The organism is Mesorhizobium sp. B2-3-7, from assembly GCF_006442695.1.
Classification (GTDB): domain Bacteria; phylum Pseudomonadota; class Alphaproteobacteria; order Rhizobiales; family Rhizobiaceae; genus Mesorhizobium.
Genome location: NZ_VFVV01000004.1, coordinates 1 through 55,270 on the forward strand (window position 1 = coordinate 1; position 55,270 = coordinate 55,270).

General features: G+C 62.7%; 59 protein-coding genes, 1 tRNA gene and 1 pseudogene (1 of these 61 cut by a window edge). 20 read left to right on the top strand and 41 right to left on the bottom strand.

The features are described 5' to 3' along the window. Positions 1–108: 108 nt before the first annotated feature. A complete protein-coding gene (locus FJ940_RS09470) occupies positions 109–525 on the bottom strand; it encodes a hypothetical protein (protein ID WP_140515339.1) in 417 nt (138 codons plus the stop codon). 20 nt (positions 526–545) lie between these two features. Then, positions 546–1,241: a metal-dependent hydrolase gene (locus FJ940_RS09475; RefSeq protein WP_140656318.1), complete on the bottom strand. Its 696-nt coding sequence runs from the start codon at positions 1,239–1,241 to the stop codon at positions 546–548. 123 nt (positions 1,242–1,364) lie between these two features. On the opposite strand from FJ940_RS09475, the gene ruvX reads away from it, so the two are divergent. Next, entirely contained in the window at positions 1,365–1,871 is a 507-nt protein-coding gene (gene ruvX / locus FJ940_RS09480) for a Holliday junction resolvase RuvX (RefSeq protein ID WP_140656321.1), read from the top strand. Here the strand turns inward: ruvX and FJ940_RS09485 are convergent. The 3 genes from FJ940_RS09485 to FJ940_RS09495 all read right to left on the bottom strand — a co-directional run bounded on the left by FJ940_RS09485 (position 1,789) and on the right by FJ940_RS09495 (position 4,425). After that, a complete protein-coding gene (locus FJ940_RS09485; protein WP_140656324.1) occupies positions 1,789–2,130 on the bottom strand; it encodes a DUF6105 family protein in 342 nt (113 codons plus the stop codon). The two genes, ruvX and FJ940_RS09485, sit on opposite strands and share 83 nt — an antisense overlap. Further along, on the bottom strand, positions 2,130–2,678 hold the full coding sequence (locus tag FJ940_RS09490) for a hypothetical protein (RefSeq protein WP_140584621.1): 549 nt from the start codon (positions 2,676–2,678) through the stop codon (positions 2,130–2,132). Before FJ940_RS09490 ends, FJ940_RS09485 begins: the two co-directional genes overlap by 1 nt. 118 nt (positions 2,679–2,796) lie before the next feature. After that, positions 2,797–4,425 (bottom strand): DNA alkylation response protein, encoded by a 1,629-nt coding sequence (locus FJ940_RS09495; protein WP_140515334.1) that lies wholly within the window; start codon positions 4,423–4,425, stop codon positions 2,797–2,799. Between the two features lie 149 nt (positions 4,426–4,574). Here FJ940_RS09495 and FJ940_RS09500 point away from each other — a divergent pair, with 149 nt between their 5' ends. The 4 genes from FJ940_RS09500 to dprA are packed head-to-tail and all read left to right on the top strand — an operon-like array spanning position 4,575 to position 8,602. Beyond that, the gene (locus FJ940_RS09500) at positions 4,575–5,540 is read left to right on the top strand and encodes an aspartate carbamoyltransferase catalytic subunit (protein ID WP_140515333.1); all 966 of its coding nucleotides are present in this window, start codon (positions 4,575–4,577) and stop codon (positions 5,538–5,540) included. After that, complete coding sequence (locus FJ940_RS09505; RefSeq protein WP_140515332.1) at positions 5,537–6,823, top strand: dihydroorotase; 1,287 nt, start codon at positions 5,537–5,539, stop codon at positions 6,821–6,823. Before FJ940_RS09500 ends, FJ940_RS09505 begins: the two co-directional genes overlap by 4 nt. Before the next feature lie 58 nt (positions 6,824–6,881). After that, positions 6,882–7,469, top strand: a complete 588-nt coding sequence (gene plsY / locus FJ940_RS09510) for a glycerol-3-phosphate 1-O-acyltransferase PlsY (protein ID WP_140515331.1) — start codon at positions 6,882–6,884, stop codon at positions 7,467–7,469. Further along, complete coding sequence (dprA, locus tag FJ940_RS09515) at positions 7,466–8,602, top strand: DNA-processing protein DprA (protein ID WP_140656326.1); 1,137 nt, start codon at positions 7,466–7,468, stop codon at positions 8,600–8,602. Before plsY ends, dprA begins: the two co-directional genes overlap by 4 nt. Before the next feature lie 9 nt (positions 8,603–8,611). Here dprA and FJ940_RS09520 read toward each other — a convergent pair whose 3' ends face one another. The 5 genes from FJ940_RS09520 to FJ940_RS09540 form a co-directional block, all read right to left on the bottom strand. Beyond that, positions 8,612–8,824: a hypothetical protein gene (locus FJ940_RS09520; protein ID WP_140656329.1), complete on the bottom strand. Its 213-nt coding sequence runs from the start codon at positions 8,822–8,824 to the stop codon at positions 8,612–8,614. A 50-nt stretch (positions 8,825–8,874) separates the two neighbouring features. Further along, on the bottom strand, positions 8,875–9,675 hold the full coding sequence (otsB, locus tag FJ940_RS09525) for a trehalose-phosphatase (RefSeq protein WP_140656331.1): 801 nt from the start codon (positions 9,673–9,675) through the stop codon (positions 8,875–8,877). After that, complete coding sequence (locus FJ940_RS09530) at positions 9,675–11,444, bottom strand: trehalose-6-phosphate synthase (protein WP_140557735.1); 1,770 nt, start codon at positions 11,442–11,444, stop codon at positions 9,675–9,677. Before FJ940_RS09530 ends, otsB begins: the two co-directional genes overlap by 1 nt. An 82-nt stretch (positions 11,445–11,526) precedes the next feature. Beyond that, on the bottom strand, positions 11,527–13,689 hold the full coding sequence (locus FJ940_RS09535) for an amylo-alpha-1,6-glucosidase (protein WP_140525405.1): 2,163 nt from the start codon (positions 13,687–13,689) through the stop codon (positions 11,527–11,529). 45 nt (positions 13,690–13,734) lie between these two features. Then, complete coding sequence (locus FJ940_RS09540; RefSeq protein WP_140564501.1) at positions 13,735–14,793, bottom strand: glycosyltransferase family 4 protein; 1,059 nt, start codon at positions 14,791–14,793, stop codon at positions 13,735–13,737. A 167-nt stretch (positions 14,794–14,960) separates the two neighbouring features. On the opposite strand from FJ940_RS09540, the gene FJ940_RS09545 reads away from it, so the two are divergent. Further along, positions 14,961–15,446 carry a hypothetical protein gene (locus FJ940_RS09545; RefSeq protein ID WP_140564500.1) on the top strand — a complete coding sequence of 162 codons (486 nt, stop codon included), beginning with the start codon at positions 14,961–14,963 and terminating at the stop codon, positions 15,444–15,446. Position 15,447: 1 nt separating this feature from the next. Here FJ940_RS09545 and FJ940_RS09550 read toward each other — a convergent pair. Then, a tRNA-Lys gene (locus tag FJ940_RS09550) sits at positions 15,448–15,523 on the bottom strand. Positions 15,524–15,823: 300 nt separating this feature from the next. Between FJ940_RS09550 and FJ940_RS09555 the strand changes: the two genes are divergently transcribed. After that, positions 15,824–16,294, top strand: a complete 471-nt coding sequence (locus tag FJ940_RS09555; RefSeq protein WP_140669967.1) for a BA14K family protein — start codon at positions 15,824–15,826, stop codon at positions 16,292–16,294. A gap of 99 nt (positions 16,295–16,393) precedes the next feature. Here FJ940_RS09555 and FJ940_RS09560 read toward each other — a convergent pair whose 3' ends face one another. The 16 genes from FJ940_RS09560 to FJ940_RS09635 all read right to left on the bottom strand — a co-directional run bounded on the left by FJ940_RS09560 (position 16,394) and on the right by FJ940_RS09635 (position 33,170). Further along, complete coding sequence (locus FJ940_RS09560) at positions 16,394–16,861, bottom strand: DUF6882 domain-containing protein (protein WP_140498781.1); 468 nt, start codon at positions 16,859–16,861, stop codon at positions 16,394–16,396. Positions 16,862–16,888: 27 nt separating this feature from the next. Continuing rightward, positions 16,889–18,382 carry a glycerol kinase GlpK gene (gene glpK, locus FJ940_RS09565; protein WP_140633188.1) on the bottom strand — a complete coding sequence of 498 codons (1,494 nt, stop codon included), beginning with the start codon at positions 18,380–18,382 and terminating at the stop codon, positions 16,889–16,891. Positions 18,383–18,475: 93 nt separating this feature from the next. Further along, the gene (locus FJ940_RS09570; RefSeq protein WP_140498786.1) at positions 18,476–20,200 is read right to left on the bottom strand and encodes an ABC transporter substrate-binding protein; all 1,725 of its coding nucleotides are present in this window, start codon (positions 20,198–20,200) and stop codon (positions 18,476–18,478) included. An 82-nt stretch (positions 20,201–20,282) separates the two neighbouring features. Continuing rightward, positions 20,283–20,570, bottom strand: a complete 288-nt coding sequence (locus tag FJ940_RS09575) for a DUF2160 domain-containing protein (RefSeq protein WP_140498788.1) — start codon at positions 20,568–20,570, stop codon at positions 20,283–20,285. Positions 20,571–20,572: 2 nt separating this feature from the next. Next, positions 20,573–21,493 carry a carbohydrate ABC transporter permease gene (locus FJ940_RS09580; RefSeq protein WP_140498790.1) on the bottom strand — a complete coding sequence of 307 codons (921 nt, stop codon included), beginning with the start codon at positions 21,491–21,493 and terminating at the stop codon, positions 20,573–20,575. Between the two features lies 1 nt (position 21,494). Next, positions 21,495–22,361 carry a sugar ABC transporter permease gene (locus FJ940_RS09585; protein WP_140498792.1) on the bottom strand — a complete coding sequence of 289 codons (867 nt, stop codon included), beginning with the start codon at positions 22,359–22,361 and terminating at the stop codon, positions 21,495–21,497. Further along, on the bottom strand, positions 22,362–23,429 hold the full coding sequence (locus FJ940_RS09590; protein ID WP_140656334.1) for an ABC transporter ATP-binding protein: 1,068 nt from the start codon (positions 23,427–23,429) through the stop codon (positions 22,362–22,364). A 10-nt stretch (positions 23,430–23,439) separates the two neighbouring features. Further along, positions 23,440–24,519 carry an ABC transporter ATP-binding protein gene (locus FJ940_RS09595; protein ID WP_140515321.1) on the bottom strand — a complete coding sequence of 360 codons (1,080 nt, stop codon included), beginning with the start codon at positions 24,517–24,519 and terminating at the stop codon, positions 23,440–23,442. Positions 24,520–24,555: 36 nt separating this feature from the next. Further along, positions 24,556–26,082 carry a glycerol-3-phosphate dehydrogenase gene (gene glpD, locus FJ940_RS09600; protein ID WP_140498798.1) on the bottom strand — a complete coding sequence of 509 codons (1,527 nt, stop codon included), beginning with the start codon at positions 26,080–26,082 and terminating at the stop codon, positions 24,556–24,558. 124 nt (positions 26,083–26,206) lie between these two features. Continuing rightward, the gene (locus FJ940_RS09605) at positions 26,207–26,974 is read right to left on the bottom strand and encodes a DeoR/GlpR family DNA-binding transcription regulator (protein ID WP_140515319.1); all 768 of its coding nucleotides are present in this window, start codon (positions 26,972–26,974) and stop codon (positions 26,207–26,209) included. 128 nt (positions 26,975–27,102) lie between these two features. Then, positions 27,103–28,512 (bottom strand): aspartate aminotransferase family protein, encoded by a 1,410-nt coding sequence (locus tag FJ940_RS09610; protein WP_140656337.1) that lies wholly within the window; start codon positions 28,510–28,512, stop codon positions 27,103–27,105. Between the two features lie 97 nt (positions 28,513–28,609). Continuing rightward, positions 28,610–29,341, bottom strand: a complete 732-nt coding sequence (locus FJ940_RS09615) for a peptidase (RefSeq protein WP_140498804.1) — start codon at positions 29,339–29,341, stop codon at positions 28,610–28,612. Positions 29,342–29,474: 133 nt separating this feature from the next. Beyond that, the gene (locus FJ940_RS09620) at positions 29,475–30,269 is read right to left on the bottom strand and encodes a transglutaminase family protein (protein WP_140498806.1); all 795 of its coding nucleotides are present in this window, start codon (positions 30,267–30,269) and stop codon (positions 29,475–29,477) included. A 7-nt stretch (positions 30,270–30,276) separates the two neighbouring features. Next, a complete protein-coding gene (locus tag FJ940_RS09625; protein ID WP_140656340.1) occupies positions 30,277–31,218 on the bottom strand; it encodes an alpha-E domain-containing protein in 942 nt (313 codons plus the stop codon). A gap of 132 nt (positions 31,219–31,350) precedes the next feature. Next, the gene (locus tag FJ940_RS09630; RefSeq protein ID WP_181165357.1) at positions 31,351–32,763 is read right to left on the bottom strand and encodes a circularly permuted type 2 ATP-grasp protein; all 1,413 of its coding nucleotides are present in this window, start codon (positions 32,761–32,763) and stop codon (positions 31,351–31,353) included. Between the two features lie 170 nt (positions 32,764–32,933). Then, positions 32,934–33,170 carry an Lrp/AsnC family transcriptional regulator gene (locus FJ940_RS09635; RefSeq protein ID WP_010909609.1) on the bottom strand — a complete coding sequence of 79 codons (237 nt, stop codon included), beginning with the start codon at positions 33,168–33,170 and terminating at the stop codon, positions 32,934–32,936. A 264-nt stretch (positions 33,171–33,434) separates the two neighbouring features. Between FJ940_RS09635 and FJ940_RS09640 the strand changes: the two genes are divergently transcribed. Further along, positions 33,435–33,854, top strand: coding sequence for a DUF4864 domain-containing protein (locus FJ940_RS09640; RefSeq protein ID WP_140515316.1), 420 nt, complete (start codon positions 33,435–33,437; stop codon positions 33,852–33,854). A gap of 4 nt (positions 33,855–33,858) precedes the next feature. Here FJ940_RS09640 and tgt read toward each other — a convergent pair whose 3' ends face one another. The 7 genes from tgt to coaD form a co-directional block, all read right to left on the bottom strand. Then, a complete protein-coding gene (gene tgt, locus FJ940_RS09645; protein WP_140584360.1) occupies positions 33,859–34,989 on the bottom strand; it encodes a tRNA guanosine(34) transglycosylase Tgt in 1,131 nt (376 codons plus the stop codon). After that, positions 34,982–35,251, bottom strand: a complete 270-nt coding sequence (locus tag FJ940_RS09650) for a hypothetical protein (protein WP_140498815.1) — start codon at positions 35,249–35,251, stop codon at positions 34,982–34,984. Before FJ940_RS09650 ends, tgt begins: the two co-directional genes overlap by 8 nt. Then, positions 35,241–36,329 (bottom strand): tRNA preQ1(34) S-adenosylmethionine ribosyltransferase-isomerase QueA, encoded by a 1,089-nt coding sequence (gene queA / locus FJ940_RS09655; RefSeq protein WP_140498817.1) that lies wholly within the window; start codon positions 36,327–36,329, stop codon positions 35,241–35,243. Before queA ends, FJ940_RS09650 begins: the two co-directional genes overlap by 11 nt. Then, positions 36,329–36,778: a DMT family transporter gene (locus FJ940_RS09660; RefSeq protein ID WP_140515312.1), complete on the bottom strand. Its 450-nt coding sequence runs from the start codon at positions 36,776–36,778 to the stop codon at positions 36,329–36,331. The genes queA and FJ940_RS09660 overlap by 1 nt, the downstream gene beginning before the upstream one ends. Before the next feature lie 12 nt (positions 36,779–36,790). Then, the gene (locus FJ940_RS09665) at positions 36,791–37,303 is read right to left on the bottom strand and encodes a peptidylprolyl isomerase (protein WP_140498821.1); all 513 of its coding nucleotides are present in this window, start codon (positions 37,301–37,303) and stop codon (positions 36,791–36,793) included. Positions 37,304–37,330: 27 nt separating this feature from the next. Further along, the gene (locus FJ940_RS09670; RefSeq protein ID WP_224518951.1) at positions 37,331–37,825 is read right to left on the bottom strand and encodes a peptidylprolyl isomerase; all 495 of its coding nucleotides are present in this window, start codon (positions 37,823–37,825) and stop codon (positions 37,331–37,333) included. A 110-nt stretch (positions 37,826–37,935) separates the two neighbouring features. Further along, positions 37,936–38,436 carry a pantetheine-phosphate adenylyltransferase gene (coaD, locus tag FJ940_RS09675; RefSeq protein WP_140498825.1) on the bottom strand — a complete coding sequence of 167 codons (501 nt, stop codon included), beginning with the start codon at positions 38,434–38,436 and terminating at the stop codon, positions 37,936–37,938. Positions 38,437–38,630: 194 nt separating this feature from the next. Here coaD and FJ940_RS09680 point away from each other — a divergent pair, with 194 nt between their 5' ends. Beyond that, positions 38,631–38,783, top strand: a complete 153-nt coding sequence (locus FJ940_RS09680) for a hypothetical protein (RefSeq protein WP_140498827.1) — start codon at positions 38,631–38,633, stop codon at positions 38,781–38,783. Positions 38,784–38,850: 67 nt separating this feature from the next. Here FJ940_RS09680 and gyrA read toward each other — a convergent pair whose 3' ends face one another. After that, positions 38,851–41,649 (bottom strand): DNA gyrase subunit A, encoded by a 2,799-nt coding sequence (gene gyrA, locus FJ940_RS09685; RefSeq protein WP_140656343.1) that lies wholly within the window; start codon positions 41,647–41,649, stop codon positions 38,851–38,853. A 183-nt stretch (positions 41,650–41,832) separates the two neighbouring features. Then, on the bottom strand, positions 41,833–42,663 hold the full coding sequence (locus FJ940_RS09690) for an AraC family transcriptional regulator (protein WP_140525406.1): 831 nt from the start codon (positions 42,661–42,663) through the stop codon (positions 41,833–41,835). An 87-nt stretch (positions 42,664–42,750) separates the two neighbouring features. Here FJ940_RS09690 and FJ940_RS09695 point away from each other — a divergent pair, with 87 nt between their 5' ends. Together FJ940_RS09695 and FJ940_RS09700 are read left to right on the top strand one after the other, a co-directional pair. Then, positions 42,751–43,287 carry a hypothetical protein gene (locus FJ940_RS09695; RefSeq protein ID WP_140525354.1) on the top strand — a complete coding sequence of 179 codons (537 nt, stop codon included), beginning with the start codon at positions 42,751–42,753 and terminating at the stop codon, positions 43,285–43,287. 173 nt (positions 43,288–43,460) lie between these two features. Continuing rightward, positions 43,461–44,090: a MarC family protein gene (locus FJ940_RS09700; RefSeq protein WP_140498833.1), complete on the top strand. Its 630-nt coding sequence runs from the start codon at positions 43,461–43,463 to the stop codon at positions 44,088–44,090. Positions 44,091–44,095: 5 nt separating this feature from the next. On the opposite strand, the gene FJ940_RS09705 is transcribed toward FJ940_RS09700, so the two are convergent. The 3 genes from FJ940_RS09705 to FJ940_RS09715 are packed head-to-tail and all read right to left on the bottom strand — an operon-like array spanning position 44,096 to position 45,510. Next, positions 44,096–44,521 (bottom strand): OsmC family protein, encoded by a 426-nt coding sequence (locus FJ940_RS09705; RefSeq protein WP_140498836.1) that lies wholly within the window; start codon positions 44,519–44,521, stop codon positions 44,096–44,098. A 22-nt stretch (positions 44,522–44,543) separates the two neighbouring features. After that, the gene (locus FJ940_RS09710; protein ID WP_140525355.1) at positions 44,544–44,957 is read right to left on the bottom strand and encodes a DUF2306 domain-containing protein; all 414 of its coding nucleotides are present in this window, start codon (positions 44,955–44,957) and stop codon (positions 44,544–44,546) included. Between the two features lie 40 nt (positions 44,958–44,997). Beyond that, positions 44,998–45,510: a single-stranded DNA-binding protein gene (locus FJ940_RS09715; RefSeq protein ID WP_140498840.1), complete on the bottom strand. Its 513-nt coding sequence runs from the start codon at positions 45,508–45,510 to the stop codon at positions 44,998–45,000. 236 nt (positions 45,511–45,746) lie between these two features. On the opposite strand from FJ940_RS09715, the gene FJ940_RS09720 reads away from it, so the two are divergent. The 9 genes and pseudogenes from FJ940_RS09720 to FJ940_RS09760 all read left to right on the top strand — a co-directional run bounded on the left by FJ940_RS09720 (position 45,747) and on the right by FJ940_RS09760 (position 54,218). Then, positions 45,747–46,061, top strand: coding sequence for a metalloregulator ArsR/SmtB family transcription factor (locus FJ940_RS09720; protein WP_140656346.1), 315 nt, complete (start codon positions 45,747–45,749; stop codon positions 46,059–46,061). Beyond that, on the top strand, positions 46,058–46,561 hold the full coding sequence (locus FJ940_RS09725) for an SRPBCC domain-containing protein (RefSeq protein ID WP_140656349.1): 504 nt from the start codon (positions 46,058–46,060) through the stop codon (positions 46,559–46,561). The genes FJ940_RS09720 and FJ940_RS09725 overlap by 4 nt, the downstream gene beginning before the upstream one ends. A 31-nt stretch (positions 46,562–46,592) precedes the next feature. After that, positions 46,593–47,198, top strand: a complete 606-nt coding sequence (locus FJ940_RS09730) for an ATP-dependent Clp protease proteolytic subunit (RefSeq protein ID WP_140498846.1) — start codon at positions 46,593–46,595, stop codon at positions 47,196–47,198. A 97-nt stretch (positions 47,199–47,295) separates the two neighbouring features. Further along, on the top strand, positions 47,296–47,577 hold the full coding sequence (locus FJ940_RS09735) for a hypothetical protein (RefSeq protein ID WP_140656569.1): 282 nt from the start codon (positions 47,296–47,298) through the stop codon (positions 47,575–47,577). Between the two features lie 706 nt (positions 47,578–48,283). Then, on the top strand, positions 48,284–51,205 hold the full coding sequence (uvrA, locus tag FJ940_RS09740; RefSeq protein WP_140656352.1) for an excinuclease ABC subunit UvrA: 2,922 nt from the start codon (positions 48,284–48,286) through the stop codon (positions 51,203–51,205). A gap of 28 nt (positions 51,206–51,233) precedes the next feature. After that, a complete protein-coding gene (locus tag FJ940_RS09745; RefSeq protein WP_140498852.1) occupies positions 51,234–51,704 on the top strand; it encodes a GNAT family N-acetyltransferase in 471 nt (156 codons plus the stop codon). 42 nt (positions 51,705–51,746) lie between these two features. After that, positions 51,747–52,559 carry a DUF72 domain-containing protein gene (locus FJ940_RS09750; RefSeq protein WP_140515303.1) on the top strand — a complete coding sequence of 271 codons (813 nt, stop codon included), beginning with the start codon at positions 51,747–51,749 and terminating at the stop codon, positions 52,557–52,559. A gap of 138 nt (positions 52,560–52,697) precedes the next feature. After that, on the top strand, positions 52,698–52,955 hold the full coding sequence (locus tag FJ940_RS28710) for a hypothetical protein (RefSeq protein ID WP_140564488.1): 258 nt from the start codon (positions 52,698–52,700) through the stop codon (positions 52,953–52,955). 112 nt (positions 52,956–53,067) lie between these two features. Continuing rightward, positions 53,068–54,218 (top strand): annotated as a pseudogene (locus FJ940_RS09760) (GGDEF domain-containing protein). 51 nt (positions 54,219–54,269) lie between these two features. Here FJ940_RS09760 and FJ940_RS09765 read toward each other — a convergent pair. Beyond that, positions 54,270–54,446 carry a hypothetical protein gene (locus FJ940_RS09765; protein WP_140498860.1) on the bottom strand — a complete coding sequence of 59 codons (177 nt, stop codon included), beginning with the start codon at positions 54,444–54,446 and terminating at the stop codon, positions 54,270–54,272. Between the two features lie 230 nt (positions 54,447–54,676). Beyond that, a protein-coding gene (gene urtE, locus FJ940_RS09770; RefSeq protein WP_140557767.1) for an urea ABC transporter ATP-binding subunit UrtE crosses the window boundary here: on the bottom strand, positions 54,677–55,270 show its 3' portion. The gene runs 102 nt beyond the window's last position; only the last 594 of its 696 coding nucleotides appear in the window; its start codon lies off the right edge, out of view; it ends in the stop codon at positions 54,677–54,679.

Below are 55,270 nucleotides of genomic sequence, written 5' to 3' on the forward strand. Positions count from 1 at the left end.
GTGAACCGCTTCGACGCCAAAACAGAAGCGGACAGATCATGTGCTACCAAACCGGACAACTTGATTAGCTACCGACACATGTGCATGCCCACAATCGGGCAAATGACCTCACGGCGGGGCCATGCCCTCGCACAGATAGTAGCTGCCGCTGTTGCCGCTCGCCTCGCTCTCGTCTTCGATGGGCCGGACGGAGACGAGATCGATCTGAGTCGGGCTCATCTGCGTCACCGAGAGCACGTCGGGAAAAACGTAGCCCGGCTCCTGGCAAATGGCCGTCACCGCCCAGCTCGGCGAGCGTGTCGCCTTGCTGATCTGCAAGAACTCGCAATTGTATTCGACCCCTTGCAGGCCATGGGCCGACAGCACGATGTTGCCGGCATCGATCAGCGTCTGCAGGGTATCTTTCCTGGCCTGTGCGCAGAGCTCCTCGGACTTGAGGTATACTCCTTCAATGAAATCGTCCGCGGCAAGCGCCGGCGACGCCGCAAACAGCATCGAAACGCAAAGAGAGTTCCTCAAGCCCATGGTTTAATTCCGTTTTCAATTTATAGTGTGACCGCCTCGCCGATCCCAGGCACGACGACATTCACGCCCGAACCCTCCATTCCGGCGACGAATTTGTCGGGCGTCTGGTCGAGCAGGCCGAAAGTCGCATAGTGGCATGGCACGGCGACATCGAACTTGAAATAGCGGCGGCAGGCGAGAGCCGCGACAGCACCTCCCATGGTAAAGCGGTCGCCGACCGGCACCAGGCCGATCTTCGGCTCATGCAGCTCGTTGACCAGCGCCATGTCCGAGAAGATGTCGGTATCGCCCATGTGATAGAGCGTCTTGTCGTCCTGGAAATGCAGGACCAGCCCGCAGGGATTGCCCATATAGATGCCGTCCCCATAGGACGAGGAATGCAATGCCTGGACAAAAGTCGTCGTGAACGGGCCGCAGTCCACCGTGCCACCGGTGTTGCCCTGGTTGACATTGTTCTGGTCGACGCCCTGGCCGCCGAGATAGCCGCAGACCTCGGGGTTGGCGACCAGCATCGCTCCGGTCTTCTTGAGGATCTCGAGCGCATCGCCGACATGGTCTCCGTGACCATGCGTCAAAAGCACGTGGGTGACACCTTCGGCCGGGCCCTCCCAACTTTTCTTCCAAAGCGGGTTGCCGCTCAGGAACGGGTCCATCAGGATGCTTGCGCCCGCCACCTCGATCTTGAAGGCGGATTGTCCGTACCAAGTGAGTTTCATCAGCGAGTTCCTCGATTTTTGCTCCGTCGGAGGATAGAACGGCGTCAGCTCAAGAGCAAAGTGTTACGGCGTCCTCGCGTGTTCAAAACGCCGCGACGGCGCTGTCGGGTCAAAGGAAAACCGTTGGCTATCATTACCATCGAGGAATTGCCGGCGCGGCTGGCCGGCGGCAGGACGCTTGCCGGGCTCGATCTCGGCGACAAGACCATCGGCGTCGCCGTTTCGGACCGTGGCTTTTCCTTCGCGCATCCGCGCCCGGTCATCATGCGACGAAAATTCTCGCTCGACGCGGCCGTGCTGCTGGATCTGCTGCAAAAGGAGAATGCCGGCGCGGTGGTGATTGGACTGCCGGTCAACATGGACGGCTCGGAAGGTCCGCGCGCGCAGAAATCGCGCGCCTTCGTACGCAACATGGCCGCCTTGAGCGACCTTCCCTTCCTGCCATGGGACGAGAGGCTGTCGACGGTAGCCGCCGAACGGACGCTGATCGAGATGGATTTTTCGCGCGCCAAGCGCGCCGGCAAGATCGATTCGGCCGCAGCCGCCTTTATTCTGCAGGGAGTTTTGGACCGGCTTCGCTCGCTCGGTGCAGCCGCTCGAACTGCACCGGAACCGCCGCCCGCCCCCTGATCCAGCCGATGATTTCACGACGGCGGCGAAACGCCCAGATCGCCAGCAGCAGCAGGCCGTCGAATATGCAGGCTCTTCCCACCATGCCGGGAATGATTGTCGGGTCGATGCCGAGCATCTGGCCGTAGAGTTGGAAGACGAAATCATGCAACTGCCGGCTCAGCATGACGTAGCCGAAATTCATGTCGTTGAGCGACAGGTAGAACCAGCCCCAGAAAAGCGCCATCGGAGCCGCCCACAATGCGAAGATGTAACGCATCAGCGGCCTCCCTTCCGGGTCGGCTGGGGTCGGCCCGATATCAGCGAAAGCAGCGAATTGTGGGCTGCGGCCCTGGCCATGCTGTGCGCCGTGGCGTGGATTTCAACCTCATCCGATGTGGCCAGGGTGCGGCGCTCGGCAAGCATGGCGACATAGGAGGCCAGAAGTGCGGCCAATTGCACGGCGACGACCAGGAACAGCCCGTTGATGCCTTGCGCCGCGCCTCCGACCAGGATCAGCGACAGCACGCCGGAAGCGCTGATGAAGGCGATGCGGGCAACGCTGTCGGCGCCCGGATTGCTGGCATTGTTGATCAGCGCCTCGACAAAAGCCCAGAAGAACAGCACCGCCACGACAAGCAGGGCCGTTGCCAGAGGCGCAACCACGACGACATTTTCGAGATCGACGAAGCGGGCGCTCTCGATTGTCACGCCCAGCACCCCAAGCGCCCCGGCCACGCCGCGGTTTCCATCGATGCAGATGATCGCCAGCAGGGCGAAAACGATCGTCCAGTGCAAGGCGAGAAAAGAGGTCAATACCTGTCGCATCGTGATTCCTGCTTCGACAGGAATGACAGTGGGCTTTGCCGCCAGCCCTCGCAACGGAAACCATTTGTTAAGGTTAACGGCGCGGGGGAATGACCAAGGCGTGGTCCATGGCTGCTGCTCAGGTGGTTGGCGGATAGAGCGTGTCGATGATCATGCGCGCATCATGGCGCGAATCGAGCATGCCGTAGGTGTTGCGCCACTGGCCCGCCAGCCGCGTCTCGACGAAGGCATCGGCGATCCGCCCTGCCCCCAACCGGCGCAATTCCGCCGCCGCCGCCGACAGCGCCAGTTGCTCCGTCAGCAGGCGGGCCGAGCCTTCGTCGGTCGCGGCGACTTGCATCGCCGCCTTCAGCACACCGATGGTGCCGCGTCCGCCCGCGCCCAGGTCGCGATCGATGCCGGCAAGCACCTCCTCGAATAGGCCCGGCGCGCGGCCAAGCACGCGCAGCACATCCAGCGCCATGACATTGCCCGATCCTTCCCAGATAGCGTTGACCGGAGCTTCGCGATAGTAGCGAGCGAGCGGCGCCTCCTCGACATAGCCGTTGCCGCCGAGGCATTCCATCGCCTCGTAGAGCAGCGGCGGCGCGATTTTGCAGACCCAATATTTGACGACCGGCGTCATGGCACGGGCAAAGGCCGCCTCGCCGCGATCGCTCGCCGCCTCGTCGAAGGAACGCGCCAGACGGAACGACAGCGCCGTGGCAGCGGCGACGTCGAGCGCCATGTCCGCCAGCACGCGCTGCATCAGCGGCTGCTCGATCAGGTTGGTGCCGAACACCTGGCGATGGCGGGCGTGATGAACGGCTTCGGCCAGACCCGCCCGCATGATCGCCGAAGACGCCACGGCGCAGTCGAGCCGGGTCAAGGTCACCATGTCCATGATCGTCTTCACGCCGGCGCCCGGCTCGCCGACCATCTCACCGATCGCGTTGACGAACTCCACCTCGGAAGACGCATTCGACCGGTTGCCGAGCTTGTCCTTCAGGCGCTGGAAACGGAAGCCGTTGCCCGAGCCGTCGCCAAGGACGCGCGGCACGAGGAAGCACGACAATCCCTCCGGCGCCTGCGCCAGTACCAGGAATGCATCCGACATCGGCGCCGACATGAACCATTTATGGCCGGTCAGGCGATAGAAGCCGCTGCCGACGCGCTCGGCCCTCGTTACATTGGCGCGCACGTCCGTGCCGCCCTGTTTCTCTGTCATGCCCATGCCAAGCGTAAGCCCGGTCTTCTCGACCGGCGGCTTTTGGCTCTGATCGTATTTGCGCGTCGTCACGCGCGGCGCCCACTCGCGGAACAGTTTCGGGCTCGCCATCAGCGCTGCCAGCGAAGCGCTGGTCATGGTGATGGGACACAGATGTCCGGTCTCGAGTTCGGCCGTCAGGTAGAACCGGGCCGCGCGCACCTGATGGCGGCGGCCGATCTCGGCATCGCCGTTCTCCCAGACCGAGGAGTGCAGCCCGTTGGCGACGGAACGGCGCATCAAAGCGTGATAGGCGGGGTGAAACTCGACCAGATCGATGCGCCGGCCCTGGCGATCATACGTCCTGAGCCTCGGCGTTTCGACATTGGCGAGGCGGGCCAGTTCCTGGGCCTCCTGCGTCAGCACGAAGCGGCCGAGCCCGTCGAGATCCTTGCGCACCGGATCGGAAAAGCGCTCGGCAAGCTGGATCAGCAACGGATCGCCCCGCCAGGCGTTGCCGCCTGTCAGCGGCGGCGGCTGGTTCGTCACGTCGTCGGTCACGCTTCATCCTTACTGCCAGGCGGCTACGAATCCGGAGCCATCGGCTAGATATAGCCCAAGGCGCGCGACGAAAATACCGGGGAGAACAGCCGCAATCCAAAGCTGGCGCTTGCAGCCATGGAACGTCCACCCTATAGCAGCCCCTTGAGATGACCGACGCTTCGTCCCTGCCACTCTATCCCCACCGCCATCTTCTGGGCATCCGCGATCTTTCCCCCGCCGACATCGAGCTTCTGCTCGACAGGGCGGACCGGGCTGTCGCGATCTCGCGGCAATCCGAGAAGAAAACCTCGACACTGCGCGGCCGCACCCAGATCAACCTTTTCTACGAAGCCTCGACGCGGACGCAGTCGTCGTTCGAACTGGCCGGAAAGCGTCTCGGCGCCGACGTCATGAACATGTCGGTGGCGAGTTCCTCGGTGAAGAAGGGCGAGACGCTCATCGACACGGCCATGACGCTGAACGCCATGCGGCCCGACATATTGATCATCCGCCACCAGTCGGCGGGAGCGGCCGCCCTTCTGGCGCAGAAGGTCGGCTGCTCCGTGGTCAATGCGGGGGACGGCGCGCACGAGCATCCCACACAGGCGCTGCTCGACGCGCTGACCATCCGTCGCGCCAAGGGTCCGCTGTCGAAACTCATCGTGGCGATCTGCGGCGACATCCTGCATTCGCGTGTCGCCCGCTCCAATATCATGCTGCTCAACGCGCTCGGCGCGCAGGTCCGCGTCGTCGCGCCCTCGACATTGCTTCCCTCGGGAATCGACAGGATGGGCGTGATCGTCACCGGCTCAATGGCCGAGGGCCTGAAAGATGCCGACGTGGTGATGATGCTGCGCCTGCAGCGCGAGCGGATGGAAGGGGCCTTCGTGCCTTCGGTGCGCGAATATTTCCGCTATTTCGGCCTCGACGCCGAGAAGCTGAAGGCCGCGAAAGACGATGCGCTGGTGATGCATCCGGGCCCGATGAACCGTGGCGTCGAGATCGCTTCGGAAATCGCCGACGGCCCGCAGAGCGTCATCCAGGAACAGGTCGAGATGGGTGTCGCCGTGCGCATGGCGGTGATGGAAGCGCTGCTCGATCCGCGCCGCAACCACGAGGGCCGTGGCGCATGACCATCACGGTGTTCGAGCGCGCCCGCATCATCGACCCCTCGCGCGGCGTAGACGAGACCGGGACGGTCATCGTCGACGGGAAGAAGATAGCCGCCGCCGGCAAGGCTGCGCTGAACCAGGGGGCGCCCGAGGGCGCCACCATCGTCGACTGCGCCGGCAAGGCGGTGATTCCCGGCCTGATCGACGGCCGCGTCTTCATCGGCGAACCGGGCGGCGAACATCGCGAAACGATCGCGTCGGCAAGTGTCGCCGCGGCTGCCGGCGGCGTCACCTCGATCGTCATGATGCCCGATACCGATCCGGTCATCGACAATGTGGCCCTGGTCGAATTCGTGCTGCGCACCGCCAAGGACACGGCCATCGTGAATATTTTCCCGGCCGCCGCCATCACCAAGGGCCTCGACGGCCGCGAGATGACCGAATTCGGCCTGCTGCGCGAGGCCGGCGCCGCCGCCTTCACCGACGGCCGCCACACCATATCAAGCGCGCTGGTGATGCGCCGCGCCCTGACTTATGCCCGCGATTTCGGCGCAACCATCGTGCACGAAACCCAGGATGCCGATCTCGCATCGTCGGGTGTGATGAACGAGGGACTTTACGCAAGCTGGCTGGGGCTTTCCGGCATTCCGCGTGAAGCCGAAACCATCCCGCTGGAGCGCGACCTTGCCCTGGCGCGCCTGACGCGAGGTTCCTACCACGCGGCAAAGATATCGACGGCGATGGCGGCGGCATCGGTGGGGCGCGCGAAGGCCGACGGCGCGACCGTCACATCGGGCGTATCGATCCACAATCTGTCACTCAACGAAAACGATGTCGGGGAATACCGGACCTTCTTCCGCCTGACGCCGCCGCTGCGTGCCGAGGAAGACCGCCTGGCCATGATCGAAGCGATCAGGGACGGCACGATCGACATCATCGTCTCCTCGCACGATCCGCAGGACGTCGATACCAAGCGCCTGCCCTTCGCCGACGCCGCAGCCGGCGCCATCGGGCTGGAAACGTTGCTGGGCGCCGCCTTGCGGCTCTACCACAATGGCGACGTGTCGCTGCCGCGGCTGATCGAGACCTTGTCCACGGCGCCGGCACGGCTGTTCGGCCTGCCTGGCGGCACGCTCAAGCCCGGCGCTCTCGCGGACCTTGCGCTTGTTGATCTGGATGAACCCTGGATCGTCAGCGAAAGCGGCATCCGCTCGCGCTCGAAGAACACCTGTTTCGAAGGCGCGCGCCTGCAAGGCAAGGTCTTGCAAACGCTGGTGGCGGGCCGCACAGTGTTCTCGGTCTGAGCGGGCGGCGGCGCATCGCGCCGGATTCAGCCCGTCAGGGGGAAATGCGGGGGGAACAATGACTTACAACCTGATCCCGGCGCTGGTGCTCGGCTATTTCTTGGGCTCGATTCCGTTCGGGCTTCTGCTGACCCGTGCGGCAGGGCTTGGCGACGTGCGCCAGATCGGCTCCGGCAACATCGGCGCGACAAATGTGCTACGCACCGGCAACAAGGGCCTTGCCGCGGCCACGCTGCTGCTCGACGCGCTGAAGGGCACGGCCGCGGTGCTGATCGCGGGCCATTTCGCGCCCGAACTCGGCGCTTGGGCCGGCCTTGGCGCCTTCCTCGGCCATCTCTTCCCGATCTGGCTCGGATTCAAGGGAGGCAAGGGCGTGGCCACCTATCTCGGCGTGCTGATCGGCCTTGCCTGGCAGGTGGCGCTGATCTTCGCCATCGTCTGGCTGGCCATGGCATTCCTGTTCCGCTACTCCTCGCTTGCAGCGCTGACGGCCGCGGTCGCCGTGCCGATCGCCCTCTATTTCCTGAGCACACCGCAGATTGCCGCATTGTTCGTCGTGATGAGCCTGATCGTCTTCATCAAGCACCGGGCCAACATTTCACGCCTGCTTGCCGGCACCGAGGGCAAAATCGGGGCGAAGGAGTGAGCAAGCCGCTCGCCGGACCGCGCCTCAGCGACCGGCAGCGGTTGAGCTGGCTGCGGCTGATCCGCACCCAGAATGTAGGTCCTGCCTCCTTTCGCGACCTGATCAACCGCTTCGGTTCGGCCGAAGTCGCGCTGGAAATGCTGCCGGAACTGATGGTTTCGGGCGGCGCCAGCAGGATCGCCCGCATTCCCTCGATCGCCGAGGCCGAAGCGGAACTGGAGGCCGCAAGGCTGGCAGGCGCCCGCTTTGTCGGTATCGGCGAGCCGGACTATCCCGCCCTGTTGAAAAACATGGACCATCCGCCGCCGCTGCTGGCGGTGAAAGGCGAAGGCGCGGTGTTTCGGCTGCCCGCGGTGGCTATCGTCGGCGCCCGCAACGCCTCGCTCGCCGGCATCAAGATGGCGCGCATGCTGGCGACCGACCTTGGCCGCGACGGTTACGCCATCATCTCCGGCCTCGCGCGCGGCATCGACACTTCAGCACATCAGGGCAGCCTCTCGACCGGCACGATCGGCGTGCTGGCCGGAGGCCTCGATCTGCCCTACCCGCCTGAGAATGCCGGCCTGTGCGACGAGATCGTCGAGCGCGGCGGCGCCATCATTTCGGAGATGCCGTTCGGCTGGCAGCCGCGTGCCCAGGATTTTCCGCGCCGCAACCGCCTCGTCGCGGGCGCGGCAGTCGGTCTGGTGGTGGTCGAGGCGGCGCAGCGTTCCGGGTCCCTGATCAGCGCCAGGCTCGCAGGCGAAATGGGCCGGCTGGTCTTCGCCGTACCCGGCTCGCCGCTTGATCCACGCGCCGCCGGCACCAATGGCCTGCTCAAGGACGGTGCCACCTTGGTCACCGAAGCCGCCGACATTCACAGGGCAATCGCGCCGCTGACCGGTTTGCGGGCCCCCGAACTGCCGCCCTTTGAAGATCCCCCCGATTTCTCGGCCACGCCGCCACCCGGCGAAAACGACCGCGCCAGGGTGACCGAAGCGCTCGGCCCGACGCCGGTGGCGATCGACGAGATCATCCGCCACACCGGCCTGCATCCGGCCCAGGTGTTCATGGTGCTCCTGGAGCTCGACCTCGCCGGCCGGCTCGAACGGCATGCCGGCGGCAATGTCTCGCTGGTCTTCGCGGAAGGCTGACAGCCTCCGTCAGTGGTGATCGCGCTTCTTCTGTTCGGTCTCGGTATAGTCGGGCGTGTTTGCGCCGAACAGGTCCCTCTCGACGGCCTTTCGCCAGACGGCGTCGGCATCTTCGGGACGTGATGGATCGAAAGTTGTCTCGGTGTCCTGCATACGCCGGCGCGAACGCCGCCAGAGCCATGCGGGCATGATCTCGTGAATGAGGCTGGTGAACTGGACCATTGATCAACTCCTGAAACCCGTTCTTAAAAGACGCAAAATGCGTTGCGGCCTCAACTCCGGACAGGGGACTGGACCGCCTCCTCAAACCGGCCCGTGCCGGATCGGTCGTGGCATAGGGATTCGAGCCAGGCCAGGGTCTCGGCGACATCGGCCAGCGCGTGGCGCGCCACGGTTTTCCCTTGCGGTTTGATGCGGACCGAAATGCCATCCATTTCATTGACGGCTTCGAAGCCGTTCTCATCCGACGTGTCGTCTCCGAGGAATACGGGAATCCGCCCCCGGAAAGCCGGCAACTCGCAGAAACGCCTGATTGCCGCTCCCTTGGCCGCCTCGAGCGGCATCAGTTCCACCCCGGCATTGCCGGCAAGAACCCGATATCCTCGCGGAAGCCGCTCCAGGGCCTGTTCGACCAGTTGCGTCGCCCGTTGCAGCAACTGCGGCGCCGCACGCGTATGAATGGCCAGGATCGGGCCCTTGCGCTCGATATAGACATCCACATTGTCCAGTTCCGCCTCGATTTCCTCGGCAAGCGCGGCAATGTCGGCGGGCTCGTCGGCCGCCTCGACGGGCCCGTCACGGACAAGCCGGTGCTCCAGGCCGTATAGACCCGCAGCCGGCAGGCGCAACGGCTGGAAGAGCCGGTCGACGGCGGAAACGGATCTTCCTGTAATGAAAGCCAGAGCGCCAGCCAGACGCCCGTCCAGCCTTGTCAGCATGCTTCGCAACGCATCACCGACGACCACCGCGTCGGGATGCGCGGCATGTTCCAGAAGCGTACCGTCAATGTCCAGGAAGAGTGCCCATCGGCCTTGCGGGACGGTCGGCACGGACAGATTTGCCGATCCCGACATCACAGCGCCGCGACCCGTTTGCGATCAAGCAGCGATATCACATTGGCCGCGGCAACGGAGCCCGGCCCGGCGGGGTCGATCGCGATTCGCTTGCGCAAGCGGGCGGCGTCGAGAAGCATGCTGCCCGCCCAGCGATAGACATTGTTGTCGCGGACGATCTCGCGCATGCGCTGCATGCGCTGGCGCTGCTCGGCGGGCACCATGGTCAATGCCTGCAGCAACGCCTCGGCCATCATCGTCGCGTCGTAAGGATTGACGATCAGTGCCTCGAGAAGCTCCTTGGAAGCGCCGGCAAACATGCTGAGCATCAGCACGCCCTGCTCGTCGTCGCGTGCGGCGACAAATTCCTTGGCGACCAGGTTCATTCCGTCGTGCAGGCTGGTCACCATGCAGACATCGGCGGCTCGGTAGATTTCGTAGACCTGCTCCTGGGAATGGTGTTCAGCCACCATCAAGACAGGCGTGTAGCCGTCCCGGCCATAACGCTCGTTGAGCTCCGCCGCGCAACGCAGGCATTCCTCGTGCAGTTGCTGGTAGGCCGGCAAGGTTCCACGGCTTGGCGCCGCGATCTGCAGGAAGGCCACCTGGCCGATCCACTCCGGGTGTTGCTTGAACAGTTCGTCCAATGCATGAAACCGGTCGAGAATGCCTTTCGTATAATCGAGGCGCTCGACGCCGACACAGAGGCTGACATTGTCCGCCAGCCCGAATTTTTCGCGAATTCGCGCGCGGCACTGCGCGATGGCGGGCAATTTCCCGAGTTGAGCCGGCGGCCACTCTATCGAGATCGGATAGGCGTGGACCAGGCTGGTCTGGCCGCCATAGGAGATCGCCGAATCCTCGCGCTCGATCCTGCTTTCCAGGAAGCGGTCGACGCTCTCGATGAAGTTGTTGCAGTGGAACTGCGTATGAAAGCCGATGATAGAGCTCCCCAGCAGGCCGTCCAGGATCTTTTCCCGCCAGGGGCAGATGCTGAAGACTTCCGAATTTGGCCACGGAATGTGCCAGAAGGTGATGATGATCGCATCGGGCAGGCGTTCCCGGATCATTCGCGGCAGCAGCGCGAAATGATAGTCCTGGACGAGGACGATCGGGCGTTCGTTCCGCGCTTCGGCAACGACGGTATCGGCGAATTTGCGATTGACGGCTTCGTACGTTTCCCAGTCGGACGTGCGGAAGACGGGCCGCGTAAAGGCTATGTGGCACAGGGGCCAGAGACCCTCATTGGCAAAGCCCAGATAATAGCCTTGCTGTTCCTCGTCGGTCAGCCAGACACGGCGCAACGTGTAGGATGGGTTCTCAGGTGGGACCTCGATGCGGTCGTTCTGGTCGACGACGAGATGATCCGCCGAACCGCCGCCATAGGCTATCCAGGTTCCCGCGCAGGCACGGGTGATCGGCTCCAGCGCCGAGACAAGTCCACTGGCCGGCACAACCAGGTCGACATTGTCATCCCTGAGATTGTGAATGTAGGGCTCGCGGTTGGAGACGACGATCACTTGCGCATCCGGCAGTTCCTTCGCCAGGATTTCGCGCAGTGTCGAGGGCGACCAGTTGACGAGCGCCGCGTCGGCGGAATGGCCATTCTTTTCGAACTCCCGCAATACGACACGAGCCGGTGGAGGCTCGACATTCGCCGGTTCCGGCGGGGTCCGGCGGGATCGCAGCGCGGAAATCACCAAGGCAACAAGGGAAACGCAGAGGCTGGCAAGAATGACGAACCATAGAGCGGAGGCAGAGTGGAGGAAGTCAAAATTGTTGTCTGGCATCGATGTGAATTGCTCCGGCCTAGGTCGCGCCTCTCCGCGGGGGAGATGGTGCAACGCACGTCGCCGGTGATGGTTCCGGTTTTTAGCTGCGCACGATCAAAGGCGCCAACCCTTCATGGCGGTCGGCCAGAAACGCGCCCACACGGTCTCCTACCCGCTGGAACGTCAGGTCGACTGCCGTGCCCGCCACCGCGAGATGGCGGATCACCAAGCTGTCGATGCCGATTGGCAGGCGTGGCCTTGTGACATGGATTTCGCCGGCCCAGCCGTCGATATGGAGGCCCAGACAGGCCTGCATCAGCATGAAGGCGGAACCTGCCGACCAGGCCTGCGGCAGGCAAGCGACTGGATACGCGATCGGCGCCTCGCCCGGTGCGCGGGTGAAGCCGCAGAAGAGTTCGGGCAGGCGCATGTTGAAATGGACGGCGGATTCGAACGTCCCGCTCATCAGCCGCACCACATTGTCGCGAATGCCGTACCGCGCAAGGCCTGCCGCGCATATCGCCGTGTCGTGCGGCCAGATGGAGCCATTGTGATACGACATGGGATTGAAGAATATTGCGTCGTCGGCGAGCGTCCTCAATCCCCAGCCGGAGTGAAAAGAAGCCGACAGCAACTGATCGGCGACGATCCGCGCCCGATCCGGATCCGGAAGCCCCACATAGAGCAGATGTCCAGCATTGGACGTGCGCACCTCGCATGGTCGGCCGTCGCCATCGAGCGCCAGCGCGTAGTAACCCAGCTCTTCGATCCAGAAATGACTTTCAACCCGCCGGCGGATCTCTTCGGCCCGCCTTTCCCAGCCTTCCGCCTTTTCTGTCTCGCCTCGCCGGCGAGCCAGTCTCGCCAGCCCCTGGAACGCCGCGAAGACGTAGCCCTGCACCTCGACCAGCGCGATCGGCCCCTTCGGGATACGACCGTCTGCATGAAAGACCGAATCAAAGCTGTCCTTCCATCCCTGGTTGGCGAGGCCTGACTCCGCCGCACGCCGGTAGGTGACGAATCCGGTCGAAGCGCTTGCCGCCTCGATCCATTCGGCGGCTGCACATAGCGACTGCCACAGGCCGTCGATAAAGACCATGTCGCCGGTGCGGTCCGCGTAAGCGCAGGCGAGATGAACGTAGAGCGGGGTGGTGTCGACGCCGCCATAGTAGCGGCCGAACGGCAACTCGCTCAGCGCCGTCATTTCACCTTTGCGCGTTTCATGCATGATCTTGCCGGGCTGAGAGTCGCTGAAGGGCGAGGTTTCGGTCGCCTGATGTTGCGCGAGAAAGGCAAGCACGCCGCGCGCCAGGCCGGGATTGAGCCAGAGCATCTGCAACGCCGAGATCACGCCGTCTCTGCCGAAGGCCGTCGAGAACCACGGAATGCCGGCATAGGGATAAGGGCCGGTCGCAAGTTCGGTGGTGAGCAGCGCCACATCGGCACGGGCGCGCTCCATCCAGTCGTTGAACACCCTGCCCGAACTGTGCAGCGTCGCGCCATGGCGGCGCTTGGCGCGCATGCCGAAACGCGCGCGCGCCGCTGCGGCGCGAAACCGGTCGCGGTCGGGCACATCGGCCATCTCGCTGCCGACCTCGACATACAGTGTCTTGCGGCTGCGTTTGGTGACTGCAATGAAGAAATCCGCCCGGTCGGAGGTCAATTCGTCGGGTTTCTGCGAAAACGATATCGTCGACGTACGCACCACCTTGTCCAGGCCTTCATAGCGAAGCAGAACCGAGTTCTGGTCCATCTCGGCGGTATGGGCGGTGCCTCGTTTGGCGCGTGTCGAGCCACGAACTTCGAACATGTCGCGGAAATCGGCGGCGAAGCGCAGCGAAAGCAGGACGGTCGAATGTTCCTGGCTGTAGTTGGAAAGGGTCAGGCGCTCATACAGCCGGTCCTCCCACAGCAGCCTGACACGCTCGATGTGGATCGCTCCTTGCGGGATGGGACGGCCGCCGGCACTCTCTATAGGCAGATTGGTCAGGTTGGAGGTGAACAGGACATTGTCCTGGCTCAGCGATGCGCCCAGCAACGACGTCGAACGACCGCCCACCGCGAGGCGGAATTCGGAAAGCACGCGCGTGTCGTCGCGGAAGAAGCCGTCGCCCACACCGCGTATGTCGCCATAGGAATCGGCGACGGCGAAGCAGTCGCCATGCTTGAGTGCGAAGAGCCGGTGCGGTTCCCTCGGCGCGGTTTCGTCCAGGGAGGCCAGGGCTATTGCGGGATCAAGCTTGCGCTCGTCAAGTTGGGTGATGGTCAAGAAGACTGTCCCGTGCTTGTTTCTGAACGGGGCACTGTACTAGGAAGCCCTGATTTGTTGAGTGTCGATCGCCTGTGAATAGGTGGCGACATAGTCGCGCGCCATGCGGTCGGCCGAGAACCGTCCTTCGAAAACGGCCCTTATCCGGCGCCTGTCGAGCTGAAGCAGGGCCGGCATGGTGGCGACGGCATCCTCGAGGGTTTCGACGACGAAGCCGGTCACACCGTGATCGATGATCTCGGGCATGGCGCCGCAGCTCCAAGCCATGACAGGGGTTCCGCAGGCCATCGCCTCGATTACCGCCAGACCAAAAGGCTCGGGCCAGTCGATGGGGAACAGCAAGGCAGCGGCATTGCCGAGAAACCTGCTCTTCTGGTCCTCGCTGATCTCGCCGACATATTCGACGCGATCGCCATCGATCAGCGGCTGGACGACCTCCTCGAAATAGGCCCGGTCGCCGTCGCCCACCTTGGCCGCGAGCTTGAGCCTCAGGCCCGTGCGCCTGGCAATCTCGATCGCCCGGTCCGGCCGCTTGTCGCGCGACATCCTGCCGAGGAACGCCAGATATGTGCCGTCGGAGCCGGCTTCAAAATCCGGCCTATAGAGATCGAGCGGCAGCCCATGATGGATGGTCGCCAACCAGTTGGCGGACGCGAGCCTCGTCCTCTGGCTGCGTGAAATGGAAATCATCGGAAAACGCGGGAACCGCTCATAGGCCTGTGCCAGATCCACATAGTCCAGCCTGCCATGCGGCGTCGTCACCGTGCGCTCCGGCATATGGCGGAAAAACGGGAAATGCAGGAAGTGGCTGAGATGGAAGTGAAGAATGTCGAAATCGTCGGCCTGTCTCCTGACTTCCTCGAGCATCGAAAGATGCGCCGCGATCTCCGACTTCAACGGCCGGGGATCGAGGCGCAGCGCCCGTTCCCGGCACGCGACCAGCCGGGCGGAGGTCCTGGTATCGCCGCTGGCAAACAACGTTACATCGTGGCCGAGCCCGACCAGAGCTTCGGTGAGATAGGAGATGATGCGTTCGGTGCCTCCATAGAGCCTTGGCGGCACGGATTCATACAGCGGCGCGATATGGGCGATCTTCATTGGCCTGCGTTCCCTCAATAAGCTGGTCAAAGGCAAAAATGCATCAGCGGCGCGATCGTTCCTCCGCTATCGGCAGATGCGTCATTTCTCATGTTTGATGTTCTTCCGGGCGGCCCTATCTCTTTAGGTGCTGCTCCTGCGCGCCATGACGACCCGAGGAGGTTCCGATGCAGCAATCAAAGGACATTGCAGCCCGCCGGCTTGACATGATCATCGAACAATATGTCGAAGCTAGAAAACAGCGCTTCGGCTATGTTTCGACGGACCAGGCCGCCAGGGTGATTCACAGAATCCTGAAACCCACGCCTTCCGACCCCAGCTTTTCGGACCACGAACTCGACGACATGGTCGCGGCCCTCGCCGTCAAGAACGGGTTGGCCGTCGTCTTTGACCGCGGCATCAGAGGATCGGTCGGCGGCACCGAGGCGGAGCTGGACAGAAAGGATCCGACCATGAGAGCACCAGCGGAAGGCCCCGACGTTGCCGGCGCGGTGGACGCGATCCTGATTCAGCAAAAAACCGCCCCGCTTTCGATGAGCGCGATGATCTCCCTGCTGCGCCAACGCACCGGCACCACCCGATCGGACGCGGATCTGGAAGGACTGATCGCCAAAAAAGCCGCTGTCCTGAACGTGCATTTGTCACGGGACTGAGTGGTGAGCGCGTCGGGGTTCGAACCCGAGACCTACTGATTAAAAGTCAGTTGCTCTACCGGCTGAGCTACGCGCTCCCGTGGGCTGGAAACGGCGCCCTCGAAATTGCGCGGAACATAGGGAGAGTGCCTCGACCGGTCAACCGGAAAAAACGGGCCACCAAGCCATGCGTTCCCGCCGTGCCGGCTCTCCCGGCCGGCCGTTTCCGCAAGGACATGCCGAACCTTTGCCAGGCAGGCGAAAGACCCTGTGGCCTCCGTCGATCCCAAACCGGAGAAACATTACAAATCAGCAACTTGCCTTTTTTTCCAGGAACAATTCGCGAGCGTGCCCGTTTCCTCCGCCACAAGGGACGTCAACCTCTCAAGGAGAAGATCATGAACAAAGTCCTGTCGGGTTTGCTGGCGACCACACTGTCAGCTTCCTTCGCAGTGGCGGCTGCCATGCCGGTCGAAGCCGCACCGGCCTATGTACCGCAGCCTGCATCGGTCTCGTCCGATGTCCAGACCGTGCAGTACAGGCCCTGGGAGCGGCGCCGTAACTTCCGCGGCGAGTTTCGCGGCAACCGCAACTTCTACCGCGACAACCGCGGAGCCTACTGGAACGGCCATCGCGGCTACCGTGAATATCGCCCGGGCTATCGCCGTCACGGCGATTTCTGGTTCCCGCTTGCTGCTTTCGCCACTGGCGCGCTGATAACCGGCGCGATCGCCAACAACCGGAACCGCGTCTATGAAGGCAATTCGCATGTGCAGTGGTGCTATGACCGTTACCGTTCCTACCGCGCATCCGACAACACGTTCCAGCCGTATAACGGCCCGCGCCAGCAGTGCATTTCACCCTACTGATGGGCGACAGTGTTCGTCAGAGGGATAGAAAGTCAAAGCCCGTGCCGGAAATGGCGCGGGCTTTCTGTCGTGCGAGGACGGTCCCCGGGCAGGCTGTGATCAGCTGGCCCAATTAATGGTCTTGAAGATATAATAAAGCGCGCCACCTTCACCACGGGGTGATCGGTACGCTCCGACGGCATCGCAAATTCGGACCGTGACGGCCGCCAATTCCCAACCCAGCACTTCCAGCTGATCCCCATCTATCACGTAAGCCTGAGCCAGTTCGTCAATGCCGTTCTTCTCGCCGAAGGACCGAACCAGCTTTGCGTCTCTGAGAAGACTATCGGGCAAATTTGAATTTGCCCACGCCCAGAGCCAGTTCTGTGCCTTGGCATTCGTGGAACCGGCGATCTGGATTTCGGTGATCACCTCGATCGCCCCGTCCTTGGAAAACAAGAGCTTTCCGTTGCTCAAGTCATAGCGCGACCAGTGGCCGATGCGGAATTCTTCCTCCAAGCGCTTATTCTTGGCCTTCAGTTGTTTGATAGCCTCGGCGCGCCAAGCAGAGTACCAGTTTGGCTTCATTTCCCCCTCGCCCAATCTGACTGTTGATTATGATACGCTCAGCGTCCTGCGAACAGCATCGCGCCACCCCGCCAGCTTGGCCGAGCGCGCCGCAGGCTCCATGTCTGGTCTGAAGCGGCGGTCGAGCGCCCATGTCTTGGCGAACTCCCGCGCCTTAGGCCACACGCCCGCCTTCGAGCCGGCGAGCCAGGCGGCACCAAGCGCGGTCGTCTCAAGAATGGTCGGACGGTCGACCGGGGCGTCGAGAATGTCGGCCAGCCGTTGCATGGTCCAGTCGGACGCCACCATGCCGCCGTCGACCCGAAGCACCGTCTTGGCCGCCGTACCTTTCCAATCCTTGCGCATGGCATCGAGCAGGTCGCGCGTCTGGTAGGCCACGGATTCGAGCGCGGCGCGGGCAAACTCCGCCGGCCCCGAATTGCGGGTCAGGCCAAAGATCGCGCCCCGCGCCTCGGCATCCCAGTGGGGCGCGCCGAGCCCGACAAAGGCCGGCACCAGATACACGTCCTGGGTCGGATCGGCCTCGGCCGCCAGCTTGCCGCTCTGTTCGGCCTTGCCGATCACCTTGATGCCGTCGCGCAACCACTGCACGGCGGCGCCGGCGATGAAGATCGATCCTTCCAGCGCATAGGTGGTCTTGCCGTTCAGCCGATAGGCAATCGTGGTCAACAGCCGGTTCTTCGAGCGCACCAGGTCGGTGCCGGTGTTGAGCAGCGCGAAACAGCCGGTGCCGTAGGTCGATTTCATCATGCCGGGCTCGAAACAGGCCTGGCCGATGGTCGCGGCATGCTGATCGCCGGCAACGCCGAGGATCCTTATCTCGGCGCCAAAGAGATTTTTCTGCGTGATTCCAAAATCATCGGCGCAGTCCTTCACCTCGGGGAGCATCCTTGCCGGAATGTTCAGGATGGCCAGCAGCTCGTCGTCCCAGGCATTCTTCTCGATGTTGTAGACTAGCGTGCGGGAGGCGTTTGTGGCGTCGGTGGCATGCACCCTGCCGCCGGTCAGGCGCCAGATCAGGAAACTGTCGATGGTGCCGGCCAGCAATTCGCCTTTCTCGGCGCGTCTCCTGGCGCCTTTCACCTTGTCCAGCATCCAGGCTATCTTCGTGCCGGAGAAATACGGATCGAGCAGCAGGCCGGTCTTCCTGGTGAAGGTCTTTTCCAATCCCTGCTTCTTCAGCTTCCGGCATAGCGGCGCGGTGCGCCGGTCCTGCCAGACGATGGCGTTGTGGATCGGCTTGCCGGTCGCCCTGTCCCAAATGACGACGGTCTCGCGCTGGTTGGTTATGCCGACCGCGGCGACGTCCGATGCCTCCCGCCCGGCATTCTTCAATGCGCCCTTCACGGTCGCCACGACGCTGGCCCAGATATCTTCCGGGTCATGCTCGACCCAGCCGGAAGCAGGATAGTGCTGGGTGAATTCTTGCTGGCTGCTGCCGACGACTTTCATGTCGCCGTCGAACAGAATCGACCGGCTCGACGTGGTGCCTTGGTCGATTGCCAGGACAAAGCCATTCATTCGCACTTCCTCCGTCACGACACAAAGAAGGGAGACGGCAACGTGCCGCCTCCCTGAATTTTACACGGGCGCGAACGCCCGCATAGGTCAGTCCTACTTCTGCCAGCTCTTGACCAGCTCGTCATAGTTGATGGTCTGGGGCTTCTCCTTCTCGTTCTCGATCTTGAGCTGGGGAGCGAGATTGCCGGCCTTGACCGCGTCGGCATTCCAGTAGGCGAGATCATGTTCCTCGGCGAGCTTCGGCCCGATATCGCCCTGGACGCCGGACCTCTCGATGCGGCCCATGACCTTCTCCTGCTCGGCGCAAAGCGAATCCATCGCTTCCTGCGCACTCTTTGCGCCCGACGAGGCATCGCCGATCGCCTGCCACCACAGCTGTGCCAGCTTCGGATAGTCCGGCACGTTTGTGCCGGTCGGCGACCATTGCACGCGGGCCGGCGAGCGATAGAACTCGATCAGGCCGCCGAGCTTCGGCGCGCGCTCCGTGAAGCTCTTGTCGTGAATGGTGGAGTCGCGGATGAAGGTGAGGCCGACATGGCTCTTCTTCACGTCCACCGTCTTCGAGGTGACGAACTGGGCGTAGAGCCAGGCGGCCTTGGCACGGTCGGTCGGGGTCGACTTCATCAGCGTCCACGAACCGACATCCTGGTAGCCGAGCTTCATGCCGTCCTTCCAGTAGACACCGTGCGGCGACGGAGCCATGCGCCATTTCGGCGTGCCGTCGTCGTTCATGACGGGCAGGCCGGGCTTGACCATGTCGGCGGTGAAGGCCGTGTACCAGAAGATCTGCTGGGCAACATTGCCCTGCGCGGGAACCGGACCGGATTCCGAGAAGGTCATGCCCTGCGCTTCCTGTGGTGCGTAGGCCTTCAGCCAATCGAGATATTTCTGGATCGAGTAGACGGCGGCCGGGCCGTTGGTGTCGCCGCCCCGCGCCGTGCAGGAGCCGACCGGCTGCGATTTCTCGTTGACCTTGATGCCCCATTCGTCGACCGGCAGGCCGTTCGGGATACCCTTGTCGCCATTGCCGGCCATCGATAGCCAGGCATCGGTAAAGCGCCAGCCGAGCGACGGGTCCTTCTTGCCATAGTCCATATGGCCGTAGACCTTCTTGCCGTCGACGTCGCGGCCGGTGAAGAACTCGGCAATGTCCTCATAGGCCGACCAATTGACGGGAACGCCGAGATCGTAGCCGTACTTGGCCTTGAAGTCGGCCTTGTTCTTCTCGTCGTTGAACCAGTCGTAGCGGAACCAGTAGAGGTTGGCGAACTGCTGGTCGGGAAGCTGATAGAGCTTCTTGTCCGGAGCGGTGGTGAAGGAGGTGCCGATGAAATCCTTCACATCGAGGTTCGGATTGGTGACATCCTTGCCTTCGCCCGCCATCCAGTCGGTCAGGTTGCGCACCTGCTGGTAACGCCAGTGGGTGCCGATCAGGTCGGAATCGTTGACCCAGCCGTCATAGAGGTTCTGGCCAGTCTGCATCTGGGTCTGGATCTTTTCAACGACGTCGCCTTCCTGGATGACGTCGTGCGTGACCTTGATGCCGGTGATGGCGGTGAAGGCCGGAGCCAGAACCTGCGACTCGTATTGATGCGTCGTCAGCGTTTCCGACACGACCTTGATATCCATGCCGGCGAACGGCTTGGCGGCGTCGACGAACCACTGCATTTCCTTTTCCTGATCGGCGCGCGAAAGCGTCGACAGATCGCCTATCTCCTTGTCAAGAAAGGCTTTTGCCTCGTCCATGCCGGCATAGGCGTTGCCCACGCCGAGCAAGAGGACAAGGGCGGTCGTAGATGTCAATAATTGCCGTCGCATTGTGTTTCCTCCACGTTTGAAAAGACTTCAAGTGCGATCTGGAGAGGCCGCCAACAAGCGGCCGCTCCAACAGTTTCCCCCTCTATACGTAGCGGAAGACGCCGATGGCGTAGACCACGGAGAGAGCGAGAGCCCACCACAGGCTGGGTCCGACAAGACCCAGCCAAGCGAGATGGATGAAGGCGCTGCCAAGCAGCGAAACGAAGAGACGATCGCCGCGCGTCGTCTTGAAACGCAGCACGCCGATGCGCGGATCGCCGCCGGGCGAGGCATATTCCCAGACACCCATGCCGACCAGCAGCAGCGCTATGACGGCGAAGAAGGCGGCCGTCGGCCAGGTCCACGCCATCCAGGAGAAGTCGAGGTTCATGGTCACACCCTCCCCAGGGCGAAGCCCTTGGCGATGTAGTTGCGAACGAACCAGATGACGAGCGCCCCGGGGATCAGCGTCAGCACCCCGGCGGCTGCCAGCAGCCCCCAGTCCATTCCCGACGCCGACACGGTGCGGGTCATGGTAGCGGCGATCGGCTTGGCATCGGTGGTGGTCAGCGTGCGGGCGATGAGCAGTTCCACCCATGAGAACATGAAGCAGAAGAAGCAGGCGACGCCGATGCCGCTGGCGATCAGCGGCATGAATATCTTCACGAAGAAACGCGGAAACGAATAGCCGTCTATGTAGGCCGTTTCGTCGATCTCCTTCGGCACTCCGGACATGAAGCCCTCAAGGATCCACACCGCCAGCGGCACGTTGAACAGGCAGTGCGCCAGCGCCACCGCGATATGCGTATCGATGAGGCCGAATGCCGAATAAAGCTGGAAGAACGGCAGCGCGAATACCGCCGGCGGCGCCATGCGGTTGGTCAACAACCAGAAGAACAGATGCTTGTCGCCGAGGAAGCGGTAGCGTGAGAAGGCGTAAGCCGCCGGAAGCGCCACGGCGACCGAGATCACCATGTTCATCACCACATAGGTGATCGAATTGATGTAGCCCGAATACCACGACGCATCGGTGAAGATGATGGTGTAGTTGCGCAGCGTCGGCGCATGCGGATAGAGCGTCAGCGAATTGACGATCTCCGCATTGGTCTTGAAGCTCATATTGATGAGCCAGTAGATCGGCAGCAGCAGGACGATGATGTAGAGCGTCGGCACGATCCACCACCAGCGCGATTCCTCGCCACGGCGGCGCATGCGCCTGTCCAGCTCGCTCTGCGACAGCGAACTGGCGAGTCTTTCCGAAGCGGCGGTCCCGTTCACCAGGTTGCGCTCGGTACGTTCGTTGGCGCCGGCCATATCAGCGTTCCGCGTCGTAGTTGGTCATCACGGTGTAGAACACCCACGACAACAACAGGATGATCAGGAAGTAGACCAGCGACATCGCCGCCGCCGGACCGAGGTCGAACTGTCCGAGCGCGGTCTTGACGAGGTCGATCGACAGGAAGGTCGTCGAATTGCCCGGACCGCCGCCGGTGACGACGAAGGGCTCGGTGTAGATCATGAAACTGTCCATGAAACGCAGCAGCACCGCGATCAGAAGCACGCGCTTCATCTTCGGCAACTGGATGTAGCGGAACACCGCCCAGCGCGAGGCGCCATCGATCTTGGCCGCCTGGTAGAAGGCGTCGGGGATCGAGACCAGGCCGGCATAGCAGAGCAGCACGACGAGGCTGGTCCAGTGCCAGACGTCCATGATGATGACGGTGACCCAGGCGTCGAACGGATCCTGCACGTAATTGTAGTCGATGCCGAGCGCGTTGACGTAATAGCCGAGCAGGCCGATATCGTTGCGGCCGAACACCTGCCAGATCGTGCCGACGACATTCCACGGGATCAAGAGCGGCAGCGCCATCAGCACCAGGCAGACCGGCACGCCCCAGCCCTTTTTGGGCATGTTGAGGGCAATGAAGATGCCGAGCGGCACTTCGATCGCCAGGATGATGAAGGAGAAGATCAGGTTGCGCACCATGGCTTCCCAGAAGCGATCGGAATGCAGCAACTCCTCGAACCATTCGGTCCCCGCCCAGAAGAAGACGTTATTGCCGAACGTGTCCTGTACCGAGTAGTTGACGACGGTCATCAGCGGGATAACGGCCGAGAACGCCACCAGCACGAGCATCGGCAGCACGAGGAACCAGGCCTTGTTGTTCCAGGGCTTTTCCATTTACGCCCCCATCTCGACACGCCAGGAATCGGCATAGATGTTGATGCCGGCTGGATCGAACCGCACTTTTGGATCGGCGGGAACGGTTTCGTCCTCGCCGACGACGGCGGCGATCTCGCGGCCTTCCAGACTGGCGCGCACGACCTTGTGGCGGCCCACATCCTCGACCTTGCTGACGTGGACGGCCATGCCATCGCGGCCGAGCCTGACATATTCGGGACGGATGCCGAGTTCGACGACGCCGCTTCCGGCCTTCGGCGCGCCTGGCAATTGGATGCGCTGGGAACCAAGCGTCGCTGTCTTGCCATCGATCGCTACCGGCATGACGTTCATGCCGGGCGAGCCGATGAAGTAGCCGACGAAGGTGTGGCGCGGCCGCTCGAACAGCTCGGCCGGCGTGCCGATCTGCACGATGCCGCCATCATACATGACCACCACCTGGTCGGCGAAGGTCAGCGCCTCTGTCTGGTCATGCGTAACATAGACCATGGTGTAGCCGAAGCGGCGGTGAAGCTGCTTCAACTGCGAGCGCAGCACCCACTTCATGTGCGGGTCGATGACGGTCAGCGGCTCGTCGAACAGGATCGCATTGACATCCGAGCGCACCAGTCCGCGGCCGAGCGAGATCTTCTGCTTCTGGTCGGCGGTCAGGCCCCTCGCCTTCTTCCTGGCCCAGTCTGCCAGGTCGATCATGTCGAGCGTCTCGCGCACCTTGCGGTCGACGTCGGCCTCCGGAACGCCGCGGTTGCGCAGCGGGAAAGCCAGGTTGTCGTAGACGGTCATCGTGTCGTAGATGACAGGGAACTGGAACACCTGCGCGATGTTGCGCTCCTGCGTCGACAGTCTCGTGACATCCCTGCCGTTGAACAGCAATTGGCCGTGCGAGGGGTGGAGCAGGCCGGAAATGATGTTGAGCAGCGTGGTCTTGCCGCAGCCGGATGGGCCTAGCAGCGCATAGGCGCCACCGTCCTCGAAAGTGTGGTGCACCTCCCGCAGTGCGAAATCCGCATCGGTACGCGGGTTCGGCAGATATGAGTGCCTGACATGGTTGACGTCGATGCGCGCCATCGTTTTCTCCTCAGGCCGCCAGCTTTGCCGCGGCCACGGCGACGCCGTGTTGGTCGAAAACCATGATGTGACGCGGGTCGATGAACACTTCGACCACTTCGTCGGTCTCGAAATCGCGGATGCCATGGGTCAGCATCACCCAGCGCGCGTCGGCGAAATCAAGATGGATGAAACTTTCCGAGCCGGTGATCTCGGTGATGGTGACCTTTGCCCGCACCGGCACGGCACTCGCATCCGGCCGCTCGAGCGACAGATGGTGCGGCTGGAAGCCGATCGTGTAATTGCCGTCGGCGATGCCGACAAGTTCAGGCGGCACCGGCAGCTTGACGCCGCCCTCCAGGAGGAAATCGGGCCCGTTCTTGGCCAGCACGATCGTGTTGAGCGGCGGATCGGCGAAGGTCCTGGCCGTCACCAGGTCGACCGGTTTGCGGAACACCTCGATGGTCGGGCCGAACTGGGTGATGCGGCCTTGCGACAGCGTCGCCGTATTGCCACCGAGCAGCAGCGCCTCGTGCGGTTCGGTCGTGGCATAGACGAAGATGGTGCCGGCGGCGGCGAAAATCCTCGGCAGTTCGGCGCGCAGTTCCTCGCGCAGCTTGTAGTCGAGATTGGCGAGCGGCTCGTCGAGCAGCACCAGGCTTGCGTTCTTGACGATGGCGCGCGCCAGTGCGGTGCGCTGTTGCTGGCCACCGGACAGGCTGAGCGGCGTGCGGTCGAGATAGGGCGTCAGCTTGAGCAGGGCAGCGGCTTCACGTACCTGGCTGTCGATCTTGGCCTTCTCGACTCCCGCCACCCGCAGTGGCGAAGCGATGTTTTCGTAGACGCTCATCGCGGGGTAGTTGATGAACTGCTGGTAGACCATGGCGATCTTGCGCTTTTGAACAGGCTGGCCGGTGACGTCCTTGCCGTCGAACCAGACCGAGCCGGAAGTCGGCGCGTCGAGGCCCGCCATCAGCCGCATCAGGCTGGTCTTGCCGGACAGCGTCGGCCCGAGCAGCACGTTCAGCGAGCCATGCTGGAGCGTCAGCGACACGTCGCGGATATGCTCCACCGCGCCGACCGTCTTGGTGACGTTCCTCAGTTCCAGCATGATGCCTCCTCCCAGGCCGTGTGCATCAGCAGCCCTTCATTCCGCGGCCGCGACGTGGCGGCGGCTTATGCCGCGCATGAATTCATCCAACGCCGCCGTCTGCTCGCGGCTGAAATGCAGGCCGCGCTTGGTCCGGCGCCACAGCACATCTTGCGATGTGACGGCCCATTCGTTCTCGACGAGGTAGCGCACCTCGGCCTCGTAAAGGTCGGCGCCGAAATTGCGGCCGAGATCGGCATTTGATTTGGCAAGGCCAAGCAACATCTGCGCGCGCGTGCCGTAGAGCCGCGTGAGCCGACGTGCCAAACGCTGGTCGAGAAAGGGATAGGCGCTCTTCAGCCTCGCCACTTGCGCATCAAAACCGGTCGCCGCGAAATCGCCGCCCGGCAGCGGCGCATTTGCCGTCCACGGCTTGCCGCGCCTGCCGAGAAAGCCTTCGATCTTCTCCAGCATAGATTCCGACAGCCGGCGATAAGTGGTGATCTTGCCGCCGAACGTGTTGACGATCGGGGCTGTGCCCTCGCCGCCATCGGCCTTCAGCACATAGTCGCGTGTCGCCTCCTGCGCCTTGGAAGCGCCATCGTCATAGAGCGGACGCACGGCCGAATAGGTCCAGACGATATCCGAGCGCTTGACGGGTTGGGCGAAATACTCGCTTGCCGCCGCGCAGAGATAGTCGATCTCGGTGTCGCTGATCTTCACGTCGTGCGGATCGCCGGGGTAGTCCTGGTCGGTGGTGCCGATCAGCGTGAACTCGTCCTCGTAAGGAATGGCGAAGATGATGCGGCCATCCTTGTTCTGGAAGAAATAGGCGCGTGGATCGTCGAATTTCTTCGCGATGACGATGTGACTGCCCTGCACGAGACGGACATTGTGCACATCGTTGAGGCCGACGACGCCGGAAAGCACATGATCGACCCAGGGGCCGGCGGCATTGACCAGCAGCCGCGCCTTGACCTCTTCGGTCTCGCCGGTCCGCAGATTTTCGATCCTGATCGTCCACAGCCCGCCTTCGCGGCGCGCCCCGACCACCTTGGTGCGGGTGCGGATGGTCGCGCCCCGGTCGGCGGCGTCACGCGCGTTCAGCGTCACCAGCCGCGCATCGTTGACCCAGCCGTCGGAATATTCGAAGGCCTTCTTGAACAATGGTTTCAATGGCTTGCCGGCAGGGTCGGTGGCCATGTCCAGGGTCCTGGTCGCCGGCAGCAATTTGCGCCCGCCAATATGATCGTAAAGGAAAAGGCCGAGCCTGATCAGCCAGGCCGGACGCAGGCCCTTGGCATAGGGCAGCACGAAGCGCATCGGCCAGATGATGTGCGGCGCGTTCTTCCACAGTACCTCCCGTTCCATCAGCGCTTCGCGCACCAGGCGGAATTCGTAGAATTCGAGATAACGCAGGCCACCATGGATCAGCTTGGTCGAGCCTGAGGAGGTTCCGCTGGCGAGATCGTCCATCTCGGCCAGAAATACCGAAAACCCGCGGCCGGCGGCATCACGGGCAATGCCGCAGCCATTGATGCCACCGCCTATGACGAAAATGTCACGGATCGAAGATGCGTCCACCAATTCCTCCAGCGATTTCGCATTGCACCATTTGGCTCTTTTGCGAAACCGTGGCGGAATTATTTCGAACTCATAACGAATGTCAAACGAAATATCACAAGCTCGTGAAAGCGCTGCAACGTCCTCAATCGAGCGAGGTTTCGATCAGTTGAACCTCGGCCTCCTGGCAGATCTTGCGCACCGAGGGGATATCGCAGCGGTCGGTGATGAAGGTGTTGACCTGCGACAGATGGCCGATGCGAACCGGCGCCGTGCGCTCGAATTTGGTCCGGTCGGACACTAGGATGACGTGCCTGGCATTGGCGATAATGGCTTGCGCGACCTTGACCTCGCGGAAATCGAAATCGAGCAAGGCGCCGTCATGGTCGATCGCCGAGGCGCCGATGACGGCGTAGTCGACTTTGAACTGCCTGATGAAATCCACCGCCGCCTCGCCGACGACGCCGCCATCCGAGCCGCGAACCACCCCGCCCGCGATCACCACCTCGATCGAAGGATAGATGCGCATCCTGTTGGCAACATTGATGTTATTGGTGATGACCATGAGGCCGCTGTGATCCAGCAGCGCCTTGCTGACCGACTCCGTCGTGGTGCCGATATTGATGAACAACGAGGCGTTGTCCGGAATCAGCCTGGCGGCCGCGCTGCCGATCGCCTCCTTCTCCTCGGCGGCGATCTTGCGCCTGGCTTCGTACTCCATGTTCTCGATGCCGGAAGGAAACAAGGCGCCGCCATGGATGCGCGACAGCAACCGCTGGTCGCAAAGATCGTTGAGGTCCTTGCGGATGGTCTGCGGCGTGACGTTGAAGTGGGTGGCCAGATCGTCGACCAGAACGCGGCCATGATCCTTGGCCATTTGGACGATTTCGGCATGGCGCGGCGACAGATACATCTGAAAACCTTCTGCTTTCGTTTTTCTTGACCATAGACGAAAACGAAAGCAATGAAAAGGCGTAAGCCGGCTAATGGAAACTACATGATAGCAAAGGCAAACTTCGTCGCAGTCCCGACTCAGCAGCCTCAGCTTAATCCGCGCGCGATTTCGGTGATGGCGGCAAAAGCCGAATCGACATCCGCCGCGGTCGCCTCGAACTGGCCGACCTGGAAGCGGATGGCGACGCGCCCGTTCACCCTGGTCTGTGTCAGGTAGATGCGTCCGTCATCATTGATCGCATTGACCAGCCGGAGATTGTGCTCGTCGGCATCGGCTCCCTCCGCCTTGTGCCGGAACGAAAACAGCGACAGCATCGGCTCGGTGACGATCTCGAAGTCCGGCTCGTCGGCCAGGCGCGCTGCCAGGCCTTCGCTCCAGGCGACGTGGTTGCGGATCATCGTGCGCAGGCCTTCCAGTCCATAGGCACGCAGCAGGAACCACAGTTTCAGCGCGCGGAAGCGGCGGCCGAGCGGCACCGACCATTCGGAATAGTTGATGATGCCGTCATGACCGTGCGTCTTCAGATAATCCGGCTTGATGGCGAGCGTCCTGACATGGCTTTCGGGGTCGCGCAGGAACTGGATCGAGCAGTCGAACTGCGCGCCCAGCCATTTATGCGGGTTGAAGACGATAGAATCCGCCTGCTCCACGCCGGCCCAGAAATGCCGGTATTCCGGGCAGATCATCGCCGATCCCGCCCAGGCGGCATCCACGTGAAGATAGACCCCGTGGCGTTTGGCGATCGCGGCGACGCCGGCGATGTCGTCGGTGCCACCGGTGCTGGTGCCACCGACGCAGGCGATGATACCCGCGGGCAGCAAGCCTGCCTTCTTGTCGGCGACGATCGCCGCCTCGAGGGCCGCTATGTCCATGGCGCGAAAGCGGCCGGCGACCGGAATGCGCACGAGATTGTCCTCGCCGATGCCGGCCACCCAGATCGCCCGGTCGATCGAAGTATGCACCTGATCCGACGAATAGATGCGCAACCGCGCCTGCCCCGTCAGGCCCCTTTTGTTGCCTTGCCAGTCGAGCGCGCGTTCGCGCATCGTCAGCACCGCCGCCAGCGTCGCCGAGGAGGCAGAATCCTGGATGACGCCGGAAAAACCTTCCGGCAGGCCGAGCGCCTGGCGCATCCAATCGACAGTCCGAGTTTCGAGTTCTGTCGCCGCCGGCGAGGTCTGCCACAGCATGCACTGCGCGGCCATTGCCGAGACCAGATACTCAGCCACCACAGAAACTGGTGCCGCGTTGGCCGGAAAATAGGCGAAGAAGCGAGGATGCTGCCAATGCGTCATGCCCGGCACGATCTTCTCCTCGAAGTCGGCGAAGATCCTGTCCATCGGCTCCGCGTCTTCGGGCGGCGAGGCTTCTATGCTCCTGAATATGTCGCCGGACTCGATCCGCGGCCGTACCGGGCGCTGGCGCAGCGTTTCGCGGTAGTCGGCGCCCCAGTCAGCGGCCCGCCGCGACCATTGCCGGAAATCATCACTGTTCATCCTGTCCTCCCGACATGATCGCTTCACCGGCGCCCTTCGCCCGGTTTTCAAAACGACTGTTAAACATTTGCAACCACCGGAGAAATCCGGCGCGTCCTTATCCCGGGAAATCCGGCAGACTGGCAAACGCCGTCTTCAAGGCGCTCGACCATCCCTCGGAGATCGTGCGGTAGTACGGGTCGTCATGACCGATCCGTTTCTTCAACCCGACCTGGAAGGCATCCTTTTCCAGGAAAAGCAGATCCAGCGGCAGCCCGACCGACAGGTTCGACTTCAGCGTGGAATCGAACGATACCAGAAGCAGCTTCACGGTCTCCGCGAGACTCATCGACCGGTCATAAGCGCGAATGATGATCGGCTTGCCGTATTTGGTCTCGCCGATCTGGAAAAAGGGCGTGTCATCGGTCGATTCGATGAAATTGCCCTCGGGATAGATCATGAACAGGCGCGGTGCGCTGCCCTTTATCTGGCCGCCCAGGATGAAGGAGGCGTTGAAGTAGGAATCGGCCTTGTCGCCGGCGGGCGAGGAATGGGCGATGACGTCCTTGACGGTTTCGCCGACCAGCCGCACCGTCTGGTACATGGACGGCGTTTCGAGCACTGCCGCGTGCCGGTCGCCAACCGCCTTGGTGCGCTCGTCGAGCACGCTGATCACGGCTTGCGTCGTCGCCAGATTGCCGGCCGACATCAGCACGATGACGCGCTCACCGGGATCTTCCCAGACATGCATCTTCTTGAAGGTGGAGATCGAGTCCATGCCGGCATTGGTGCGCGTGTCCGACATGAACACGAGCCCGCGATCGATCTTGAGGCCGACGCAATAGGTCATGGTTTACTCTTCCGGCAGCGAACCGTAAAAACCGCGTCGCGTCGGAACGGATCCATGCGGCGCGCTCAGGTCCTTGTTTTCATGCATGTCGTCACCCAAACCAAGGTGGCGTTGGACGACCTGCATCGGGTGACTACTGCTCCACCGTGACGGTGACGGCAAGCCGCTCTTGCGCCTCTCCCAGCAGAATCCCCGAAACCGGCGACGCATCGCGATAGTCGCGCCCCGTCGCCACTCTCACATAGCGCTCATCAGGAGAGATACCGTTGGAGGGGTCGAAGGCAACCCAGCCGAGGCCCTGAACATGCGCTTCGGCCCAGGCATGGCTTGCCGCCTGCTCGATGGCCGCGTCCATCATCAGATAGCCGCTGACATAGCGTGCCGGGAAACCCATGGCGCGGGCGGTGGCGGCAAAGATATGGCTATGATCCTGGCAGACCCCGGTTTTCAGCGCGAGAGCCTCTTCAGCCGGGGTCGTCGCATTGGTGGTGCCCGGCGCATAGGCGACCCGCTCGGAGATGATAGCCATCAGACGGTGCAGTCTTTCGATATCGGTGCCCTTGCCGGCTGCCTCGGCGAGTGCGCGAATGCCATCGCCGATCATGGTCAAAGGCGTCTCCTGTGCGAACAGCCAGAGCGGCGCGAATCCCTGATGCGGCCCACAAACCCCCGATGTATCGCGCGTCACCACCTCGCCTGACGCCTCGACCGTAATGAAATCATGGTCACCCTCGACGCTCAACAATCGGGTGTCATTGCCGTAGTGGTCGGCAAATCGCACTTCCTCGCGCGCGCCTTCTACCTTCAGGGCCCAGGACAGCACGGTCTGCGTGCGCCCGCTCACCGGAAGCAGCCGCAGCCGCTGCAGCAGGTACTGCACCGGTGCGTCGTAACGGTATTCGGTCCGATGGGTGATCTTGAGCCGCATGGCCTCCTCAATAGAACCTGTAATCCTGCGCGATCTCGTCGCCGAGCCTGGTGTTGTCGCGAATGAAGCCGGCAAGGAATTCATGCAGGCCGGCGTCGAAAATATCCTTGATCGAGCCTGCCTGCAGCATGGCCTGGGTCTTTTCCGCCGTCGCATGGCAGGGATGGCGCCCGCCATAGTCGTCGCCGAGGAACCTCAGGTGCTCGGCCAGGAAGCGATAGCAGAAGGTCAGCGATCGCGGCATGCGCACATTGAGGATCAGATAGTCGGCGATGTTGGTCGGCTTGTAGTCGGCGTCGTAGACCCAGCGGTAGGAGCGGTGCGCCGATACCGAGCGCAGGATCGATTCCCACTGGTAATTGTCGAGCGTCGAGCCGACCCAGGAGATCGACGGCAAGAGCACGTAGTACTTCACGTCGAGGATGCGCGCCGTATTGTCGGCGCGCTCGACATAGGTGCCGAGCTGCGAAAAATCGAAGATCTCGTTGCGCAGCATGGTGCCGTAGAACGAGCCGCGGATCAGCGCCGTTTCGCGCTTGATCGCATCGAGCACGTTTGGCAGGTCACGCTCGTCGATCGGCCTTGCCAGCATGCGCTTCAGCGCCATCCAGGCCTCGTTGATGCTTTCCCAGGTCTCCCGCGTCAGCGCGGTACGCACCATGCGGGCATTGTTGCGTGCCGTCTCGATCGACGACATCGTGCTCGACGGGTTCGACGTGTCGCGCAACAAGAAGTCGGCTACATCGGCCGCCGTATAGTCCTGATACTTCTGCGTGTAGGCGACGTCGGAGCCGGCGCTGAGCAGCACCGAATTCCACTCTTCCGACGCGCTCTGCGTGCGCGTCAGCGCCATGCGCAGGCCCGCATCGACCAGACGCGCCATGTTTTCCGCCCGCTCGATATAGCGGTTCATCCAGTAGAGCCCGTTGGCGGTGCGGCCGAGAAGCATGGAGTGGCCCTTCGGGCTAGTGAGCAGGGAATAGTGAGTAGCGAGTAGGGAATGTTCGAATTTCGATTGGATACGGCATCGTTCTGTCCCCTCTGATACCAACTACTGCCTACTGCCTACTGACTACTCATCTCAATCATCCAGCACCCAGGTATCCTTCGTGCCGCCGCCTTGCGAGGAATTGACCACCAGAGAGCCCTCCTTAAGCGCGACACGCGTGAGCCCGCCCGGCACGATCTGGATGCGGTCGGAGACCAGCACATAGGGTCTCAGATCGACATGGCGCGGCGACAGGCCCTTTTCGGTCAGGATCGGACAGGTCGAGAGCGCCAACGTCGGCTGGGCGATGTAATTGGACGGCTTGGCCTGCAGCTTCTTGGCGAAATCCTGGCATTCGTTCTTGGTCGCCGCCGGTCCGACCAGCATGCCATAGCCGCCTGAACCGTGCACTTCCTTGATCACCAGCTCATCGATGTGTTCGAGTACATATTTCAGGCTGTCCGGCTCCGAACAGCGCCAGGTCGGAATATTGCCGAGGATCGCCTTGCGGCCGGTGTAGAATTCGACGATCTCGGGCATGTAGGAATAGATCGCCTTGTCGTCGGCGATACCGGTTCCCGGCGCATTGGCGATCGTAATGTTGCCGGCCCGGTAGACATCCATGATGCCAGGCACGCCGAGCGCGGAGTCCGGCCGGAAAGTCAGCGGATCGAGGAAGGCATCGTCCACCCGGCGATAGAGCACGTCGATCTGCTTGTAGCCTTCGGTCGTGCGCATCGCGACATGACCATCCACCACGCGCAAATCCTGCCCCTCGACCAATTGCACCCCCATCTGATCGGCCAGGAAGGCATGTTCGAAATAGGCGGAGTTGTAGCTGCCGGGCGTCAGCACGGCGATGGTCGGCGTGCCCTTGGCGTTCTGCGGCCGCACCGCCGCCAGCGACTGGCGCAAAAGCTGCGGATAGTTCTCCACCGGCCGCACCTTGATTTGTTGGAACAACTCGGGGAAGAGCTGCATCATCGTCTCGCGGTTTTCCAGCATGTAGGAAACGCCCGATGGGGTGCGCGCATTGTCCTCCAGCACGTAGAACTCGTTTTCGCTGATGCGCACGATGTCGACGCCGATGATGTGGGTGTAGACGCCGGCGGGCGGCCTGACCCCGATCATCTCGGGCAGGAAGGCTTCGTTCCTGGCGATCAGGTCACGGGGAACGCGTCCGGCCCGCAGGATTTCCTGGCGGTGATAGATATCGTCGAGAAAGGCGTTCAGCGCCTGCACGCGCTGCTCGATGCCTTGCGTGAGGCGGCGCCACTCATTGCCAGAAATGATGCGCGGAACGATGTCGAAGGGGATAAGCCGCTCGGAGGCTTCCTGCTCGCCATAGACGGCGAAGGTGATGCCGGTCTTGCGGAAGACGCGTTCGGCATCCTGCATTTTCTCGGTAAGCCTGGCCGGGTCCTGCTCTTTCAGCCAGCGATCGTAAGCCGAATACGGTCTTCTAAGTCCGGAGACCTCCGGAAGCATTTCATCGAACGCTGCCAATCGCATACTCCCCTGTGACGCCATTTCACTGGCGCCGCCGGAGAAAATCAAGCGCAATCGGTGATTTGAGGGATGCGGGCGATCAGTATGTCGCCCCTGCCTAAAATTGAGGCAGCGGAAATATGAGCTTGGTCACGCTTTGCCTCATGCTCGGGCAATGGGCTCCGACGCTAGAAGGCGCGAAAGGTGACGACGGTGAACGTGTCCTTGATGCCGGGGAGAATCTGCACCTTCTCGTTGACGAAGTGGCCGACATCCTCCTCGTCGTCGACATAGAACTTGGCGAGCAGATCGTAATTGCCGGCAGTGGAGTAGATTTCCGAGGCGATCTCGGCGTCGGCGAGCGCGCTGGCAACCTCATACGACTTGCCCAGTTCGCATTTGATCTGCACGAAAAACGCCTTCATGGCTCCGCCCTGCTAAACGTCCAATCCAAGCGGCCCTTCTGGCAGACTGGAGGCGGGCTTTCAAGCGCTGGAACGGTACTTAGCCGGTTCGAGCGTTGGCCACGCCTCCCGCAATTCCGCCAAGGCTGCCTGGACTTCGTCGCGCGACAACACTGAATATTCGCCGCCGGTGAAACCCTGAAGCGCCACCAAACGTATGTTAGGATGCCTGCACGGGCAGGATTTTTCGAAAGGCAAGTTCTCGAAAGACAAGGGAAACAGGCAATGCGCCGCACGCTTTTCGCATTCGCATTCCTTCCTCTCCTCCTGCCCTTGTCGGCGTTTGCCGGCGAGGCCGAGATCAAGGCGGCGCAAGCGGCCATTGACGGCCAGCTGAGAGCGTTCCTGGCCGATGACGGCGTCACGGCCTACAGCTTCGCCGCACCGAACGTGAAGCGGATCTTCCCGACCGTCGACACCTTCATGAACATGGTGACCAACGGCTACGCGCCGGTGCGCAACCCACGGAGCTACTCGTTCGGCAAGGTCGAGGAGACGGGTCCGACCTCGATCATCCAGCAGGTGCTGATCGTCGGCCCTGACGGCAAGGACTACGAAGCTGTCTACACGTTGGAGCGACAGCCCGACGGCAAGTTCCAAATCACCGGCTGCAGCCTGCGCGCGTCGAATTCGCTGAGCACCTGAACCGTTACAGCGCTGGGATATCGCCCCTCGCCCAGCCCTCGGTAATTTCGGCAGCGCGTGCCTCGAAAGTGCCGGTCTCTATCGCGGCGCGTATGTCCTGCATCAGCTTCTGATAATAGGACAGATTGTTCCAGGTCAGAAGCATCGCACCGAGCGCCTCTTGCGAGCGCACGAGATGGTGCAGATAGGCGCGGGAATAATCGCGTGCCGCCGGGCAGTCGCTTTCCTCGTCGAGGGGGCGCGGATCGTCGGCATGGCGGGCGTTGCGCAGATTGACCTTGCCGCGCCTTGTATAGGCAAGCCCATGCCGGCCGGCCCGCGTCGGCATCACGCAGTCGAACATGTCGATGCCGCGCGCCACCGATTTCAAGATGTCGTCCGGCGTGCCGACCCCCATGAGATAGCGGGGTTTGTCATCGGGCAGTTCCGGGCAGGTGATGTCGAGCATGTCGAGCATGACCGCCTGCGGTTCACCGACGGCAAGACCGCCAACCGCATAGCCTTTCAGATCCATCGCGCTCAGCGCCTGCGCCGAACGCACGCGCAAATCCGCATTGTCGCCGCCTTGCACGATGCCGAACATCGCCTTGCCGGGCTGGTCGCCGAACGCCGTCTTGCAGCGCTCAGCCCAGCGCAGCGACAATTCCATGGCGCGCTCGATCTCCTTGAGCGCGGCCGGTAGCGCCGTGCATTCGTCGAGTTGCATCTGGATGTCTGAATCGAGCAGGCCCTGGATCTCGATCGAACGTTCCGGCGACATTTCGTATGCAGCGCCATCGATATGGGAGCGAAATGTGACGCCCTTCTCGGTCAATTTCCGAAGCTTTGACAGCGACATCACCTGGAAGCCACCGCTGTCGGTCAGGATCGGATGCGGCCAGCGGGCGAATTCGTGCAGGCCGCCAAGCTTCGCCACGCGTTCGGCGCCGGGCCGCAGCATCAAATGGTAGGTATTGCCCAGGATGATATCGGCGCCGACGCCGCGCACCTGATCCATGTACATCGTCTTGACCGTGCCGCCGGTGCCGACCGGCATGAAGGCCGGCGTGCGGATTTCGCCGCGCGGCATGCTGATCAAACCGCGCCGCGCCTTACCTTCGGTCGCCAGCACCTTGAAGGTGAACGTCTCAGCCATTGAATTCCTTGTCGTGTGCCGGTGCGCCCGGAGCCTGTTCGTCCAGCGACTGGCGATAATGGATGCAGCCGCGCATGAATTTTGGCCAGGGCGGCACGGCGATTGCCGGATCGATCTTCTCGGGCAGCAGGTCCCACAAATCGGGATGATGCCAGCAAAGATCGTGCCCCGATGCATCGCGATGCTGGCGAATGCCGGCGCGCAATTTTTTGACTTCGGCGATCAAACTGCTCCGGTCCAGCCTGTCGAGGTCATCGTCCATCGCTCATCTCCGCTCGATACAGCAGGCTTGCATCTCCGTAGGAGTAAAATCTGTAATCGTGCTCAATGGCGTGTGCATAGGCGGCGCGCATCGTATCGAGGCCGCTGAAGGCCGAAACCAGCATGAACAGCGTCGAACGCGGCAGATGGAAATTGGTCATCAGCATGTCGGCGGTGCGAAAACGGTAGCCGGGCGTGATAAAGATGTCGGTCGGGCCGGACCATGCAGCCAGCACGCCATCCTCTCGCGCGGCGCTTTCCAGCAGGCGCAGCGAGGTCGTACCGACGGCAATGACGCGCCCGCCCCTCGCCTTTGCCGCATTCAACGCGTCGGCTGTTGCCTCGCTGACTGAGCCGATCTCCGCATGCATCTTGTGGTCGGCGGTGTCGTCCACCTTCACTGGCAGGAACGTGCCGGCGCCGACGTGGAGCGTGACGAAGCGGCGTTCGATCCCCTTTGCGTCGAGTGCGGCAAACAGCTCCGGCGTGAAATGCAGACCGGCCGTCGGCGCCGCTACGGCACCTTCCTCCCGGGCATAGATGGTCTGATAATCGGCCCGATCGCGCTCGTCGTCATCCCGCTTCGAGGCGATGTAGGGCGGCAGTGGGATGTGGCCGACCGCATGCAGCGCCTCATCGAGGAAAGGGCCCGACAGGTCGAAGCCGAGCAGCGCCTCGCCCGCCTCGCCCTTTTCGATCACCGTGGCGTCAAGCTGGCCGAGGAAGCAGGAATTGCCGTCATGGCCGAAATGGATGCGGTCGCCGACGGCAACGCGCTTGCCCGGCCGCATGAAGGCCAGCCAACGGTCCGGCGCCATCCGCATGTGCAATGTGGCTTCGACCTGCGCCGCCGCCTCGCCGCGCCGCCTGATACCTTTGAGTTGCGCCGGGATAACCTTGGTGTCGTTGAAGACCAGCACGTCGCCGGCCTGGAGCAGGGAAGGCAGGTCGCTGACCGCCCGGTTCGAAACCCCCTCGCCGGGCCTGACCACCAGCATCTTTGCGCTGTCGCGCGGCTCTGCCGGGCGAAGCGCGATACGCTCTTCCGGCAGGTCGAAATCGAACAGATCGACACGCATCAGAAGAGCCTGATAAGCAGCGCCCCGGCCAGAAGCAGCACCGCGCCGGCCACGCGGCCGAGCGAGATTTCGCGAACCGCGACGCCGAGGAATCCGACGCGGTCGATCAGCATGCCCGCCAGCAACTGGCCCGCCACCAGGAACGCCATCAGCGCGGCGGCGCCGATGCGTGGCGTCAGGATGGTGGACAGTGTGACGTAGAAGCCGCCCAGCATGCCGCCGGCGATGAACAGCCACGGCGCGGGCGCCTTCCAGTCGAGCGAGATGCCTTGCAGCCTCACCACCGCGACGGCAATGATGCCGAGCACGATGGCGCCCGACAGGAACGAAAACGCGGCAGCCGCGACCGGGAGCCCCAGGCCGCGCGCCAACTGCGAATTGATCGGCGCCTGAATGGCAATGAAGGCGCCGGACAAGATGCCGAGAAGCGACCAGACGACGCCCATCATTGTCCTGCCGCCTTACTTGACGTCGGCCGCGACCTTCAGCGACACGATCTTGTCGGGATCCTGCACCGGCTCGCCGCGCTTGATCTTGTCGACATTGTCCATGCCTTCGATGACCTGGCCCCAGACCGTGTACTGGCGATTGAGGAAGGCTGCATCGTCGAAGCAGATGAAGAACTGCGAATTGGCCGAGTTCGGATTCTGCGAGCGCGCCATCGAGCAGGTGCCGCGGCTGTGGTTGGCATTGGAGAATTCGGCCTTGAGATCCGGCTTGTCGGAACCGCCCATGCCAGCGCGGGAAGGCGCGAAAGAGGGCTTGCTCGAATTGCCGAACTTGACGTCGCCGGTCTGCGCCATGAAGCCCTCGATGACGCGGTGGAAGACCACGCCGTCATAGGCGCCTTCGCGGGCCAGTTCCTTGATGCGGGCGACATGGCCGGGCGCCAGGTCGGGAAGCATTTCGATGACGACCTTGCCCTTGGTCGTTTCCATGATGAGCGCGTTTTCGCGATCCTTGATGTCGGCCATGTCTGATATCCTTTTCAAAAAACAGAACTATTTGTCGGCGGCGATGCGCACCTTGATCATCCGGTCGGGATCGGTGACCGTGCCGTTGTCGGCCTCGTCGCCCTTCTTGATGTGGTCCACGAGTTCCATGCCGCTGACGACATTGCCCACGATGGTGTACTGGCCGTCGAGCGGCGGCGCCGGCGCGAACATGATAAAGAACTGCGAGTTTGCCGAGTTCGGATCCTGCGAGCGTGCCATGCCGACCACGCCGCGCTTGTAGTGCTCGGTCTGCGAGAATTCCGCCGGCAGGTCCGGCAGGTCGGAGCCGCCGGTACCGACAGCCTGGGCGTTGAAGCCCTTGTTCATGTTGCCGAATTTGACGTCGCCTGTCTGCGCCATGAAGCCGTCGATGACGCGGTGGAAGGCGACGTTGTCATAGGCATGCTCGCGCACCAGCTTCTTGATCTGCGCGACATGCTTGGGCGCGAGATCGGGACGCAGTGCAATGGTCACGTCGCCGTCCTTCAACGTTATGATCATGGTGTTTTCCGGGTCGGCGGCATAGGCTGAGACCGATGCGGTCACGAGACCGGCAAGCACGACGAGGAACGAGGCGAGCTTTTTCAGCTGCATGGTCTTCTCCGAGAAACCTATTTTGCGAATTTAGCGGTGAGCGCACCGGCGACCGCGGCCGGCACGAAGGGGCGGATGTCGCCGCCCATCGAGGCAATCTGGCGGACAAGTGTGGCGGTAATGGTTCTAACCGAGGGGCTGGCGGGCAGAAAAACCGTTTGCAGCTCAGGCGCCATCGTTTCGTTCATGCCGGCCATCTGCATCTCGTAGTCGAGATCGGTGCCGTCGCGCAGGCCGCGGATCATGATCGAGGCTCCCTGTTTCCTGGCCGCATCGATGACCAGCCCGTCGAAGGCGACCACCTTGATGCGTGTGCCGTCGCGGCCGAATTCGGCCTTGGTCGCGGCCTCGATGAGTTCGACCCGCTCCTCGAAGGAAAACAGCGGCTTCTTGCCGGGATGGATACCGATCGCCGCATAGACGATGTCCGCCACGGCCAGCGACGCCTTCAGCACGTCGAGATGGCCGTTGGTCAACGGGTCGAAGGAGCCGGCATAAAGGGCGATGCGCTCGGTCATGCCGGTGCTTCTAACGGGCGCGCGGACGGAAGGCAAATCTCATTGATGCGATCCCCTTGAACCTTTTTGCAGGGATGAACGACAGATGAATGCGCCGATCACGAACGCTTCACGCAGCGTTCACTACCTTGCCCCTTTAAGAAGATGAAACCAAAGTCCCATGTAAGCGTTGTAGAGCGCAGGAGAACACGCACATGCTGATCTACATGCTCGCCACTGCAATGACCGTCGCCATGCTGATCGCCACTGTATTCGGGCTGCATCAGGAGGCCCAGCGCGTCCGCATCAAGACCAACGCCAAACGCTTCGAAGGGTTCGGGCCCCGCAAGCCTCACCGTCACTATTGAGTTAGCCTGAATTTGTTGCGACGCGCCGGCCGATTGGCCGGCGTTGCCATGTCTGTCCAAGCCAGACTTATTGCGCATCATCCAGGCCGGCATCGGCCGCCGGATCGATCTCGGCACCAACCTCGACGATTTCTTCCTCGTCCGATTGCGGCTCGGAAATCCGCTCGACCGAAACCACCTTCTCGCCTTCCGCCGTGTTGAAAATGGTCACGCCCTTGGTGGCGCGGCTGGCGAAGCGGATGCCATTGACCGGCACCCGGATAACGGTACCGCCGTCGGACACCAGCATGATCTGGTCGTCATTGCCGACCGGGAAGGTTGCCACCAGCCTGCCGATCTCGGCCGTCTTCGACACGTCGGTGGCCCGAATGCCCTTGCCGCCGCGTCCGGTCAGACGGAAATCATAGGACGATGAGCGCTTGCCGTAGCCGTATTCCGTCACCGTCAGCACGAACTGCTCATGCGCCTTGAGGAACTCATAGCGCTCGTCCGACAGCTCCGCCTCCTCGCCGACCTCTTCGTTGGTCAACGCGATCTCTTCCTCCTCACCTGCCGGGATGCCGGCGGCCAGGCGCCGTTCGGCCACCACGCGCTTCAGATAGGCGGCGCGTTCGGCCGGCGGCGCATCGACATGCTCGATGACGGCCATCGAAATGACGCGGTCCGTTTCGGCCATGGCGATGCCGCGCACACCGACCGAGTTGCGGCTCTGGAAGACGCGCACATCGCCGACGGAAAAGCGGATGCACTGGCCGGAGCTGGCGGTCAGAAGCACGTCGTCATTGTCGGTGCAGGTCTCGACGCCGAGGATCTCGTCGCCCTCCTCCTCCAGCTTCATGGCGATCTTGCCATTACGGTTGACTTGGACGAAGTCAGAGAGCTTGTTGCGGCGCACCGTGCCGCGCGTGGTGGCGAACATCACGTCGAGCTCGCCCCAGCTCGTCTCATCTTCCGGCAACGGCATGATTGTGGTGATGCGCTCGCCCTGCTCCAGCGGCAGCATGTTGATCAGCGCCTTGCCGCGTGACTGCGGATTGCCGATCGGCAGGCGCCAGACCTTCTCCTTGTAGACGATGCCGCGCGAGGAGAAGAACAGCACCGGCGTGTGCGTATTGGCCACGAACAGGCGGGTGACGAAATCCTCTTCCTTGGTCGACATGCCCGAGCGACCCTTGCCGCCGCGGCGTTGCGCCCGGTAGAGCGACAATGGCACGCGCTTGATGTAGCCGGAATGGCTCACCGTCACGACCATGTCCTCGCGCTGGATCAGGTCCTCGTCTTCCATGTCCGCGCCGCCTTCGCTCAGTTCGGTGCGGCGCGGCGTGCCGAATTCGTCGCGCACGGCCGCGAGCTCGTCCTTGACGATCTGCTGGACGCGGGCGCGGGACGACAGGATATCGAGATAATCGACGATCTCGGCGCCAATCGTGTTCAACTCGTCGGCGATTTCGTCGCGGCCGAGTGCCGTCAGGCGCTGCAGGCGCAACTCCAGGATCGCGCGCGCCTGTTCCTCGGACAGATTGTAGGTGCCGTCCTCGTTGATGCGGTGGCGCGGGTCGTCGATCAGGAGGATCAGCGATTCGACGTCGCCGGACGGCCAGCGCCGCTCCATCAACTGCTCGCGCGCCGTCTGCGGGTCGGGCGCTGTGCGGATCAGTTTTATCACTTCATCGATGTTGGCGACGGCGATTGCGAGGCCGACCAGCACGTGGGCCCGGTCGCGCGCCTTGCGCAGCAGGAACTTCGTGCGCCGGGTGACCACCTCCTCGCGGAAGGACACGAATGCTCTCAGCATGTCGGTCAGCGTCAGCAGTTCGGGCTTGCCGCCATTCAGCGCCACCATGTTGGCGCCGAAAGAGGTTTGCAGCGGCGTGAAGCGATAGAGCTGGTTGAGGATGACGTCGGCCACGGCGTCGCGCTTCAGCTCGACGACGACCCGATAGCCCTGGCGGTCGCTCTCGTCGCGAATGTCGGAAATGCCCTCGATGCGCTTGTCGCGCACCAGTTCGGCCATCTTCTCGATCATCGACGATTTGTTCACCTGGTAGGGAACCTCGGTGATGATGATCGATTCGCGGTCATTGCCGCGGGCCTCGATGTTGACCTTCCCGCGCATGACGACGGAGCCGCGGCCGGTCGAATAGGCGCTGTAGATGCCGGAGCGGCCGAGCACGATGCCGCCGGTCGGGAAATCCGGCCCCGGAATGATTTCCATCAGCGCCGGCAGGTCGATGGCCGGGTTGTCGATGATGGCGATCGCGGCGTTGCAGACTTCGCCCAGATTGTGCGGCGGGATGTTGGTGGCCATGCCGACGGCGATGCCGCCCGAGCCATTGACCAGCAGATTGGGAAAGCGCGCCGGCAGAACCTTCGGCTCGCTGCCGGAAGCATCGTAAGTGTCCTGGAAATCGACCGTATCCTTGTCGATATCCTCCAGCAGCTCATGCGCGACCTTGGTCAGCCGCGACTCGGTGTAGCGCATAGCCGCCGGCGGATCGCCATCGATCGAGCCGAAATTGCCTTGCCCGTCGATGAGCGGCACGCGCAGCGACCAGTCCTGCGCCATGCGCACCAGGGCGTCATAGATAGAGGCGTCGCCATGCGGATGGTATTTACCCATCACGTCGGCGACCGGGCGCGCCGACTTCACATATTTGCGGTTCCAGTGATAGCCGCTCTCATGCGCGGCGAAGAGAATGCGGCGATGCACCGGCTTCAGGCCGTCGCGCACGTCGGGCAGCGCGCGGCTGACGATCACGCTCATGGCGTAATCGAGATAGGATCGCTGCATCTCCTCGATGATCGAAATCGGCTCGATGCCGGTGGGGCCGCCGTCGGCGCCGCGCGGTGTTTTTTGGTCGGTCAAATCGGATCACAATCTAAACAGGAATCACTTGCCGTATATATAGGAAGCCGGGCCGAAACTCCAATGTCGACGGCACTTTTCCCGTGTCGATTTTGGCGGTGATTTCAAAAGGATACCGGTGATTGCGACGATATGGCCGATGTGCTTTTCGGAGCCGTCGACGCAAAGGCCCGCCATCTCGTGTTAGCGGCGGCCCGCGCGGCGGGCGCGATAGCTGCCGGGCGTCTCGCCCATTTCGCGCCGGAAGCGGCGATTGAAAGTTGACAGGTCGTTGAAGCCCGCCTCGAAGGCGATCGTCGAGATCGCCTTGTCCGAAGCGTGGAGCCGCACTGCTGCCCGGTGCAGCCTGGTCCTCAGCAGAAACCGGTAGGGGGTCATTCCGGCAATCTGCCGGAATGTGCGCAGGAAATGATACGGACTGGTCGCCGTCTCCCGCGCCAGCACGGCCAGCGAAAGCGGCTGATCGGCATCGATCTCGATACGCCGAACCGCCTCCGCGACCCGTTTCTGGTCGCGGCCGCTGGGTGTCCGCGCCATCTTGGTGCGCCCTGAGCTTGCGGCGACTGCTGCGCTGGCAATGCGCAAGCCGAGTTCCTCGAAAGCAGCGGTTTCGCCCACATCGCGCGCGGCCTCCGCTTCGGCCAGCAGCGGCATCAGCGCCGGCAGGGGCGGCAAGCGCGGCGTCTTGAAGGCCAGCATTCTGGCGCCCGGTACGTCCTCCACGATCCGTTCCATATAGGCCGGAGCAAAATGGAAGGAGAGGCAGCGGTCACCGGCGCCGTGCTCGTGGCCGCATTCGTAGCATGTGCCGGGATTACCGAGCAGCACCGCGCCTGGCGCGAGCATCGCGGTGCCCTGGCTGGCGCGATAGCGGAAGGTGCCGCTGGTCACCGCGGCGACGCAGAACGTCCGGTGCTCCTCCTCGAACGGCCGGTCGCCGGCGCCGGCCGTGCACACCACGTCCGACACCTGCCAGCCTGGCCCCGAGGCAATGATCCTGTCGCTCGTCGTCATAGCCTGAAAGATAGCAATTTTTCCCAAGCGCAGAACCCTGCCCCGGCCTATCGCTTGCGGCCTCCTGACAGCATGAAGGCACCAGCCATGACCAACCAGCCCACTTTTACCGAAGCCCTGCACAGCGACGGGCCAGCCCCCGGCTTTGCCGAGAATTTGGATCTCTACGGTCGCTTCGTCGGCGCCTGGACTTTCGATGCCAGCCGTCATCTCGAGGACGGCACCGTGCTGACCGGACGCGGCGAGGTGCATTTCGGCTGGGTGCTGGAAGGCCGCGCGATCCAGGACGTCTGGATCCTGCCCGCGCGCGATGCCGGCCCCTCGCCTTCTCTCGGCAAATGGACCTTTTATGGCACGACCTTGCGCGTCTACGATCCCGGCGCAAACGCCTGGCATATCTTTTGGAGCGATCCCCGAAACCAATACTACAGCCGCCAACTCGGCCGCGCCGAGGGCGAAACGATTGTCCAAGTGGGCGCCGACGGCACCGGTTCCTCCGTACGTTGGAGCTTTTCACGGATCACGGAAAATTCCTTCCGCTGGCTCGGCGAGCGCTCGCACGACAATGGCGCGACATGGCGGCTCGAAGTGGAGTTCCTGGCGCGGCGCTCTGGCCGTACCTGATCAAGCAAGCCCGCGACGCAAACTCAGGCATTCCCTGCGTTCTTTCGCGTCTCCCTCGGCCCAGCCGGCTTTCGCAGAGTTCGCGAGCCGCCTCTCCCCAGCCGGTTTCCTCCGTCCCTGCTTTGCTCTACCAATGTCGGGATGCGGGCTCGGCCCGGCGGGAGGGGTGAGAGATGCCGAGTTTCGACAGCCTGTTCAACGCCTTCGTCACCATTCTGGTGACCATCGACCCGCCCGGGCTGGCGCCGCTGTTTCTGGCGATAACGCGCGGCATGAACCGCGAGGAGCGCCAGCAGGTCTCGGTCCGCGCCTCGGTCATTGGCTTCCTTGTGATGGCGCTGTTCGCGGTTGCCGGCGCGTCGATCCTGTCGGTGTTCGGCATCACGCTGCCGGCATTCCGCGTCGCCGGCGGGTTCCTTCTGTTCTTCATCGCTTTCGAAATGGTGTTCGAGCGCCGGCAAGACCGCAAGGAGAAGATCGGCGACGTCGCCATCACCAAGGACATGATCCACAACATCGCCGCTTTCCCGCTGGCGATCCCGCTGATCGCCGGCCCTGGCGCGATTTCGGCGACTGTGCTGCTCTCCGGCTCGTTTCAGGGTTTTGGCGCCCAGGCGGCACTGGTCGGCATCATCTTCGTCTGCCTCGCCATCACCTATCTCGTGTTCGTGCTCTCGGAGCGCATCGACCGCATCCTCGGCCAGACCGGCCGTTCGATCCTGACCCGCCTGCTCGGCGTTATCCTGGCGGCACTTGCCGTCCAGTTCGTGGCTGACGGCATCAAGGCGCTGATGGCCTCATAGGCCGCTTATTTTGCCGTCGTGTCGATAATTTCGAAATCGTGGGTAATGGCGGCGGTCTTGGACATCATGGCCGAAGCCGAACAGTATTTTTCGATCGAGAGATCGATCGCCCGCTTCACCTTGTCGGGCGACAGCGCCCTGCCCTTGACGATGAAATGCATATGAATGCGGGTGAACACCTTGGGATCGGTCTCGGCTCGGTCGGAATCGAGCTCGACCACACAGTCCTCGATCGCCTCGCGCCCCTTTTCGAGGATATGGACGACATCATAGGCCGAGCAGCCGCCGGTGCCGATCAGCACCAGTTCCATCGGGCTCGGCCCCGGCGTTCTCCCTTCAGGGCCGAACGCGGTCCCCAGTACGACCTTATGGCCTGTGCCGGACTCGCCGACGAAGGTGCGTTCCTCGACCCATTTGATGCGTGCTTTCAACTGATATTCCTTCCACTCGGGATCACGGTCTGGCTTGCGCGACGCCGAAGACCACGTCGTGCAAGATTCTGCCGGGCACCAGCGTAAAGACACCGGCACCCACCAGTGCAAAGATATACAACGCAATCATCGCCTTGCGGTGCTTGGCGACGCGGTGATTGCGTGCATGCCAGACCGCCAGCGGCACCGTGACCAGCACCAGGATCGACAAGAGATGGATCGGGCTGAAAGGGCCAATGAGCCGTATCTGCTGGATCCAGAAACTCGAGATGGCGACGGCCAGCATCAGCGCCGCCCAGAGATAGCCCATCGCGCGGTGGCGCAGCGTGCCTTTCGGCAGCGCCAGCTGCACGCCGCCTATCGCTAGCGCGGCAAAGGCCGCGAGCGCATGCCATGGGATCGGAGGACGTGCCGATAGGAGCGGTCCGAGCGACATCGCGCCCTCTCCTCAAATGCCCGTCACGCCGTGTCGATGCTCAGAACGGAATTTCGTCGTCCAGCTCGCGCGACGAACCGCCGCCGCCCTTGGGAGCGCCGCCGCCACGATTGAAGCCTTCGTTCGGGCCGGACTGGCCAAAATCGGAACCACGGCTGCCGCCGCCGGAATAACCGCCGACCTGGCCGCCCTCGCCCTGGCCGCGCGCGTCGAGCATCTGCAGCTCGCCGCGGAACCTCTGCAGCACGACTTCCGTCGTGTATTTGTCGGCACCGGTCTGGTCTTGCCATTTGCGTGTCTGCAACTGGCCCTCGACATAAACCTTCATGCCCTTCTTCAGATACTGCTCGGCAACCTTGGCGATGCCCTCATTGAAGATGACGACATTATGCCACTCGGTCTTTTCCTTGCGCTCGCCGGAATTCTTGTCGCGCCAGCTTTCCGATGTTGCGATGCGGATGTTGACGACCGGCTCGCCAGAATTCAGGCGGCGGATCTCCGGGTCCGCTCCGAGATTGCCGACCAGAATGACCTTGTTGACGCTACCCGCCATGATACTTCTCCGCGCTCGTCCGAAACAAATTTTTGTCGCAGCACCTTACAGGTTGCGCACACCCGTTGCCTGCCGTGGCTGCCTTTTCCCACAAGGTTTTTGTTCTCTTTTCGTTCCTATACGCATCGCCGCTCATTGTCAAGGAATGGCAGTAATGCCGGAGCCGCCAGCTTCCCTTCATATGGGCCGTAAAACATCGCTTGCCAAATCGATAAGTATCGACTTATGCTTTCGCCATGATCGAAGCGGAAATTTTCCGGGCGCTGGCCGACCCCACCCGACGCGCCGTCTATGAACGCCTCGCCACCAGCGAGATGACGGTGTCGCAGCTGCGCACCGGCATGACGGTATCGCAGCCGGCTGTGTCGCAGCACCTGGCGGTGCTGCGCAGCGCAGGCCTGGTGGTCGAGCGGCGGGCGGGCCGCAACGCCTATTACCGCGCCGATCCGCAAGGGCTCGACCCGCTGCTTGGCTGGATCGAACGCTACCGGACGTTCTGGCCCGAGCGCATCGAAAAACTGAGGACGGTTCTCAAGGACATGGACCAATGACGCACGCACCAGTGACCGACGAAAGCCCTGCGCGGACCGCCCCCGACGCGATCGAGTTCGAGTGCGATCTCCCCGAGCCGCCGGAAAAGGTATGGCGGGCGCTGACCGTGCCCGAATTGCTTGCGGCCTGGATGATGCCCAACGACATCAATCCTGAGATCGGCAGCAATTTCGCCTTTGCCGGGGCGGATGCGCCGATCGAATGCGAGATCCTCGATGCCGAGCCCGGAAAAAGGCTTCGCTATTCCTGGCGGGAACAGCCGCGGCCCGACGAGGAACGGAACCCGCTCGACAGCATCGTCACCTTCACGCTCGCCCGCACCGTTTCGGGCGGCACGCATCTGCATATTATCCATGAAGGCTTTGCCCGTGCGGCGACATCCGCCGCCAGGCCCATGGTGACCATGGCAGGCGCCGGCTGCCGGCTTTCATTCGCTGCGCGTGCCTCCGGCCGCCGCCCCGCAGCCAATTCATTTTGCCTTCTGCAGCGCGCCGCTTGAGTGGCCGACACATGAAAAACGGAGAGAGACGATGACCGGTTTTGCCAATCTGGTGCCGATGGTGATCGAGCAGTCGAGCCGCGGCGAGCGCGCCTTCGACATTTTCTCGCGGCTGCTGCGCGAGCGCATCGTCTTTATCAACGGCGAGATCAACGACGGCATGTCGGCGCTGGTCTGCGCCCAGCTTCTGTCGCTGGAATCGGATAATCCCGACAAGGAGATCTCGCTTTACATCAACTCGCCTGGCGGCGTGGTGACCAGCGGCTTCGCCATCTACGACACCATGCAATATGTCAGTTGTCCGGTGTCGACGGTGTGCATGGGCTTTGCCGCCTCGATGGCTTCGTTCCTGCTGATGGCGGGCACGCCGGGACGGCGCATCGCGCTGCCCAACGCCAGCCTCGTCCTGCACCAGCCGCTGGGCGGCTTCCAGGGTCAGGCATCGGACATCCAGCGTCACGCCGAAGGCATCCTGCGCACCAAGCGGCAGATGACCGAGCTCTATGCGCGCCATTGCGGCCGCACCTATGAAGAGGTCGAGCGCACGCTCGACCGGGACTATTTCATGACCGCCGAGGAAGCGAAGGCATGGGGTCTCGTCGATCATGTCTACGATACCCGCAAAAAGGCGGCGTGACCGGCACAAGCACGATGAATTGAGCGACGGTCCGCCGTCCGGCGATTTGATGACCGCCGGTCTGGCCACCTCGACGGGGCGACGCTATAACCGGCAGATGATCGACAGCCGCTCATTCCGACCTCGGCGCCTTGCCGTCACCGCCGTCGCCGGTGCGCTCATGCTGGCCGGCGGCGCCTTTGCCAACGACAGCCAGAAAGGCAGCCTGCCCGGTGTGGCCGGCGATTATCGCATCGCCAAGCCGGCCCCGCAGCCCGAACCCGATGATGCCTTCCCCGCCAACGGCAACGGCCGGTTCAAGATCGGCGATACCGATGTCAGGATTTCTGGCAGCATCACGGTCGATGTCGGCGCTGGCGGGATCAAACCGCCGCGGTAGCTGACATGTCGGGGCCGTCAGTACCTCCGCGTTCCCCCAAAAGAGCAGCCCCGCCGTGCTTTTAGCAAACGGACGGGGCTTTTCTGGATCTATAATCCAATCTTTCGCCGGGAATGTTTTACCGGCTTTCGATTTCGGATGCTTCGCGGCGTTCAGCCGACGATCCGACCAGTAGTCTCTGATTTTGGTGCATCCGGCAGGGTCACGTCGGAAGGCGCTCGCGTCTCCCTGGCATTCATGCCTGCCACGGCTCCAGTCACTGCTGGAGCCTCAAGGGACTGTCCGGTGGCGTCATGCTCCACTCCTGTGTCCATTGCGACAATCGTCGTCAGAAGCACTGATCGCAATAGCCCGCGGCGTCTCGCAGGCCGCCTTTGGGCGACGAGGCCGTCGAAAGACAGCCGGCTTCATTGACGTATGGAGTCTGCCCCCCTTAGCCGGGGACGTCAACCGCTCGATGGCCGAACGGGAAAAATGTGATGGACCGACATGTCCATCAATCGACAAGGCCCGCCTGGTCCATCGCTTTGTCAGGAGCGTGTTCGGTCTTTGTTCTTTCCGCTTGCCCGTTCGTGCGAAAGACGGTTAAACGACTTGGTCGAGAATTGTGGCGTCTCTCGACGCGGCGGCAAAAATACCTACATAGGGGACGGCCGGGGAAAACCCGCCGATCCCACAAATTCCAGATCTGAGGCGGCGACCGGCAATGGCCGACCATAAATATCTTTCCATTCGCGGGGCGCGCGAACACAATCTGAAGAATGTCGATCTCGACCTGCCGCGTGACAGCCTGATCGTCATGACGGGCCTGTCGGGCTCCGGCAAATCGTCGCTTGCCTTCGACACCATCTATGCCGAAGGCCAGCGCCGCTATGTCGAGAGCCTGTCGGCCTATGCGCGGCAATTCCTCGAAATGATGCAGAAGCCGGATGTCGACCAGATCGACGGCCTTTCGCCGGCCATCTCCATCGAGCAGAAGACCACTTCGAAGAACCCGCGCTCGACGGTCGGCACCGTCACCGAGATATACGACTACATGCGGCTTCTATTCGCGCGTGTCGGCGTACCCTATTCGCCCGCCACCGGACTGCCGATCGAGAGCCAGACGGTGTCGCAGATGGTCGATCGCGTGCTGGCGGTCGAGGAAGGCACGCGCCTGTTCATCCTGGCGCCGATCGTGCGCGGCCGCAAAGGCGAGTACCGCAAGGAATTGCTCGAGCTGCAGAAAAAGGGATTTCAGCGCGTCAAGGTCGACGGCGTCTTCTATGAGATCGCTGATGTGCCGCCACTCGACAAGAAATACAAGCACGACATCGACGTGGTCGTGGACCGCATCGTCGTGCGTGGCGACCTCGCAACGCGCCTTGCCGATTCCATGGAGACCGCGCTGAAGCTCGCGGAGGGGCTGGCGGTGGCGGAGTTCGCCGACAAGCCGCTCGATGCCAGTCAGACGGGCGAGGATTCGGTCAACAAGTCGAAGAACGAGACGCATGAGCGCATCCTGTTCTCGGAAAAATTCGCCTGTCCGGTCTCCGGCTTCACCATTCCCGAGATCGAGCCCAGGCTGTTCTCGTTCAACAACCCGTTCGGCGCCTGCCCGACCTGCGACGGGCTGGGCAGCCAGCGCGCCATCGACCCCAATCTGGTCGTCCCCGACGAGAACGTCTCGCTGCGCGACGGCGCCGTCAGCCCATGGGCGAAATCGACTTCACCCTACTACGTGCAGACGCTGGAGGCTCTCGGCAAGGCTTACGGCTTCAAGCTCGGCGACAAGTTCAAGGATTTGACCGGGGAAGCCCAGGAAGCCATCCTGCGCGGCACAGGCGAGCGCGAGATCACCTTCCAGTATGATGACGGCCTGCGCTCCTACAAAACGACCAAGACCTTCGAGGGCGTCATCCCCAACCTCGAGCGGCGCTGGAAAGAGACCGAATCCGCCTGGATGCGCGAGGAGATCGAGCGCTTCATGTCGGCCACCCCCTGCCCGGCCTGTCGTGGCTACAGGCTGAAGCCGGAAGCGCTGGCGGTGAAGATCGCCGGCAAGCACATCGGCGAAGTGACCGAACAGTCGATCCGCAAGGCCGACCAGTGGTTCACCGACCTGCCGGCGCAGCTCAACGACAAGCAGAACGAGATCGCCGTGCGCGTGCTCAAGGAAATCCGCGAGCGGCTGCGCTTCCTCAACGACGTCGGCCTCGATTATCTCACCCTGTCGCGCAATTCCGGCACGCTGTCGGGCGGCGAGAGCCAGCGCATCCGGCTGGCATCGCAGATCGGCTCCGGCCTCACCGGCGTGCTCTACGTGCTGGACGAACCGTCGATCGGCCTGCACCAGCGCGACAATGCGCGCCTGCTCGACACGCTGAAGCACCTGCGCGACATCGGCAACACGGTCATCGTGGTCGAGCATGACGAGGATGCCATCCTGCATGCCGACTACGTCGTCGACATCGGCCCGGCCGCCGGCATCCATGGCGGCGAAATCATTGCCCAGGGCACGCCTCAGCAGGTGATGGCCAACCCGAATTCGATCACCGGCAAATACCTTTCGGGCGAGCTCGAAGTGGCGACACCTGCGGTTCGCCGCGAGGCGAAGAAGAACCGCCGCCTGAAAGTCGTCGGCGCACGCGGCAACAATCTGAAGAACGTCACCGCCGAAATTCCGCTCGGCACCTTCACCGCCGTCACCGGCGTATCGGGCGGCGGCAAATCGACCTTCCTGATCGAAACACTTTTCAAGGCGGCCTCGCGCCGCATCATGGGCTCGCGCGAGCATCCGGCCGAGCACGACCGCATCGAGGGCTTGGAGTTCCTCGACAAGGTCATCGACATCGATCAGTCGCCGATCGGACGGACCCCGCGCTCCAACCCCGCCACCTATACCGGCGCCTTCACGCCGATCCGCGACTGGTTCGCGGGCCTGCCGGAAGCCAAGGCGCGCGGCTACCAACCGGGCCGCTTCTCCTTCAACGTCAAGGGCGGCCGCTGCGAGGCCTGCCAGGGCGACGGCGTCATCAAGATCGAGATGCACTTCCTGCCCGACGTCTACGTCACCTGCGACGTCTGCCACGGCAAGCGCTATAACAGAGAGACGCTCGACGTGCTGTTCAAGGGCAAGTCGATCGCCGACGTGCTCGACATGACAGTCGAGGAAGGCGTTGATTTCTTCGCCGCGGTGCCCGGTGTGCGCGACAAGCTCGACACGCTGAAGCAGGTCGGCCTCGGCTACATCCATATCGGCCAGCAGGCAACCACGTTGTCGGGCGGCGAGGCGCAGCGGATAAAACTCGCCAAGGAGCTGTCGCGCAAGGCGACCGGCAAGACGCTCTATATCCTGGACGAGCCGACCACTGGCCTGCACTTTCACGATGTCGCCAAGCTGCTGGAAGTGCTGCACGAACTGGTCGACCAGGGCAACACGGTGGTGGTGATCGAGCACAATCTCGAAGTGATCAAGACCGCCGACTGGGTGCTCGACCTCGGCCCCGAGGGTGGCGATGGCGGCGGCGAGCTGGTCGCCTCCGGCACGCCGGACGCGATCGTGCGCGAAAAACGCAGCTACACCGGCCAATTCCTCAAGGAATTGCTGGAGCGACGCCCCGGAGGCAAGCGCGAAGCAGCGGAGTGATGGCGGGCTGGCGTTGGGAATCTCCGGAATGAAGATCAGGAAAGCCCTCGCCCCGGATGTCACCGCCGTCATGACTCTGACCACGGATGCCTACGCGCCCTACACCGCGCTGTTGGGCGCGCCGCCGATCCCGGTCACCGAAGACTATGCGCCGCGCATCGAACGCGGCGAGGCTTGGCTGCTGGAGAGCGGCGGCGACCTGGCCGGGCTGATCGTCCTGGAGCGGCACGAAGACCACGCGATGATCTTCTCCGTCGCGGTGGCGCCAGGATTTCAGGGCAAGGGCTTCGGCATCGCATTGTTGAAACATGCGGATCAGCAGGCGCGCCTGTGGGGCGTGCCGGAGGTGCGGCTCTACACCAATGCGAAAATGGAGCGCAACATCGCGCTCTATTTGGCCTACGGCTATCGCGAAACGGGTCGCCGGCCCAATCCCTATCGGCCAGGATGGGTGCTCGTCGACATGGCCAAGCCGGTCGACGAGGTCACGGCGGCCTGATTTTTCTGAACGCGGCCAGATTTCTGAAACGGGAGGACGACAATGAGCAAATCGGGAACGATCCGCGCCGGCATGGGCGGCTGGACCTTCGAGCCGTGGGACACGTCCTTCTACCCGGAAAAACTCCCCAAGGCCAAGCAGTTGCAATACGCCAGCCGGCAGGTACCGAGCATCGAGGTCAACGGCACCTACTATTCCAGCTTCAAGGAACCGACCTTCGTCAAATGGGCCAATGAGGCACCCGACGGTTTCGTCTATTCGCTGAAGGGCAACCGCTTCGTCACCAACCGCCGCGTGCTGGGCGAAGCCGGTGAATCGATGATGCGTTTCCTTGGCTCCGGCGTCGCCGCGCTCGGCGATAAGCTTGGGCCGATCCTTTGGCAGTTCGCGCCGACAAAGAAATTCGATCCCGACGATTTCGAGGCTTTTCTGAAGTTGTTGCCGGAAAGCCAAGACGGTGTCGCGTTGCGCCACGCGCTTGAAGTTCGCAACGACAGTTTCATCGTGCCGGAATTCCCGGCGCTCGCGCGCAAATACAAGGCGGCCATCGTCTATGCCGATCACGCAAAATATCCTGATATCGCCGATATCACCGGCGATTTCATCTATGCGCGGCTGCAGACCGGCTCGGATGACAATCCCGACTGCTACACGCCAAAAGGCCTCGATGAATGGGCGGCGCGGGCCAAGGTCTGGGCGGAAGGCAAGCAGCCGGCCGATTTGCGGCGCGCCGACCCTGCTACCGACGCGCCGGTGCAACCGCGCGACGTGTTCGTCTACTTCATCACCGAGGGCAAGGTGCGCGCGCCCTTCGGCGCCATGGCGCTGATGAAGCGAGTGACAGAAACCAGCTAAGCGGCAAGCCTCTGCGGCTATTTCCATTTGCATGAATTGCCGGCGTCAACAGCCTCTGTCGGAACCTCAAGGCGTCATCGTCGTTTTGCCTTGGTGGCGGGTTCCCGCGCGGGAAAACCAGCAGAAAAGCGAGGAAGGATGGCTGTCATCCTTATCGGTGCGTTTCTCATCGTCGCCGGCGTTGTGTATATGGCGGGCGCAGCTCTCAGGCGTGGACGGCTCAGCGATCCGGCACCTGCAGCTTCGGATCGACGGATGCCCAATCTCGCAACGCAGGCCCCGACGCTTGAGCCACGCCGGCGCGGCCTCGGTTTCCTAGGCGTGTCACAGAATTGGCCGGGTCTGCTGATGATGGCGGTCGGTGCGGTTCTGCTCCTGTCGGCGGTAGTCCTCTAACGCCGTGCAAGCTTGGCTTTTTCGCCGCGATCGTAACCTTATCGACACTTCCTTGCGTCATGACTCCAGCAACGTCAGGCTGCAGGGTCGTCGCGGGCAAGGAACGAGGGGCATGTCGCTCGACTACAACTCACTTCTGCTGGCGGTCGGTTTCTCCGCTGCCTGCCTGAGCCTGACGCTGTTCGGCACATGGCTCACCGCCCGCACCGACAAGTTCCTGCTCACCTGGGCGCTCAGCGCCTTGCTGGTGGTGGGCGAGGTCTTCACCTATGACGCCTATATCGACGCGCCCAGGCGCGGCCTCGGCATCGCCACCTTCACCTTGCTGCTGGTCGGCTTCTCCATGATGCTGGGCGCCGCCTACCAATTCAGAAGCGGCGGCTCGCCGGTCTCCAGGATTTTAATCGGCAGCGGCATTTCGCTGGCGGTGGCGCTGCCGCCCATGGCTCTCGGCTATGACGGGCTCGGCTTCATGTTCGAGAACCTGTTCGCGGCCCTGCTCCTGTTCGCAACCGCCGCCGAATACTGGAAGGGCCGCGCCGAGGCCCCAGCGCTTACCATCGGCGCCGCCGCACTCTATTCAGCGACCGCCATGTCCTTCCTGCTCTGCGCGACGGTTTTGGCATGGGACGGCAAGCTGATCATGAGCCATGCGCCAAGGAACTGGGCCGAGGATCTCAGCCTCATCGTCGTCATCGCCAGCATGACCGGCATCGGCGCCTTGTCGCTGGCCCTCAACCAGGGGCGTCTGGCGGGGCATCACCGCCGCAACGCGCTGACGGATCAGCTGACCGGCCTGCTCAACCGCCGCGCGCTGTTCGACCTCTTTGGCGATTCTCCCGTCGGCGCCTTTACCGCCGTGGTCGTGTTCGACCTCGATAGCTTCAAGGCCATCAATGACGAGTTCGGCCACGCGACGGGCGATGAGGTGCTGAAAGTGTTCGCCAAGGAGCTTGCCGGCAACCTCGCCCGACCGATGTCGCCGCGCGCATGGGCGGCGAGGAGTTCGCGGTGGTGCTAAAGCGGACTTTGCCCGAAACAGTGGAAAACACGGCCGAGACGATACGGACCTCGTTCGCCGCGCGCCGCATCGACACCGAGAACGGTCCCCTGACGTGCACCGTCAGCGCCGGCTTTGCTTTCGGCACCAAAGAGGGCCTGAGCTTCGACAAGGTGCTTAGCGCCGCCGACAAGGCGCTCTATGCCGCCAAGCGCGGCGGCCGCAACCGCGTCACCGCCTCTCCATTCCGGCGCGCTAGCTGACCAAGCGCATCAATGCCGTGCCCATCATTGTTGAATGGCCGAATGCGGCTTTTACGCCGCCATGACAATTTCATTGAAGGCATCGAGGTCGACATAGAAGACCTTGGTGATCTCCTCGATCAGCTCGTCGTGGTCATAGCCCTGGGACTTCAGAATGTTGATGGCTGTGATGATGTCGACGCGCTCTGTGAGCCGCCGCTTCTGGTAGTCCTCGACGTAACGTTCCATGGCTGCCCCTTGGCCTGTATGCCCAAACGCGTTGAACGACAGAGATCGCAGGGAGGATGCTAGGAACGCATGCTTGCGCGGAACTTGCCCGTCGCCCACCTCGATCTGCGACAAACCAGACTGATACGGAAGCGGCCGACTCACAAAGCCATCAGAAGACTAGCATGTAGTATTGAGCGTGCCAGCGGGTGTTGAAGAAAGATTGAGCAATCTTTCATCAGGAGATGGATTTACACCGTCAGGAACTTCCTGACATCCGCCCGGTCGAGATCTTCGGCAGGACCAGTATGGACGATCTGGCCGCGGTCCATGATGTTGACCTCGTCGGCGAGTTCGCGGCAGAAGTCGAGATATTGCTCCACGAGAAGAACCGCAATGCCGGCCTGGTCGCGCAAATAGCGGATGGCGCGGCCGATGTCCTTGATAACGGACGGCTGGATACCTTCCGTCGGCTCATCGAGCACCAGAAGCTTGGGCCGCATCACCAGCGCCCTGCCGATGGCGAGCTGCTGCTGCTGGCCGCCGGAGAGATCGCCGCCGCGGCGGCCAAGCATCTGCTTGAGCACCGGAAACAATTCGAAGACATGCGCCGGCACGTTGCGGTCGGCCCGTTTCAGGGGCGAGAATCCCGATTCGAGGTTTTCCCGCACGCTGAGCAGCGGAAAGATCTCCCTGCCCTGCGGCACGAATGCGATGCCCGACCGGGCGCGGTCATACGCCGCGCTCCGGTCGAGCGCCTTCCCCTCGAAGGCAACGCTTCCGCTCGTCAGCCTGTGGTGGCCGACGATCGATCTCATCAAACTGGTCTTGCCGACGCCATTGCG

Bases quoted from the DNA above. Each gene is read 5' to 3' on its own strand.
- FJ940_RS09520 (WP_140656329.1), bottom strand. From the start codon at position 8,824: ATGGTCCAGTTCACCAGCCTCATTCACGAGATCATGCCCGCATGGCTC.
- FJ940_RS09605 (WP_140515319.1), bottom strand. From the start codon at position 26,974: ATGTATCTGTCGCCGCGCCATGCCGAAATCGTCCAAATGGCCAAGGAT.
- FJ940_RS09505 (WP_140515332.1), top strand. From the start codon at position 5,537: ATGACCATCACGGTGTTCGAGCGCGCCCGCATCATCGACCCCTCGCGC.
- FJ940_RS09570 (WP_140498786.1), bottom strand. From the start codon at position 20,200: ATGCGACGGCAATTATTGACATCTACGACCGCCCTTGTCCTCTTGCTC.
- FJ940_RS09590 (WP_140656334.1), bottom strand. From the start codon at position 23,429: ATGGCGCGCATCGACGTCAACCATGTCAGGCACTCATATCTGCCGAAC.
- FJ940_RS09720 (WP_140656346.1), top strand. From the start codon at position 45,747: ATGATCGAAGCGGAAATTTTCCGGGCGCTGGCCGACCCCACCCGACGC.
- FJ940_RS09715 (WP_140498840.1), bottom strand. From the start codon at position 45,510: ATGGCGGGTAGCGTCAACAAGGTCATTCTGGTCGGCAATCTCGGAGCG.
- FJ940_RS09560 (WP_140498781.1), bottom strand. From the start codon at position 16,861: ATGAAGCCAAACTGGTACTCTGCTTGGCGCGCCGAGGCTATCAAACAA.
- FJ940_RS09745 (WP_140498852.1), top strand. From the start codon at position 51,234: ATGAAGATCAGGAAAGCCCTCGCCCCGGATGTCACCGCCGTCATGACT.
- uvrA (WP_140656352.1), top strand. From the start codon at position 48,284: ATGGCCGACCATAAATATCTTTCCATTCGCGGGGCGCGCGAACACAAT.
- otsB (WP_140656331.1), bottom strand. From the start codon at position 9,675: ATGTCGGGATCGGCAAATCTGTCCGTGCCGACCGTCCCGCAAGGCCGA.
- FJ940_RS09595 (WP_140515321.1), bottom strand. From the start codon at position 24,519: ATGCTGGAACTGAGGAACGTCACCAAGACGGTCGGCGCGGTGGAGCAT.
- FJ940_RS09750 (WP_140515303.1), top strand. From the start codon at position 51,747: ATGAGCAAATCGGGAACGATCCGCGCCGGCATGGGCGGCTGGACCTTC.
- FJ940_RS09575 (WP_140498788.1), bottom strand. From the start codon at position 20,570: ATGAACCTCGACTTCTCCTGGATGGCGTGGACCTGGCCGACGGCCGCC.
- FJ940_RS09540 (WP_140564501.1), bottom strand. From the start codon at position 14,793: ATGAAGATCGCCCATATCGCGCCGCTGTATGAATCCGTGCCGCCAAGG.
- FJ940_RS09730 (WP_140498846.1), top strand. From the start codon at position 46,593: ATGACCGGTTTTGCCAATCTGGTGCCGATGGTGATCGAGCAGTCGAGC.
- FJ940_RS09690 (WP_140525406.1), bottom strand. From the start codon at position 42,663: ATGACGACGAGCGACAGGATCATTGCCTCGGGGCCAGGCTGGCAGGTG.
- FJ940_RS09635 (WP_010909609.1), bottom strand. From the start codon at position 33,170: ATGAAGGCGTTTTTCGTGCAGATCAAATGCGAACTGGGCAAGTCGTAT.
- FJ940_RS09485 (WP_140656324.1), bottom strand. From the start codon at position 2,130: ATGCGTTACATCTTCGCATTGTGGGCGGCTCCGATGGCGCTTTTCTGG.
- FJ940_RS09545 (WP_140564500.1), top strand. From the start codon at position 14,961: ATGCAGCAATCAAAGGACATTGCAGCCCGCCGGCTTGACATGATCATC.
- FJ940_RS09680 (WP_140498827.1), top strand. From the start codon at position 38,631: ATGCTGATCTACATGCTCGCCACTGCAATGACCGTCGCCATGCTGATC.
- queA (WP_140498817.1), bottom strand. From the start codon at position 36,329: ATGCGTGTCGATCTGTTCGATTTCGACCTGCCGGAAGAGCGTATCGCG.
- FJ940_RS09470 (WP_140515339.1), bottom strand. From the start codon at position 525: ATGGGCTTGAGGAACTCTCTTTGCGTTTCGATGCTGTTTGCGGCGTCG.
- coaD (WP_140498825.1), bottom strand. From the start codon at position 38,436: ATGACCGAGCGCATCGCCCTTTATGCCGGCTCCTTCGACCCGTTGACC.
- FJ940_RS09625 (WP_140656340.1), bottom strand. From the start codon at position 31,218: ATGCTTCTCGGCCGCACCGCCAACGGGCTCTACTGGATGAACCGCTAT.
- FJ940_RS09765 (WP_140498860.1), bottom strand. From the start codon at position 54,446: ATGGAACGTTACGTCGAGGACTACCAGAAGCGGCGGCTCACAGAGCGC.
- FJ940_RS09580 (WP_140498790.1), bottom strand. From the start codon at position 21,493: ATGGCCGGCGCCAACGAACGTACCGAGCGCAACCTGGTGAACGGGACC.
- FJ940_RS09650 (WP_140498815.1), bottom strand. From the start codon at position 35,251: ATGGACGATGACCTCGACAGGCTGGACCGGAGCAGTTTGATCGCCGAA.
- FJ940_RS09475 (WP_140656318.1), bottom strand. From the start codon at position 1,241: ATGAAACTCACTTGGTACGGACAATCCGCCTTCAAGATCGAGGTGGCG.
- FJ940_RS09615 (WP_140498804.1), bottom strand. From the start codon at position 29,341: ATGACCTATTGCGTCGGCCTCAAGATCGATCGCGGGCTCGTGTTCATG.
- FJ940_RS09670 (WP_224518951.1), bottom strand. From the start codon at position 37,825: ATGATCATAACGTTGAAGGACGGCGACGTGACCATTGCACTGCGTCCC.
- FJ940_RS09555 (WP_140669967.1), top strand. From the start codon at position 15,824: ATGAACAAAGTCCTGTCGGGTTTGCTGGCGACCACACTGTCAGCTTCC.
- FJ940_RS28710 (WP_140564488.1), top strand. From the start codon at position 52,698: ATGGCTGTCATCCTTATCGGTGCGTTTCTCATCGTCGCCGGCGTTGTG.
- FJ940_RS09710 (WP_140525355.1), bottom strand. From the start codon at position 44,957: ATGTCGCTCGGACCGCTCCTATCGGCACGTCCTCCGATCCCATGGCAT.
- FJ940_RS09500 (WP_140515333.1), top strand. From the start codon at position 4,575: ATGACCGACGCTTCGTCCCTGCCACTCTATCCCCACCGCCATCTTCTG.
- FJ940_RS09665 (WP_140498821.1), bottom strand. From the start codon at position 37,303: ATGGCCGACATCAAGGATCGCGAAAACGCGCTCATCATGGAAACGACC.
- FJ940_RS09640 (WP_140515316.1), top strand. From the start codon at position 33,435: ATGCGCCGCACGCTTTTCGCATTCGCATTCCTTCCTCTCCTCCTGCCC.
- FJ940_RS09620 (WP_140498806.1), bottom strand. From the start codon at position 30,269: ATGCGGCTCAAGATCACCCATCGGACCGAATACCGTTACGACGCACCG.
- glpK (WP_140633188.1), bottom strand. From the start codon at position 18,382: ATGAATGGCTTTGTCCTGGCAATCGACCAAGGCACCACGTCGAGCCGG.
- FJ940_RS09735 (WP_140656569.1), top strand. From the start codon at position 47,296: ATGATCGACAGCCGCTCATTCCGACCTCGGCGCCTTGCCGTCACCGCC.
- FJ940_RS09695 (WP_140525354.1), top strand. From the start codon at position 42,751: ATGACCAACCAGCCCACTTTTACCGAAGCCCTGCACAGCGACGGGCCA.
- tgt (WP_140584360.1), bottom strand. From the start codon at position 34,989: ATGGCTGAGACGTTCACCTTCAAGGTGCTGGCGACCGAAGGTAAGGCG.
- FJ940_RS09700 (WP_140498833.1), top strand. From the start codon at position 43,461: ATGCCGAGTTTCGACAGCCTGTTCAACGCCTTCGTCACCATTCTGGTG.
- plsY (WP_140515331.1), top strand. From the start codon at position 6,882: ATGACTTACAACCTGATCCCGGCGCTGGTGCTCGGCTATTTCTTGGGC.
- FJ940_RS09585 (WP_140498792.1), bottom strand. From the start codon at position 22,361: ATGGAAAAGCCCTGGAACAACAAGGCCTGGTTCCTCGTGCTGCCGATG.
- FJ940_RS09725 (WP_140656349.1), top strand. From the start codon at position 46,058: ATGACGCACGCACCAGTGACCGACGAAAGCCCTGCGCGGACCGCCCCC.
- FJ940_RS09530 (WP_140557735.1), bottom strand. From the start codon at position 11,444: ATGCCAGACAACAATTTTGACTTCCTCCACTCTGCCTCCGCTCTATGG.
- FJ940_RS09610 (WP_140656337.1), bottom strand. From the start codon at position 28,512: ATGAACAGTGATGATTTCCGGCAATGGTCGCGGCGGGCCGCTGACTGG.
- FJ940_RS09490 (WP_140584621.1), bottom strand. From the start codon at position 2,678: ATGCGACAGGTATTGACCTCTTTTCTCGCCTTGCACTGGACGATCGTT.
- FJ940_RS09660 (WP_140515312.1), bottom strand. From the start codon at position 36,778: ATGATGGGCGTCGTCTGGTCGCTTCTCGGCATCTTGTCCGGCGCCTTC.